Source organism: Pseudarthrobacter sp. C4D7, from assembly GCF_013359725.1.
Taxonomy (GTDB): domain Bacteria; phylum Actinomycetota; class Actinomycetes; order Actinomycetales; family Micrococcaceae; genus Arthrobacter.
Map to the genome: position 1 here is coordinate 56,051 of NZ_JABFMW010000010.1, position 55,485 is coordinate 111,535.

56 protein-coding genes and 1 tRNA gene (2 of these 57 only partly in view) are annotated in these 55,485 nt (G+C 67.5%); 21 read left to right on the forward strand and 36 right to left on the reverse strand.

The window, feature by feature from the left end; all coding sequences use genetic code 11:
• The 7 genes from ureE to HNO81_RS09540 all read right to left on the reverse strand — a co-directional run.
• On the reverse strand, positions 1-145 hold the start of the coding sequence (gene ureE, locus HNO81_RS09510) for an urease accessory protein UreE (RefSeq protein WP_175317885.1). It extends 341 nt beyond the left edge of the window; 145 of the gene's 486 nt are visible here — the first part of the coding sequence; it begins with the start codon at positions 143-145; its stop codon lies off the left edge, out of view.
• Between the two features lie 17 nt (positions 146-162).
• Complete coding sequence (ureC, locus tag HNO81_RS09515; protein ID WP_175317886.1) at positions 163-1,893, reverse strand: urease subunit alpha; 1,731 nt, start codon at positions 1,891-1,893, stop codon at positions 163-165.
• A complete protein-coding gene (locus HNO81_RS09520; protein ID WP_175317887.1) occupies positions 1,890-2,243 on the reverse strand; it encodes an urease subunit beta in 354 nt (117 codons plus the stop codon). Before HNO81_RS09520 ends, ureC begins: the two co-directional genes overlap by 4 nt.
• 11 nt (positions 2,244-2,254) lie before the next feature.
• A complete protein-coding gene (locus HNO81_RS09525; RefSeq protein WP_175317888.1) occupies positions 2,255-2,557 on the reverse strand; it encodes an urease subunit gamma in 303 nt (100 codons plus the stop codon).
• Between the two features lie 114 nt (positions 2,558-2,671).
• Complete coding sequence (locus HNO81_RS09530; RefSeq protein ID WP_175317889.1) at positions 2,672-3,694, reverse strand: LacI family DNA-binding transcriptional regulator; 1,023 nt, start codon at positions 3,692-3,694, stop codon at positions 2,672-2,674.
• Entirely contained in the window at positions 3,694-4,281 is a 588-nt protein-coding gene (locus HNO81_RS09535) for an HhH-GPD-type base excision DNA repair protein (protein WP_175317890.1), read from the reverse strand. The genes HNO81_RS09530 and HNO81_RS09535 overlap by 1 nt, the downstream gene beginning before the upstream one ends.
• A 56-nt stretch (positions 4,282-4,337) precedes the next feature.
• On the reverse strand, positions 4,338-5,864 hold the full coding sequence (locus HNO81_RS09540) for an alpha-N-arabinofuranosidase (protein WP_175317891.1): 1,527 nt from the start codon (positions 5,862-5,864) through the stop codon (positions 4,338-4,340).
• 306 nt (positions 5,865-6,170) lie between these two features.
• On the opposite strand from HNO81_RS09540, the gene HNO81_RS09545 reads away from it, so the two are divergent.
• Positions 6,171-7,124, forward strand: a complete 954-nt coding sequence (locus tag HNO81_RS09545; protein WP_254703398.1) for an ANTAR domain-containing response regulator — start codon at positions 6,171-6,173, stop codon at positions 7,122-7,124.
• 46 nt (positions 7,125-7,170) lie between these two features.
• On the opposite strand, the gene HNO81_RS09550 is transcribed toward HNO81_RS09545, so the two are convergent.
• The 5 genes from HNO81_RS09550 to HNO81_RS09570 all read right to left on the reverse strand — a co-directional run bounded on the left by HNO81_RS09550 (position 7,171) and on the right by HNO81_RS09570 (position 11,488).
• Positions 7,171-7,956: an anti-sigma factor gene (locus HNO81_RS09550; RefSeq protein ID WP_175317892.1), complete on the reverse strand. Its 786-nt coding sequence runs from the start codon at positions 7,954-7,956 to the stop codon at positions 7,171-7,173.
• Positions 7,943-8,557, reverse strand: a complete 615-nt coding sequence (locus tag HNO81_RS09555; protein ID WP_175317945.1) for an RNA polymerase sigma factor — start codon at positions 8,555-8,557, stop codon at positions 7,943-7,945. Before HNO81_RS09555 ends, HNO81_RS09550 begins: the two co-directional genes overlap by 14 nt.
• Before the next feature lie 45 nt (positions 8,558-8,602).
• On the reverse strand, positions 8,603-9,364 hold the full coding sequence (locus HNO81_RS09560) for a class F sortase (protein WP_175317893.1): 762 nt from the start codon (positions 9,362-9,364) through the stop codon (positions 8,603-8,605).
• Positions 9,365-9,478: 114 nt separating this feature from the next.
• Positions 9,479-10,315, reverse strand: coding sequence for a DUF4397 domain-containing protein (locus tag HNO81_RS09565; RefSeq protein ID WP_175317894.1), 837 nt, complete (start codon positions 10,313-10,315; stop codon positions 9,479-9,481).
• A gap of 153 nt (positions 10,316-10,468) precedes the next feature.
• A complete protein-coding gene (locus HNO81_RS09570; protein WP_175317895.1) occupies positions 10,469-11,488 on the reverse strand; it encodes a LacI family DNA-binding transcriptional regulator in 1,020 nt (339 codons plus the stop codon).
• 149 nt (positions 11,489-11,637) lie between these two features.
• Here HNO81_RS09570 and HNO81_RS09575 point away from each other — a divergent pair, with 149 nt between their 5' ends.
• Both HNO81_RS09575 and HNO81_RS09580 read left to right on the forward strand, forming a co-directional pair.
• Positions 11,638-11,979 carry a YciI family protein gene (locus HNO81_RS09575; protein WP_175317896.1) on the forward strand — a complete coding sequence of 114 codons (342 nt, stop codon included), beginning with the start codon at positions 11,638-11,640 and terminating at the stop codon, positions 11,977-11,979.
• A 23-nt stretch (positions 11,980-12,002) separates the two neighbouring features.
• The gene (locus HNO81_RS09580) at positions 12,003-12,620 is read left to right on the forward strand and encodes a M23 family metallopeptidase (protein ID WP_175317897.1); all 618 of its coding nucleotides are present in this window, start codon (positions 12,003-12,005) and stop codon (positions 12,618-12,620) included.
• A 90-nt stretch (positions 12,621-12,710) separates the two neighbouring features.
• Here HNO81_RS09580 and HNO81_RS09585 read toward each other — a convergent pair whose 3' ends face one another.
• Positions 12,711-13,250, reverse strand: a complete 540-nt coding sequence (locus tag HNO81_RS09585) for a PaaI family thioesterase (protein ID WP_175317898.1) — start codon at positions 13,248-13,250, stop codon at positions 12,711-12,713.
• Between the two features lie 10 nt (positions 13,251-13,260).
• Positions 13,261-13,536 (reverse strand): aldo/keto reductase, encoded by a 276-nt coding sequence (locus HNO81_RS09590; RefSeq protein WP_175317899.1) that lies wholly within the window; start codon positions 13,534-13,536, stop codon positions 13,261-13,263.
• On the opposite strand from HNO81_RS09590, the gene HNO81_RS09595 reads away from it, so the two are divergent.
• Complete coding sequence (locus tag HNO81_RS09595; protein ID WP_371818210.1) at positions 13,514-13,825, forward strand: SDR family NAD(P)-dependent oxidoreductase; 312 nt, start codon at positions 13,514-13,516, stop codon at positions 13,823-13,825. The genes HNO81_RS09590 and HNO81_RS09595 overlap by 23 nt on opposite strands.
• A 108-nt stretch (positions 13,826-13,933) precedes the next feature.
• Here HNO81_RS09595 and HNO81_RS09600 read toward each other — a convergent pair.
• Positions 13,934-14,006, reverse strand: a tRNA-Lys gene (locus HNO81_RS09600).
• Between the two features lie 209 nt (positions 14,007-14,215).
• Here HNO81_RS09600 and HNO81_RS09605 point away from each other — a divergent pair.
• From HNO81_RS09605 to HNO81_RS09620, 4 genes are all read left to right on the forward strand, one after another.
• Positions 14,216-14,878, forward strand: a complete 663-nt coding sequence (locus HNO81_RS09605) for a hypothetical protein (RefSeq protein ID WP_175317900.1) — start codon at positions 14,216-14,218, stop codon at positions 14,876-14,878.
• Between the two features lie 316 nt (positions 14,879-15,194).
• The gene (locus HNO81_RS09610) at positions 15,195-15,812 is read left to right on the forward strand and encodes a DUF47 domain-containing protein (protein WP_159634237.1); all 618 of its coding nucleotides are present in this window, start codon (positions 15,195-15,197) and stop codon (positions 15,810-15,812) included.
• 1 nt (position 15,813) lies between these two features.
• Positions 15,814-16,824, forward strand: a complete 1,011-nt coding sequence (locus tag HNO81_RS09615; RefSeq protein WP_175317901.1) for an inorganic phosphate transporter — start codon at positions 15,814-15,816, stop codon at positions 16,822-16,824.
• A 179-nt stretch (positions 16,825-17,003) separates the two neighbouring features.
• Positions 17,004-17,411: a hypothetical protein gene (locus tag HNO81_RS09620; RefSeq protein ID WP_175317902.1), complete on the forward strand. Its 408-nt coding sequence runs from the start codon at positions 17,004-17,006 to the stop codon at positions 17,409-17,411.
• Positions 17,412-17,450: 39 nt separating this feature from the next.
• Here the strand turns inward: HNO81_RS09620 and HNO81_RS09625 are convergent, their stop codons facing one another.
• From HNO81_RS09625 to pstS, 5 genes are all read right to left on the reverse strand, one after another.
• Positions 17,451-17,876, reverse strand: a complete 426-nt coding sequence (locus HNO81_RS09625) for a hypothetical protein (RefSeq protein WP_175317903.1) — start codon at positions 17,874-17,876, stop codon at positions 17,451-17,453.
• A 91-nt stretch (positions 17,877-17,967) separates the two neighbouring features.
• On the reverse strand, positions 17,968-18,747 hold the full coding sequence (gene pstB / locus HNO81_RS09630) for a phosphate ABC transporter ATP-binding protein PstB (RefSeq protein WP_175317904.1): 780 nt from the start codon (positions 18,745-18,747) through the stop codon (positions 17,968-17,970).
• A gap of 76 nt (positions 18,748-18,823) precedes the next feature.
• On the reverse strand, positions 18,824-19,936 hold the full coding sequence (gene pstA, locus HNO81_RS09635; RefSeq protein WP_175317905.1) for a phosphate ABC transporter permease PstA: 1,113 nt from the start codon (positions 19,934-19,936) through the stop codon (positions 18,824-18,826).
• Positions 19,937-20,869, reverse strand: a complete 933-nt coding sequence (gene pstC, locus HNO81_RS09640) for a phosphate ABC transporter permease subunit PstC (protein ID WP_175317906.1) — start codon at positions 20,867-20,869, stop codon at positions 19,937-19,939. It lies immediately after the preceding gene.
• A 103-nt stretch (positions 20,870-20,972) separates the two neighbouring features.
• Entirely contained in the window at positions 20,973-22,094 is a 1,122-nt protein-coding gene (gene pstS / locus HNO81_RS09645) for a phosphate ABC transporter substrate-binding protein PstS (protein ID WP_175317907.1), read from the reverse strand.
• Between the two features lie 252 nt (positions 22,095-22,346).
• Between pstS and HNO81_RS09650 the strand changes: the two genes are divergently transcribed.
• The 3 genes from HNO81_RS09650 (at position 22,347) to HNO81_RS09660 (ending at position 26,686) form a co-directional block, all read left to right on the forward strand.
• A complete protein-coding gene (locus HNO81_RS09650; RefSeq protein WP_175317908.1) occupies positions 22,347-23,474 on the forward strand; it encodes an aromatic acid exporter family protein in 1,128 nt (375 codons plus the stop codon).
• Between the two features lie 29 nt (positions 23,475-23,503).
• Positions 23,504-24,877: a DNA repair protein RadA gene (gene radA / locus HNO81_RS09655; RefSeq protein WP_175317909.1), complete on the forward strand. Its 1,374-nt coding sequence runs from the start codon at positions 23,504-23,506 to the stop codon at positions 24,875-24,877.
• Positions 24,878-25,072: 195 nt separating this feature from the next.
• A complete protein-coding gene (locus HNO81_RS09660; RefSeq protein ID WP_371818211.1) occupies positions 25,073-26,686 on the forward strand; it encodes a sensor histidine kinase in 1,614 nt (537 codons plus the stop codon).
• Between the two features lie 77 nt (positions 26,687-26,763).
• Here the strand turns inward: HNO81_RS09660 and HNO81_RS09665 are convergent, their stop codons facing one another.
• On the reverse strand, positions 26,764-27,003 hold the full coding sequence (locus HNO81_RS09665) for a hypothetical protein (RefSeq protein WP_175317911.1): 240 nt from the start codon (positions 27,001-27,003) through the stop codon (positions 26,764-26,766).
• A gap of 120 nt (positions 27,004-27,123) precedes the next feature.
• Here HNO81_RS09665 and HNO81_RS09670 point away from each other — a divergent pair, with 120 nt between their 5' ends.
• The 4 genes from HNO81_RS09670 (at position 27,124) to HNO81_RS09685 (ending at position 31,259) form a co-directional block, all read left to right on the forward strand.
• Positions 27,124-27,612, forward strand: coding sequence for an NUDIX domain-containing protein (locus HNO81_RS09670; protein ID WP_175317912.1), 489 nt, complete (start codon positions 27,124-27,126; stop codon positions 27,610-27,612).
• Positions 27,613-27,701: 89 nt separating this feature from the next.
• On the forward strand, positions 27,702-28,586 hold the full coding sequence (locus tag HNO81_RS09675) for a LysR substrate-binding domain-containing protein (protein ID WP_175317913.1): 885 nt from the start codon (positions 27,702-27,704) through the stop codon (positions 28,584-28,586).
• 121 nt (positions 28,587-28,707) lie between these two features.
• On the forward strand, positions 28,708-29,622 hold the full coding sequence (gene kdgD, locus HNO81_RS09680) for a 5-dehydro-4-deoxyglucarate dehydratase (protein ID WP_175317914.1): 915 nt from the start codon (positions 28,708-28,710) through the stop codon (positions 29,620-29,622).
• A 38-nt stretch (positions 29,623-29,660) separates the two neighbouring features.
• Positions 29,661-31,259 carry an aldehyde dehydrogenase (NADP(+)) gene (locus tag HNO81_RS09685; RefSeq protein WP_175317915.1) on the forward strand — a complete coding sequence of 533 codons (1,599 nt, stop codon included), beginning with the start codon at positions 29,661-29,663 and terminating at the stop codon, positions 31,257-31,259.
• 15 nt (positions 31,260-31,274) lie between these two features.
• Here the strand turns inward: HNO81_RS09685 and HNO81_RS09690 are convergent, their stop codons facing one another.
• Together HNO81_RS09690 and HNO81_RS09695 are read right to left on the reverse strand one after the other, a co-directional pair.
• The gene (locus tag HNO81_RS09690) at positions 31,275-32,504 is read right to left on the reverse strand and encodes a beta-ketoacyl-[acyl-carrier-protein] synthase family protein (RefSeq protein WP_175317916.1); all 1,230 of its coding nucleotides are present in this window, start codon (positions 32,502-32,504) and stop codon (positions 31,275-31,277) included.
• Between the two features lie 8 nt (positions 32,505-32,512).
• Positions 32,513-34,126 carry a peptide chain release factor 3 gene (locus tag HNO81_RS09695; RefSeq protein WP_175317917.1) on the reverse strand — a complete coding sequence of 538 codons (1,614 nt, stop codon included), beginning with the start codon at positions 34,124-34,126 and terminating at the stop codon, positions 32,513-32,515.
• Between the two features lie 197 nt (positions 34,127-34,323).
• On the opposite strand from HNO81_RS09695, the gene HNO81_RS09700 reads away from it, so the two are divergent.
• The 3 genes from HNO81_RS09700 (at position 34,324) to disA (ending at position 36,520) form a co-directional block, all read left to right on the forward strand.
• On the forward strand, positions 34,324-34,599 hold the full coding sequence (locus tag HNO81_RS09700; protein WP_175317918.1) for a hypothetical protein: 276 nt from the start codon (positions 34,324-34,326) through the stop codon (positions 34,597-34,599).
• Between the two features lie 97 nt (positions 34,600-34,696).
• Positions 34,697-35,230: a 2'-5' RNA ligase family protein gene (locus HNO81_RS09705; RefSeq protein ID WP_175317919.1), complete on the forward strand. Its 534-nt coding sequence runs from the start codon at positions 34,697-34,699 to the stop codon at positions 35,228-35,230.
• A gap of 213 nt (positions 35,231-35,443) precedes the next feature.
• Positions 35,444-36,520, forward strand: coding sequence for a DNA integrity scanning diadenylate cyclase DisA (gene disA, locus HNO81_RS09710; protein WP_175317920.1), 1,077 nt, complete (start codon positions 35,444-35,446; stop codon positions 36,518-36,520).
• A gap of 84 nt (positions 36,521-36,604) precedes the next feature.
• Here disA and HNO81_RS09715 read toward each other — a convergent pair whose 3' ends face one another.
• Positions 36,605-37,303 carry a hypothetical protein gene (locus HNO81_RS09715; protein ID WP_175317921.1) on the reverse strand — a complete coding sequence of 233 codons (699 nt, stop codon included), beginning with the start codon at positions 37,301-37,303 and terminating at the stop codon, positions 36,605-36,607.
• A 274-nt stretch (positions 37,304-37,577) separates the two neighbouring features.
• On the opposite strand from HNO81_RS09715, the gene HNO81_RS09720 reads away from it, so the two are divergent.
• The gene (locus tag HNO81_RS09720; RefSeq protein ID WP_254703399.1) at positions 37,578-38,396 is read left to right on the forward strand and encodes an A/G-specific adenine glycosylase; all 819 of its coding nucleotides are present in this window, start codon (positions 37,578-37,580) and stop codon (positions 38,394-38,396) included.
• A gap of 68 nt (positions 38,397-38,464) precedes the next feature.
• Entirely contained in the window at positions 38,465-38,896 is a 432-nt protein-coding gene (locus tag HNO81_RS09725; RefSeq protein ID WP_175317922.1) for a DUF3592 domain-containing protein, read from the forward strand.
• A gap of 27 nt (positions 38,897-38,923) precedes the next feature.
• Here HNO81_RS09725 and HNO81_RS09730 read toward each other — a convergent pair whose 3' ends face one another.
• From HNO81_RS09730 to lysS, 10 genes are all read right to left on the reverse strand, one after another.
• Positions 38,924-39,097, reverse strand: a complete 174-nt coding sequence (locus HNO81_RS09730) for a hypothetical protein (protein ID WP_175317923.1) — start codon at positions 39,095-39,097, stop codon at positions 38,924-38,926.
• A gap of 35 nt (positions 39,098-39,132) precedes the next feature.
• Positions 39,133-39,843, reverse strand: coding sequence for a dihydroxyacetone kinase phosphoryl donor subunit DhaM (gene dhaM, locus HNO81_RS09735; RefSeq protein ID WP_175317924.1), 711 nt, complete (start codon positions 39,841-39,843; stop codon positions 39,133-39,135).
• Positions 39,840-40,472, reverse strand: a complete 633-nt coding sequence (gene dhaL / locus HNO81_RS09740) for a dihydroxyacetone kinase subunit DhaL (RefSeq protein WP_175317925.1) — start codon at positions 40,470-40,472, stop codon at positions 39,840-39,842. Before dhaL ends, dhaM begins: the two co-directional genes overlap by 4 nt.
• 2 nt (positions 40,473-40,474) lie before the next feature.
• Positions 40,475-41,476: a dihydroxyacetone kinase subunit DhaK gene (gene dhaK, locus HNO81_RS09745; RefSeq protein ID WP_175317926.1), complete on the reverse strand. Its 1,002-nt coding sequence runs from the start codon at positions 41,474-41,476 to the stop codon at positions 40,475-40,477.
• Between the two features lie 266 nt (positions 41,477-41,742).
• On the reverse strand, positions 41,743-42,252 hold the full coding sequence (locus tag HNO81_RS09750; protein ID WP_175317927.1) for an amino-acid N-acetyltransferase: 510 nt from the start codon (positions 42,250-42,252) through the stop codon (positions 41,743-41,745).
• A gap of 34 nt (positions 42,253-42,286) precedes the next feature.
• Positions 42,287-44,407 carry a prolyl oligopeptidase family serine peptidase gene (locus HNO81_RS09755; protein ID WP_175317928.1) on the reverse strand — a complete coding sequence of 707 codons (2,121 nt, stop codon included), beginning with the start codon at positions 44,405-44,407 and terminating at the stop codon, positions 42,287-42,289.
• A gap of 199 nt (positions 44,408-44,606) precedes the next feature.
• A complete protein-coding gene (locus HNO81_RS09760; RefSeq protein ID WP_175317929.1) occupies positions 44,607-47,099 on the reverse strand; it encodes an ATP-dependent Clp protease ATP-binding subunit in 2,493 nt (830 codons plus the stop codon).
• 333 nt (positions 47,100-47,432) lie between these two features.
• On the reverse strand, positions 47,433-47,762 hold the full coding sequence (locus tag HNO81_RS09765) for an Lsr2 family protein (protein ID WP_175317930.1): 330 nt from the start codon (positions 47,760-47,762) through the stop codon (positions 47,433-47,435).
• A 138-nt stretch (positions 47,763-47,900) separates the two neighbouring features.
• A complete protein-coding gene (locus HNO81_RS09770) occupies positions 47,901-48,068 on the reverse strand; it encodes a hypothetical protein (RefSeq protein ID WP_175317931.1) in 168 nt (55 codons plus the stop codon).
• 2 nt (positions 48,069-48,070) lie between these two features.
• The gene (gene lysS, locus HNO81_RS09775; RefSeq protein ID WP_175317932.1) at positions 48,071-49,609 is read right to left on the reverse strand and encodes a lysine--tRNA ligase; all 1,539 of its coding nucleotides are present in this window, start codon (positions 49,607-49,609) and stop codon (positions 48,071-48,073) included.
• Positions 49,610-49,677: 68 nt separating this feature from the next.
• Between lysS and HNO81_RS09780 the strand changes: the two genes are divergently transcribed.
• On the forward strand, positions 49,678-50,592 hold the full coding sequence (locus HNO81_RS09780) for an alpha/beta fold hydrolase (protein WP_175317933.1): 915 nt from the start codon (positions 49,678-49,680) through the stop codon (positions 50,590-50,592).
• On the opposite strand, the gene atzF is transcribed toward HNO81_RS09780, so the two are convergent.
• Both atzF and uca read right to left on the reverse strand, forming a co-directional pair.
• Complete coding sequence (atzF, locus tag HNO81_RS09785) at positions 50,570-52,429, reverse strand: allophanate hydrolase (protein WP_175317934.1); 1,860 nt, start codon at positions 52,427-52,429, stop codon at positions 50,570-50,572. The two genes, HNO81_RS09780 and atzF, sit on opposite strands and share 23 nt — an antisense overlap.
• A protein-coding gene (gene uca, locus HNO81_RS09790; protein WP_175317947.1) for an urea carboxylase crosses the window boundary here: on the reverse strand, positions 52,426-55,485 show its 3' portion. 684 nt of this gene lie beyond the right edge of the window; 3,060 of the gene's 3,744 nt are visible here — the last part of the coding sequence; its start codon lies beyond the right edge, outside the window — the gene reads right to left on this strand; the stop codon is at positions 52,426-52,428. Before uca ends, atzF begins: the two co-directional genes overlap by 4 nt.

The following is a 55,485-nucleotide window of genomic DNA, read 5'->3' on the forward strand; positions in this document are numbered from 1 at the left end:
TGCCGTGGTCGGTGGTGGCCCGCTGGATGCGCTTGACCAGTGCGGCGCTGGGCAGGACGACTTTTTCGCGGTGGAGGCCGGAGTAGGCGGCGGGGTCAGTGCCCGGCAGGTCGTGGAGGTTGCCGAGAACTCGTTCGATGATCACGTGGTTTCTCCGGATTTCTAGAAGAGGAAATAGCGCTGTGCCATGGGCAGCTCGTCGGCGGGTTCGCAGGTGACGTCCTCGCCGTCGACGGTGACCTGGTAGGTTTCGGGGTCCACCTGGATGTCGGGGGTGGCGTCGTTGTATTTGAGGTCGGCTTTGGTGAGGTTCCGGATGCCGGAGACGGGCCGGATGATCTTCTCGAGGCCAAGTTCGGCGGGCACGCCGGCGTCGATCGCTGATTTGGACAGGAACGTGATGGAGGACTGCTGGACGGCTTTGCCGAAGGCGGCGAACATGGGCCGCATGGTGCGCGGCTGCGGGGTGGGGATTGATCCGTTGGCGTCCCCCATCAGGGCGTAGGCGATCTGGCCGCCTTTGAGCACCAGTTCCGGTTTGACGCCGAAGAATGCGGGGTCCCAGAGCACCAGGTCGGCGAACTTGCCTTCTTCCACTGACCCTACCGAGTCTGCGATGCCCTGCGCGATGGCGGGGTTGACAGTGTACTTGGCCACGTAGCGCTTGAGCCGGAAGTTGTCGCTGTCCGCACTGCCGTGGGGGCCGCCGTCGTTGTCTTGCAGCACCCCGCGCTGTTTCTTCATCTTGTCCGCCACCTGCCAGGTGCGGGTGATCACCTCGCCCACGCGGCCCATGGCTTGGGAGTCGGAGGAGGTGATGGAAAAGATGCCCAGGTCCTGCAGGACGTCCTCGGCGGCGATGGTTTCGGCGCGGATGCGGGAATCAGCGAAGGCCACGTCCTCGGGGATGTCCGGGTTGAGGTGGTGGCAGACCATCAGCATGTCCAGGTGCTCTTCGATGGTGTTGCGCGTGTACGGCAGGGTGGGGTTGGTGGAGGCGGGCAGGACGTTGGGCATGCCCGCGATTTTGATGATGTCCGGTGCGTGGCCGCCGCCGGCGCCCTCGGTGTGGAACGTGTGGATCACGCGGCCGTTGATGGCGCGGATGGTGTCCTCCACGAAGCCGCACTCGTTGAGGGTGTCGGTGTGGATGGCCACCTGGACGTCGTATTCGTCGGCCACGGTAAGGGAGGTGTCGATGGAGGAGGTGGTCGCGCCCCAGTCTTCGTGGACTTTGAGGCCGATGGCACCGGCGCGGACCTGCTCGGCGAGGGGTTCGACGGCGGACGCGTGCCCTTTGCCGAACAGGCCGATGTTCATGGGGAACGCCTCGGCGGCCTGCAGCATCCGCTGGATGTGCCACTTTCCGGGGGTCACCGTGGTGGCTTTCGTGCCTTCGGCAGGGCCGGTTCCGCCGCCGATCATGGTGGTCACGCCGCTGGCCAGGGCGGTGGGGATCTGGTCCGGGGAGATGAAGTGGATGTGGGTGTCGATGCCGCCGGCGGTGAGGATTTTCCGCTCTCCGGCGATGATCTCGGTGCTGGCCCCGATCACGATGTCCACGCCGTCGGTGATCTGCGGGTTGCCTGCCTTGCCGATCCGGAAAATGTGGCCGTCCTTCAGTGCAACGTCCGCCTTGAAGATGCCCGTGTAGTCCAGGACCACGGCGTTGGTGATCACGGTGTCCGGGATGTCTTCGTCCCGGACGGCCTGGCCGTTCTGGCCCATGCCGTCGCGGATCACCTTGCCGCCGCCGAACACCACTTCCTCGCCGTATGCGGTGAGGTCCTTCTCGATTTCGAGGAATAGGCCGGTATCCGCGAGGCGGATCTTGTCTCCGGTGGTCGGTCCGTAGAGGTCGGCGTACTGCCGGCGTGGAATTCCGAAGCTCACTGGCCGTCCCCTTCCGTGAGCGGTCCGCGCTGGCGCGTGCCGCCGTCGAGCCTGCCGTTGACCGCATTGCTGAGCCCGTAGACCTCACGGGTCCCGGCCAGTTCGATCAGCCGCACACTCCGCGAATCCCCTGGTTCAAACCTGGCCGCCGTTCCGGCGGGAATGTCCAGGCGCCGGCCGTGGGCCGCGTCCCGGTCGAAGGCCAGGGCAGCGTTGGCCTCGGCGAAATGGAAGTGTGAGCCCACCTGGACGGGCCGGTCGCCGGTGTTGGTCACGGCTACCTCAATGGCTTCCCGGCCCACATTCGCGGTGATGGGTTCCGGCCGGAGGATGTACTCGCCTGGAATCATTGCCGGGCTCCTTAGCGGATGGGGTTGTGGACGGTGACCAGCTTGGTGCCGTCCGGGAAGGTGGCCTCGATCTGGACGTCGTGGATCATCTCCGGCACGCCTTCCATCACGTCGCCGCGGGTGAGCAGCGTGGTGCCGTAACTCATGAGGTCGGCCACGGTCCTGCCGTCCCGGGCGCCCTCGATCAGTTCATAGCTGATGATGGCCACGGCTTCGGGGTAGTTGAGCTTGAGGCCGCGGGACTGCCGGCGGCGGGCCAGGTCGGCGGCCACCACAATCAGGAGCTTTTCCTGCTCACGCGGCATCAGATGCATGGGGTTCCCTTCGACGGCCTGCGGCGTGCTGCCAGCGTAAGCGGGCCACGTTTCCACCAGGTTTCAGGGATATCAACAAAAGCTGCGGAGCGGGAGGCGGAAGCCCCGGCGGGACTACCCTGCCGGCGCCCCGGCGGGGGCAGAATCCCTGACCCTCAGTTCGAACCCGGCTTCCACGTGCACGCCCTGTTCTGAGGGCTCACGGCCCGCGATCCGGTCCAGCAGCAGGCTGACGGACCGCTCCGCGATCTCGTCCATGCCCGGCGAAATGGTCGTGAGGGACGGGGACGCGAACCGCGCTTCGTCGATGTCGTCGAAGCCGGCCACCGCCACGTCCCGGGGCACCTTGACGCCGCGGACCAGCAGTTCGTGCATGGCTCCCAGCGCCAGTACATCGTTCAGGCCAAAGACGGCGTCGAACTCCACACCCTTGTCCAGCAGCCCGGCGACGGCGGCGGCGCCCGCGTCGCGCCGCCATTCAGCGGGTGCAACGAGCTCAGGGTCGAACGGGATACCCGCGTCGGCCAAAGCACTCCGGTACCCGTTCAGGCGCAGGCCCGCGGTCCCCGCGGACTCCCCGGTGTTGGCCCCCACCACGGCGATCCGGCGGCGGCCGCTTGCCAGCAGGTGCGCGGTCAGCGCCGCCGCTGCTTCCGCGTTCTTCATGGTCACCAGGTCGAACCGGGGATCCATGATGTGCTCGCCCAGCATCACCATCGGTTTGATGCCCCTCCGCGCGGCAATGGCGTCCGCGTCCACCACCAGCGGCGTGAACAGCAGGCCGTCGGTGAGCTGGCGGAAGGTGCCTTGGAGCGCGCCAAGTTCGGCGGCGGCATCGGCGTCGGACTGCTCCACCATGACCCGGTAGCCGCGGCGGGCGGCAGCCTTCATCAGCCTGGACGCGAGCTCGGCGTAGTAGGGAGCGGAGAGGTCGGACAGGACCAGGCCCAGCATCGAGGTCTTGCCGGACCGCAGGCTGCGGGCGGTGAGGTTGGCCTCGTAGCCCAGCTCCGCGATGGCATCCTGCACCCTCTGTCTGGTGGCGGGCCGGATGAATTCGTAGTCGTTCAGGACGTTCGAAACGGTCTTGAGGGAGACCCCTGCCGCCCTCGCGACGTCGTTCATGGTGACTGCCATTAACGTTCTTTTCCTGCCTTTGCCGCCGCCTTGGCAGCCTGCTTGCTGGCACGCACCTTCGCCAGGGATTCCGGATCCACGATGTCAGCAACCGACAGGTAGGCGCCCTCTTCCCCGTAATGGCCTGCGGCTTCGCGCCAGCCCGCTGCCGCGAGGCCCCGCTGCTTGCCCAGCAGGGCCAGGAAGATCTTCGCCTTCTGCTCCCCAAAGCCGGGCAGCGCCTTGAGCCGTTTCAGCACCTCGGCACCGTCCGGCGAGCCCTTGGTCCAGATGGCTGCGGCATCGCCGTCCCAGTCATTCTGGACGGCCTCGGCGAGCGCCTGGACCCTGGCGGCCATGGAGCCCGGGAAGCGGTGGACGGCGGGCCGCTCCTTGAAGATTTCCACGAACGCCGCAGGATCGTGGGCTGCGACGGCGCCGGGCTCCAGCGACCCGAGCCGGGTCCGGATCTTCTCCGGCCCGGCAAACGCCGATTCCATGGTCACCTGTTGATCCAGCAGCATGCCGGTCAGGAGGGCGAAGTCGTCCTCACTCAACAACTTGTCCGCCGCGGGCTCGCCTGTGATGTGCAGTTCCATGCCGTCCATCCTCCCATTCGGGGCCGCCGCCGGCATAAGGACCAGCCTGGGGAGTTTGCGCCGGGTCAGGACTCCACGGCAAGCCGGATCATGGACCAGGACACGGCCGGAAGCTCGGCGGTGAGCCGGCCGCCGTCCACGGCAACGGTGCCGTTCTCCGAAGGCAGGACGGAGGTGGAATCGTCGGCGCTGGCCTGCCAGTAGGGATCCTTGTTGGCGTAGGTGACGGCTTCCAGGACCCGCACCTTGCCCAGGCCTGCCACGGCCGCGTCCAAGGCAAGGGTGTCGGTGGCGGAACGGTTCACGGCGAACACCACGGCTTCACCCTGGTCCGCGTCGTAGGTGGCAACGGCGGACAGGGCGGCAAAGCCGGGCGTCTTACCGCCGCTGACCAGCGGGGATTCGACCGCGAGCTGCAGTACGGTGCCTGCGGCGTACCGGGAGGTCAGGGCGAAGGGGTGGAAGGTGGTCTGCTTCCAGGACCTTCCGCCGGGCTCGGTCATGATGGGGGCGATGACGTTCACCAGCTGCGCCAGGCTGGCAGAGTGGACCCGGTCGGTATTCCGAAGCAGGGTGACCAGGAGGTCCCCCACCACCACGGCGTCCGCCACCGTGTAGGTGTCCTCCAGCAGGACAGGGGCCACCGGCCAGTCATTGCCGATGGGCACCTTGGATGCGTCGCGGCTCATGTGCCAGACGTTCCATTCGTCGAAGGAGATGTTCACCTGCCTGCTGGACTTCTTTACCGACTTCACGTGGTCGATGTGGCTGACGATATCGCGGATGAAGGCTTCCATTTTGTGCCCGGCGGCCAGGTGTTCCTGAAGGTCGCCGAAGTCCTCGAAGTACTGGTGGGCCGAAATCAGGTCCACCAGCTCATAGGTTTCCGTCAGGACCACGCGCTCCCATTCCCCGAAGGTGGACATGGTGGGCCCGGAGCTGCCGCAGGCCACCAGTTCCAGGCCGGGATCGATCATGCGCATGCCGCGGGCAGTGTCCGCGGCCAGCCGGCCGTACTCCAGGGCGTTTTTGTGGCCGATCTGCCAGGGGCCGTCCATTTCGTTGCCCAGGCACCACATCCTGATGCCGTAGCCGCTGGCCGCACCGTTGGTGCGGCGCTGCTCGGAGAGGGCGGTCCCGCCGTCGATGTTGCAGTACTCCACCAGGTCCAGTGCCTCCTGCACGCCGCGGGTGCCCAGGTTCACGGCCATCATGGGTTCCACGCCGGCCTTGGCGGACCATTTGGCGAACTCGTCCACGCCCACGGTGTTGGGATCGGTGGAGTGCCAGGCCAGGTCCAGGCGCGCGGGACGCTTCTCCACCGGGCCCACTCCGTCCTCCCAGCGGTAGCCGGAGACGAAGTTTCCGCCAGGGTAGCGGACGGTGGAAACGCCCAGCTCCCGGGTCAGTTCCAGGACATCCGTGCGGAAGCCGTCCTCATCGGCGTCGGGGTGTTCCGGTTCAAAGATCCCGGTGTACACGCACCGGCCGAGATGCTCAACGAAGGCCCCGAACGTACGACGGCGGACGGGCCCTACGATGAACGACGGATCGATGGTGATTTTTGCTGCGGCGGGTTCTGGCTGGGTCACGAAAGCATCCTCGACTAGTTTTTACAACGTTATAGAAGACATTCTTTGCTGCCCCCGCGGCGCACGTCAAGGGGTGGCGGCACATTACTGAGGGCAGGACCGGGCGGGGCCCGGAAACCTCCAAAGGCTCCCCATCAGCGGCAATACCGAAACGGCACGCGGGCTATGGGATCCAAGTACTACCTATTCGAAAAAACAGGTACCTCCTACGCATTCACCGGCGGGCGAAGGGCAATTAGGTTTTTCACAGAGACAAGACCTGCAGGCTCCCGGTACTTGCCTCACTAGGGGGGTGTGAGACTGGCAATGCACTATTCAGCACGTGCAGGCCGCCCGGATTTCCCGGTCCACAGGACCCGGGTAATAAGCGGGGCCGGCGACGAGGAGTCCTTCGAGACCAAGGACTCTCCCCCAGCCGTCGCCGGCCCTCCCGCCCCTCCGCTCTCCCGGAGGGGCCACTCACCGCTGTCCGCAGTGGGCAATGCTGAACCTTCAACCGGCCGGAACACATCCCTCCTGCTGGACCTCGTCAACGGCGCACGGACACTCTCCGACTCCCTGGACCTGCTGGTGGCGGCATCGGCGGCGCACGTGCTCGGAACGGCAGGGATCGACGTCGGCTGCGGCCTGGTGCTTCACCAGCCCAAGCGCGGGCCCGCCATCACCGGCACCACGAAGGAGATCGTCACCCTGCTGGAATGGGAACAGGAGGCGGCCGAGGGGCCGGTCACCGACGTCTTGTCCGGGGGCCACCCCGTGGCGGTGCTCCAGCGGAACGGCGATTTCCGGTGGCGGCACTATTCCGGCCAACTCCAGTCGGCCGGCTTTGGCAGCGCCCTCGCAGTGCGGCTCCGCCTGGATGCCGACGTTCCCGCGGACGACGGCTTTCCCGGCAACAGCGAACTCGGACAGTCGCGGGCCGCCCTTGCGTTCTTCGCCCAGGATTCGAAGGCATTCCCGCTCCAGGCCATCGCAGAAGCGCGCTCTTTCGCGGTGCTGGCAACCAAGAGCCTCCAGATGGCCGTCAACCTGCACAGCGCCCGGTCGCTGGCCACGGACCTCCGCTCGGCACTGGACAGCCGTACCTCCATCAACGTGGCCTGCGGCGTGATCATGGCCCAGAACCGATGCTCCTACCAGGAGGCGTTCGCCATCCTGGCCAAGGCCTCAAGCCACCGGAACATCAAAGTGCGCAAGGTGGCAGAAGACATCCTGGACCGGCTGCCGGAAGGCGCGCCGCACTCGCACTTCGGCCGCTGACCCGCTGGCGGCCCACCGCGGACGGGACGCCTGGCGGGACAACCCCTCAGGACGCGAGCGTGCCCCGGGCTATGCTGACGCTGGAGTGGGCGGGGTTGCCGTCCATGGGTTCATCCGAGACGTCCACCACCGGGTACTGGGAAAGGTCCAGGCCCGCCGGCACCTGGAACGTCCCCGACGTGGAGTTCATGACGCCCAGGCTCACCAGTTTGGAGAGGTCCGGCGCAATCAGCCACACCTCCTGGTAGCCCTTGGCTTCATCCTTGTCCAGGCTGACCTCCAGGCTTCGTGAACCGTCCGCGGCTGCCACCACCTTGGCTGATCCTGCTGCGGAGTGCTGTGCCAGTGGGGTCAGTTGCGCCGCGGCCAATTCCTGCGGCTGCGGTGGGCGGTTGAAGGTCCAGACGGCTCCGAAGACCACCAGAACGGCAGCCGCCGCCGTTGCCAGCCACGCGCCGGGCCGCTGCCACCAGCCACCGCGGGCGCCGCCGCCCTTCGGCCGCGCGCCCCTGTTTGTCGGTGCCAGGGGGACAACGTTCGACGGCGGGACGTCCCCGGGGGCGGGCGCGTCGGCGGCAGTTGCCGCCAGCGGGTCCTCCAGGACTGATTCCCCGAGGCCAAGTTCGCGGTGGATTCCGGCCCAGACCCCGGGGCCGGGGACGGAAAGGTGGCTGGTGTCCGGCGTCGTCCGTACCGCTTCCACCGTGCGGCGCAGGGCTGCGTAGTCGGCAGCGCACTCGGGGCAGTCCAGGAGGTGCTCCCGCCCGGCCGGATCATCCCATTCGTCGTACAGGGCCAGGAGGCTCAACTCTTCCGGATCAAGATGCGGCATGGTCTACCTCCAATCTGCTTCGTAGGTGCGTCAGGCTGCGCCGGATGTGGCTCTTGACCGTACCAAGGGGCAGGTCGAGTTTCCGTGAGATCTGTTCGTGCGTCAGGTCCTCGTAGAAGGCAAGCTTCATGATGGAGCCCTGGGGCTCGCCCAGCCGTTCCAGTTCCCCGTCCAGGAGCAGCCGGTCGGCCAGGGTCTCAGCGGCTTCCGTTCCCGCCCCGGCGTCTTTGGCTAGGCCGGCACCGGCGGCAGCGTGGGCCTTGCGGGCTTCGCGGGCGGACGACTGCTGGGCATCCGCAATGGCATTGCGGGTGATGCCGACGATCCACGCCGGGAGCCGTGCAACCTGCGGATTAAAGCTGCTGCGGGAACGCCATACCCGGATAAAGACCTCCTGGGTGACGTCGTCGGCCGCCGCGCGGTCCGCAAGGGAGCGGACGGCCAGCGTGTGCACCAGCGGCGCGAACTCGCGGTAGGCCGCCGCCAGGGCATGTTCATCACCGGACAGGAAGGAGGTTGTCAGCCCGTCATCCCATCCCGTGGAGGCGGCGCCGGAGAGCGTCACAGGCGGCTCCCTCCCGGCTTCGGCGACGAGGTACATGGCGGGCCACCGGCCCTGCAGGAACTGGTTCATGGACGGACCGGTTCAGGCAGGGACTGCAGTGACAATCACATTGTCGCTGTAGTCCATCCGCTCGTCCAGCCATGTGCCGCCGCAGGTGACCAGCTTGAGTTCATGAGGCCCGGACCGCCTGAACAGCGACGCGCCGTCAAACCTGTCCTTGGCCATCAGCTCCACCCGCACCACGCGGTATGTGACGGCGGGGGCGTCACCCCGCCCCACCCGGATGATGGTCCCGGCCTGGAGCGATTTCAGGGCAGAGAACGGAGCCCGGTCCGAGGTGGTGTCGATGTGCCCGGCGATCACGGCGGCGCCCTCGGCCGCGCCGGGGGCCGGCCCGAAGCGGTACCAGGCAGCACGGTCGAACACATCCGGGATTTCCATTGCTCCGCCGGCGGACACGCCCCCGGGCACCACCGGCATGTTGATGGCCGTGCCGGCCACCGTAATCGACGTAGGCGCCGGCGAGGCTGGATTTGCGGCCAAGGTGGCCGGCCGGACCGGGATGGCCTCCTTCGCCGAACCGGCGGGGCCGGACAGGGCAGGGCCGGACGGGGCAGGGCCGGACGGGGCAGGGCTGGGAGCGGCCGTGACCTGCGGCGGCATGGTCACCGAAGCTGAAGGGGAGCTGGAAGCCGCCACGGTGGACGAAGCCTGCCCTGACGTGGACGGCGCTGCGGCACCGCAGCCGGCAAGCGCCAGAGCGCCGGCCACCAGCGCCGCTGCCGTGCCGCCTCCGGTACGCCGGCGGCGGAAGCCGCCCGTCGGCGTCGTGCGTGCATTCATGGCTGCCGCCTTCCCGAAGAAACATACCGGCTGATGACAAGTGGGTGCGCGCAGGGGCCCGTCCGCGGGATTGCGGCCGGACCCCTGCGCCTCGTGGCCTTGCGGCCGGGCCGGCTAGAGTTCCGCCCGCCGGGCGCGGACGGCGCGGCTGACGCCCACGGCCCCGGCCAGCAGCGCCAGGGCTGCCAGGCCAAACCCGGCGGTGGCAACGGTGGCGCCTGCCCCGCCGTTATCCGGGGAGCCGTTCAGGGCGCCGGGCACCGACCCCGGCGCCGTGTGCAGGCCCTCAATGTTCTGGACGGCCAGCTTCAGGTTCTGGTCTGCCAGGCTGCCCCACGCGTAGACAATGGTGTGCGTCCCTTCAGCCACGGTGACGTCCGCCGGGCCAATCACGGGAGTGGTGGTGCCGGCCGCAGCAACTGCCGCCGGGACAGTGCCGGGATCGAGGGTCAGTGTCTGTTCGTTCGGGTTGGCCAGGTTGGTGACGACGGCGGTACCACCGGCCAGGACATCGACGGCGGGGGCGGCGGCAGCATGCCGGACGGTCAGCTTGCCCTTGCCGGCCGGGATCTGGGATACGTCGTTGGTGAACAGGCTTGCCGTGGGTTTGCCGTCCGCGCCGAGGTGGGCCGCAGCGGTGTAGTTTCCATTGGCGGCCAGGTTCACGCTGACGGGCCCGATGGCAGGGGCCGACGCGTCGGCAGCGTCAGCTGCCGTGATGGCAATCTCGTAGGTGCCCGCCGGGAGTGCCAGGGGCCCGGCAAGGGTTCCGGGGGTGAAATCGTCCAACGTGCGGTCGCCGTTGACCCAGACGTCCACGGTCAGTCCCGGAACGCCGTGCAGCACCGAGAGCTGGGCGTCTCCTTCTGCTGCGGTGGCGGGGCCGGCCAGAGCGATTGCGGCTGCAATGGCTGCTGCACCGGCACCTGCGGTGAGAATTGTGTTGCGCATGTCCATCTCCTTGAACGGCCCGGCTGCCGGGCGTTTTTTGCTGACACCCCTACTACCGGCGGACTCCCGGATTTGGATGCAGATTCATGGAGATTTCTTAAAACTATTTTTGCCGGGCCTTGGGCTGCCCCTTCCGGCAGCGCCCACCGGGCCCTAGATGGCCGCCGGAGCGGCGGTGCTGGCCCGGACCACCAGCGCCGGGGCCACCACGGTGGAGCTCACCGCCGCGCCTGACTCAATCTCGTCGAGCATGATGTCCATGCAGCGCCGCCCCAGTTCCTCGAAGTCCTGGCGGACGGTGGTCAGCGGCGGGGTGAAGTACTCCGCCTCAGGCTGGTCATCGAAGCCCACCAGGGAGACGTCGTCGGGCACCCTGACGCCGGCTTCGGTGAAGGCGCGCAGCACGCCCAGCGCCATCTGGTCGTTTCCCACGAAGATGGCCGTGGCGGTCAGGCTGGAGGCCAGCCTGCGGCCGATGGCGTAGCCGCTGCCTGCACTCCAGTCCCCTTCCACCAGGAGGGATTCATCCAGGCCCGCCTCCCTGAGCACGGCCCGCCAGCCCTCGGCCCGTTCTGCCCCGTCCGTCCAGTCCGGCGGCCCGGCGATGTGTCCGATCTGCCGGTGGCCTTCCTTGACCAAATGTTCGACGGCGAGCCTTGCCCCCGCGCGCTGGTCCACCATGGCCCCGCTCACCTTCGCACTGCCGGCAGAGCCCACAGCCACGACGGGCACCGGGAGGTTCATCTGCTCCAGCACGGCCAGGGTGTCCGCGTGCGGCACCAGCACCGCAATCCCGTCCACGGCCTGGTCCATGAAGTGGCCCACGGCGTCGGAAATGGCGTCCCGGCTGACCTCCCGCAGGGCTGCGATGCTGACAAAGTAGCCGGCATTGCGGGCCGCGTGCTCAACGCCCAGCAACGTGTTGGCCGGTCCGTACTGGGAAAGCTCACTGGCCAGCACGCCGATGGTCTGCGAGCGCCGCGTGACCAGGCTCCGGGCCGCGGTGTTCCGCCGGTACCCCAGTTCCGCGATGGCTGCCTCCACCTTTTTCCGGGTTGCCTTGCTGACGTTGGGGTGGTTGTTCACCACGCGGGAGACGGTCTGGTGGGAAACGCCGGCCACCTTGGCCACGTCTTCCAGGCGCGGCATCCGGCCTTTGCTGGTTTTTGCCATGTGCCTATTGTGCCTGTTGCTTTCCCTGCGTCCCCCTGTGTTGCAGCAGCCGGTGGCTCCGCCAGGGATTGCGGCTGGATCCTTGCGCGGCGGCTGCCCGGTGGGAAGGATGGGGGCAATCCCCCGTCTGCAAAGAAGGAGCCGGTGGAATGACCAAATACCTGATCTCGTTTCCCAGCGGCGCCATGGACGTCCCCGCCGGCCGGCTGCAGGAAGTGGCCGACGCCGCCCACGCCGTGGTCCAGGAGGCAAAGGACGACGGCGTCTGGGTGTTTGGCGGCGGCATTGACGAGGACGTCCCGCCCGTCCTGGTCAACGGCGACGGAACCGTGAAGGAGGGAACCTATCCCCAGACAGCGCAGCTCGAGGGCGGCTATACGGTGCTGGAACTGCCGTCTTACGGAGCTGCGGTGCAGTGGGCCGCGAAGATCGCCACCGCCTGCCGCTGCGCCCAGGAGCTTCGCGCCGCCCAGTACGACCCCGCCAGCTGAACCGTGGACCCGGGAGGCGACCCATGATCCCGGCAGACCCGGTGGACCTGGCCTATCCGTTCTCCGGCACCTGGCTGGTGCAGAACTCGCCGGCGGACCGTGTCCCCAGCCACGGGACGCGGCTCTTTGCCACTGCATTCGCCATCGACTTCACGCCGGTGGACTCCAGTGGGCAGTCGGCTCCGGTCACCATGGCCGCACTGTTCCGGCCTGGACCGCCGGAACAGTTCGCGGGTTTCGGGCGGCCCGTAACGGCCCCGGTGGCCGGCCTGGTGCGCGCCGTACGTGACGGGGAACCGGACCACGCAGCTTTCCGCGGCTTTCCGTCGATCGGGTACGCCCTGACCCAGGCCCGGCGGGTGCGGGAGGGGTGGCTGGGCCTGGCGGGCAACCACGTGATCATCCAGAGCGGAAACGCGTTCATCGCCCTGTGCCATCTCCAGCGCGGGAGCGTCTGCGTCCAGCGGGACCAGCTGGTGCGGCCCGGGGAGCCGGTAGGCAGCTGCGGCAACTCGGGAAACAGCACTGAACCGCATGTGCATGTGCAGGCGATGGATTCAGCTGACCCCGGACAGGCTGCCGCGGTGCCCATCGTGTTTCCGGATGGACTTCCGCGGAATGGGACGGTTGTATTTGCCTGAGATTGGGCGTCTGGCTGCCAGCCGGCCAATACTGATCGCCGAGGAAAGCACTTTTCACACCGCCCAGTTCCTCGGTCCTGCCGCTGCCGGTCACGCGGCAGGGTCGAGGTGGATGATCAGGCAGGTACTGGAAGCGGTCGCAAGGACGCGGCCGCCCTGGTCCCGGATGTCACCCTCGGCGAACGCGACGCCTTTGCCCCGCCTGGTCACCCAACCGTGAGCGGTGACCGGGCCGGTGCCGGCGGTGATGGGGCGCAGGAACGAGACCTTGATCTCCAGGCTGGTATAGCCGACGCCGGCAGGCAGGGTCGCATGCACGGCGCATCCGCACGCGGAGTCCAGCACGGTGGCGAAGAATCCGCCGTGGACGGACCCGATCGGGTTGTAGTGGGACTCGTCCGGAACCGCGGTCATCACCACATCCCCGTCCGCGACAGTCACGATCTCCAGCCCGATATGGCTGCTGATGGGCGGCCCCGGAACCTCGCCGGCAGCGACGGCACTGAGCTGTTCGAGGCCGGACAGTGCGAAGAGCGCACGCTTGTCCTTTCCCGGCGCCTGGTAGTGGATGATTCGCGACCGGTCCGTGCTCGACGGACCCGGAGTCCGGCGGGTGTGGCTTGTGGTCATTTGGGATGCCTCACGCCACCGGCACGACCGAGGCATCGAAAGCGGCTGCCTGGCCTCCCTGGAGCCCGTTCAGCGCCTTCGCGTTGGCCTGATGCGGGATGCCGGGGGCGATCCGGCTGACGTCATCGAGACGGTCGTACTGGTCCTCGGTGAGGCCGAGGGTGAGGGCTGCGAGGTAGTCGTCGAGCTGGGCGACGCGGCGGGGTCCGATAATCGGCACCCCGGGGGTGGCGAGGCGGCGCGCCCGTTCCCGCACCCACGCGGTGGCGACCTGCGCGGGCGGCATCTACTCCGCCACCAAGGCCGCCCTCTGGTCCGCGACCAATTCGCTGCGCCTGGAATTGCAGCCCGCGGGGGTTCAGGTGGTCGGTGTGCATGTGGGCTACGTCGATACCGCGATGGCCGCCCACAGCAGCGACCCGAAGGTCGACCCTGCCGATCTCGTGACTCAGGTCTTCGACACGCTCGAGGCCGGCGGATATGAGGTCCTCGCCGACGACACGTCGGTGCAGCTCAAGGCCGGACTGTCCGCGCCGTTCGAAGCCGTTTACCCGCAGCTCGCCACCGGCAAGTAGCCCCACCGGGGATGCTGCGCCGGGTCCATTGCGGAGGGTGACAGGCGGGGAAGGTAAGGATGTCAAACCCGCTCACATGGCGGGTTTGACCATCCAACCAACATTGGGTGGGCCCTGTGGGGCTCGAACCCACGACCCACGGATTAAAAGTCCGATGCTCTACCAACTGAGCTAAAGGCCCCTGCCGGCCGGTCAGACACGGTGTCCCTGCCCGTTCGGCCCAATCCATTTCTGGACGTTAATACTCTAACCCATGGTTCCGGCCACTTCGCACATGTCCCGGGCGCCGCCGTCGTGCCTTTCCACCAGCGGTTACTTCCCTTCCTGCCGGCGGCGGACAGGCGCCGCGGATGCTCGATTTCCGCGGCGCCACAGGAGTAGCGTGGGGGCATGAGCGAGCAAGCAGGAACCAGCAGTCCGTACGGCGGCAGCAACCGGCACCACAAACCCAAGCCCTTCGCTCCGATGGACTTCGAGCCCTTCGCGGGCGGGGCGGATCCCGCCCGGGTGTCAGAGGCCGCCCACCTTGCCGCCCAGGCGTTGGTCCGCCACGGCCGGGACAGCGACGATCCCGTGATCACCGAACGCCTGGTGAAGCTCGCCGATGAACAGGGCCTGGACGCCATCGCCGAGATGTGGGCCGAGAGCCCTGCCCGCTCCCTCCCCGGAGCCTTGTGGCGGCTCTACGCCCTGCGTGCCGCCACCGTGCAGGACCCCGAACGCATTTCCGTATACTTCCGGGCCGGCAGGGAAACAGCACAGGTGTCCAACGTGGTGGCCGGCGCCGCTGAGCCGCCAGGGGCCGAGGAAATGCGCGCCATGGCGGACGCCATCCTTTCCGGCGCGTTTGACGGCGACTTCGACGTCGCACTGGAGCGCTCCGCTGCCTTCTGCCGTGTGGTGGCGCTCGGCCAGGCCACCCTCGCCGACGGTGCCGAACATGCCAACGAGGCCCACGCCAGCAAACTCACCCGCAACTCGCACCAGCTGGTGAAGACTGCCGAGGACCTGGAGCACGCAGCCAACGCGTGGCGCCTGGGCGAACTGGACTGAGCCTTCCCAAGTCCTGCCGGGCGGGAGTTTCCGGGGCAAACGAAGGCCCCGCTGTCAAGATTGACTTGCGCGGGGCGAAGTAGAAGACTGAAACCGGTGCCGAGCCGCGAAACCCCCGGGCTTCAACAATTAGCCGCCTAGAGCGGCCTACCGCCGAGAGGCGTATCCGGTTCGGCACCATTTTTCTGCCCTTTTCCAGGCGGCCAATTCCGAGGGTGCAGTTGCGGGCCGGTAGAGTAAGCGTCAGTTGCCCGCCGCCGTCAAGTCACACGGCAGCAACCCCCGCCTTGATACGTCCCTGGAGACCGGTAAAAACGTGAAGCTGCGCCTTTTTCCACAGGAGCCCGCAGGGCTTAACCTGCTCTCTCAGATGGCACAACAGATCGTGCTGGCCACCGCCACCCTGGCCGAGATTCTCGGTGTCCCGGCCGACGAGCACGGCAAGCTCGTCGAGGACATGCACAACATCGAGGCCAAGTCCGCCGAACTGCATTTTGCGCTGTTGACCCACATGCGCACCAGCTTCGTGAACCCGCTCCCCCGCGAGGACATGTACGCCCTGTCCCGGTACCTCAATGAGGCCATGGAGAAGATGGACGCCGCCGCGGAACTGGTGGCGCTCTACCGGCTCGACCGTTTGCCCAAGCGGGCCGCCGACCAGCTGGAGATCATCAGCAGGCAGGCCGAGCTGACCGTTGACGCCATGCGCAGGCTCAATGACCTGGACGACCTTGAGGACTACTGGATCGAGATCCTGCGCCTGGCCAAACGGGCTGAACGGACCCACCGGGTCTGGGTGGCGGACATGATCGCGGACATGAAGTGGGCGCAGTACTCCCGGAACCGGGACATCGCCAACCAGCTGGTGGAAGTCACCAAGGACATGCGGCGGGTGGCCACCCAGGTAGGCAGCATCATCGTCAAGGAATCCTGACGTGACCGCAGCTATTTTCGGTGCGGTGGTCCTGCTGGCCGCTGTGTTTGCCTTCCTGAACGGGTTCCGCGACGCGTCCACCTCGGTGGCGCTGGCCGTGCGGAACCGGGCGCTCACCCCCAGCGTGGCCATACTTCTCGCCGCGTTCTTCAACCTTGTCGGCGCGCTCCTCAGCGCCCTGCTCGCCGTCGCAGTCAGCCGGACCTGGATCAGCCTGCCTGCCGGAACGGACGGGCTGGCCATCCTGGTTGCCGGACTGGCCAGCGCCTGCGCCTGGGGCGTCCTGATGTGGTGGCGCGGCATCCCGGCTTCCTCCACCCATGCCCTGGTGGGCGGGCTGGCCGGAGCCGGCCTGGCCAGCCTTTCCATCGGCGGCCCCGGGGTGGCGGGCGTGGACCAGTCGCTCCTGTTCCAGGTGGTGCTGCCACTGGTGCTGTCCCCGCTGGTGGCCTACAGCGGCTCGTTCCTCCTGGTGTATCCGGCCACCTGGGTGGCCCGCTACACCCAGGCCAATGTGGTGAACCAGCGTTTCCGCCGGGGCCAGGCCGTTGCGGCCGGTGCGGTCGCGTTTGGCCACGGCCTGCAGGACGGGCAGCGCGTCAGCGCGGTGCTGCTGCTGGCACTGCTGGCGGCAGGCTATGCCGACGGCGGGATCCCCGTCTGGGTGGCCGCGCTTTCGGCCGTAATGATGACCGCCGGGACGCTTTTCGGTGGATGGCGGATCTCGCACACCATCGGCTACAAGATCACCCGGATCGATCCCCTCCGCGGCTCCGTGGCCCAGACTTTCAGCGCGCTGATGCTCTTCGTGGGCGCCATCGGGCTGCACTGGCCGCTCTCCACCACCCACACGGTCACGGCAGGCACCCTCGGCGCCGGGGAGAACCAGCATTTTTCGGTCACCAACCGGAAGCTGGTCATCCGGATCCTGTGGCTTTGGGGGCTGACTCCGCTGGCTACCTGCGCCCTGGGTTTCGTGCTGGCGCTGGCGCTTTCCCCGCTTCCCGCCTAGGCAGGCTGCACGGGGCGGTGCCGCCCTGTACAGCGCATCCGGCGTGACGTACATTCGAAAGTGCGCCCCCGGTCAACGGTGCCGGGGACCGGCGTCCGCGCCGTGTGCAGGGCTGCGGACCAGGTGCCGCTGCAGCCACCCGGCGGCTTGGATGCACAACGCGGAAAAGAGCAGGCGCGATGTCTCCCTCGTATTCCCGGCGCCACCTTCCCCAGCCCCGGCAGCCACAGTGCGAGGCCTGCGGAACCGAGCACCAGCTGACCATCCATGCGATCACGGCCATCGGCGCGGCAGGAGGGGACCTGGTGACGGTTTCCTACACCTGCAACGACTGCGACCTGTTCCAGGAACACACGGCCTACGCCGCGGACGTCGCATCCGCGCTGAATCAGGTGCGCTGGCTGGCCAGGGTGATCCTCTTCGGGGACGACTACATCCATTGCGGCTTCCCCATGGAGGAGGCGGAACTCGAAGTCGAGCGGCTCTGCTACCGGAGCACCAGGCCGGGCAGCGGCCTGAACGCCGTGTCCATGCCCACCCGCGTCCTCCGCTGCCACTGCGGGTTCCAGTTGGAGATCCCGGCGTAGCACGGCGGGATGGACCGCACCGCGCAGACTGCAGCGGGTTTAGAGTTCCACGGCCAGTGGGCCGGCGGCGATGCCCATCAGGACGGTGGCGAGCTCGTCGGGGGTCAGGTTGGCCGCGTCGCACAGTTCAGCGTCCGCCACTCCGGCCGCAGACGCCTTGCGGACAGCCTGCCGCAGCGACTCCTGGGCAGTGTCCAGTTCCCACTGCATGCTTTCGAGGCGCGAGCTGGTCCGCCACACCTCGGCCAGGACGTCTTCTTCCTCGGCGCTGCCCTCGGCGCCGGCCGCAGCCAGGGCCAGGTGCGGTTCGAGCTCCGGTGCCAGCGGTCCGGCGGCCAGGGGTCCGGCCAGGCCTGCCGCGGCAGCGAACGCCTGTGCCGGCTCGACGGCGTCCTGTACCGGCTCAGAGCCGGGCACGGAAACAGTAAGCTGGGGGCCCAGGGGTTCACTGGCCGTCTGCGTCATGGCAAAACTCCTTAAGCTGGCTTACTACTAGTTTTGAAAGTATCTAGATCAGCGTACTAAACCCGCCAGTAGATCGCCAACGGAGCAGGGTTTACCCGAAGCGTCCGGAGACGTAGTCCTCCGTGGCTTTTTCGACGGGGTTGCTGAAGATGGTGTGCGTGTCGCCGTACTCGATCAGCTTGCCGGGCTTGCCGGTGCCCGAGATGTTGAAGAACGCCGTCTTGTCTGACACCCGGGCGGCCTGCTGCATGTTGTGGGTCACGATCACCACGGTGTACTGGTCCTTGAGCTCGTTGATGAGGTCCTCGATGGCCAGCGTGGAGATGGGGTCCAGCGCGGAGCAGGGCTCATCCATGAGGATCACCTGCGGTTCCACGGCAATGGCGCGGGCGATGCAGAGGCGCTGCTGCTGGCCGCCGGACAGGCCGGAACCGGGCTTCTCCAGGCGGTCCTTGACCTCGTTCCAGAGGTTGGCACCCTTGAGCGAGCGCTCCACCAGGACGTCGGCTTCACCCTTGGAGATCTTCTTGTTGTTCAGCTTCACGCCCGCCAGCACGTTGTCCCTGATGGACATGGTGGGGAACGGGTTGGGCCGCTGGAACACCATGCCGATCTGCGAGCGCACGGTGACCGGGTCCACGCCGGGGCCGTAGAGGTTGTCGCCGTCCAGCAGCACCTCACCCTCAACACGGGCACCGGGAATGACCTCGTGCATGCGGTTCAGGGTGCGGAGGAAGGTGGACTTTCCGCAGCCGGAGGGGCCGATGAACGCGGTGACGGACTTGGCCTCGATGTTGATGCTGACGTCCTCAACGGCGAGGAAATCGCCGTAGTACACGTTCAGGTCCTTGACGTCGATGCGCTTAGACATGGTGTTCCTTCACTTGCTGGGTATGGATTGAAGTCTAGGATCCGCCGGGGTGCGGCGGAAGGTGCGGGAGGCTTGCTCAGCGGCCCGTCTTGGGAGCGAAGATCCTGGCGATCAGGCGCGCCACCAGGTTGAGGACCATCACCAGGATGATCAGCACCAGGGCCGCGCCCCAGGCCCGCTGCGAGGACGGGTCCGGGTTGGAGGGCGAGGTGGGGTTGAGGATCTGGGTGTAGATGAACGTGGGCAGCGAGGCCATCCAGCCGCCGAACACGTTGGAATTGATGCTGGTGGCAAAGCCGGCGGTGACCAGGATGGGCGCCGTCTCACCGATGACCCGGGCAATCGCCAGGGTGACGCCGGACGCGATGCCGGAGATCGCCGTCGGGATAACCACCTTGAGGACGGTCCGCCATTTGCGGACGCCCAGGGCGTAGGCGGCCTCGCGGAGTTCGTTGGGGACAATCTTGAGCATTTCCTCGCTGGAGCGGACCACCACGGGGATCATCAGCACGGAAAGCGCGACGGCGGCCACCGCGCCGGTCTTGGTGCCCGGGCCCACCACCACGAAGAAAAACGCGGCGGCGAACAGGCCGGCCACGATGGAGGGGATGCCGGTCATGACGTCGACGAAGAACGTAATCGCCTTGGCCAGGCGGCCGTCGTTGCCGTACTCCACCAGGTAGATGGCCGTGAGCAGGCCCACGGGAACGGAGATGACGGTGGCCAGCAGGGTGATCTGCACGGTGCCCAGGAGGGCGTGGTAAATGCCGCCCATGACCGGGGCGCCGCTTTCCACTGCCTTGTTGTCGAAGGCGCCGGTGACGCCGTTCATGGAGGTGGTGAGGAAGCCGGGGTCGATGAGCCCGGGGATGCCGTTGACCAGCACGGTCCAGATCACCGACACAAGGGGCAAAAGCGCCACCAGGAACGAGCCGATCACCAGGCAGGTGGCCAGCTTGTCCTTGGCCCTGCGGGCGCCTTCCACCGCGGCGCTCCAGGACACCAGGCCGACGGCGAACAGGATTGCGGAGACCAGCCCCCAGCCGAACGGGTTGAAACCGATCAGGGCAAGGATGGCCGCGCCGACAATCAGGGCGCCACCGAGCACCGCATAGGGCGCGTACTTGGGCAGCTGGCCCTTGGTGAGCGCCGACCGCTTGCTGCGGACGGGGGTGAGCGTGGAGGTCATTTAGTTGGCTCCCGAAAATTCTTTGTGCCGGGTGATGACCCAGCGCGCGATCATGTTCACGGCCAGGGTGATGACGAACAGCACCAGGCCGGCGGCGATCAGGGTGCTGACCTTGAGGCCGCTGGCTTCGGGGAAGTTCAGGGCGATCTCTGCCGCGATGGTCTGGTTGCCGGACTGGATCAGGCTGGCGGTCAGTGCGCCGGAGGAGAGCACCAGGGCAACGGCCATGGTCTCGCCGAGTGCGCGGCCCAGGCCCAGCATGATGGCGCTGATGATGCCGGGGCGGGCGAAGGGCAGCACGGCCATCTTGATCATTTCCCAGCGGGTGGCGCCGAGGGCCAGCGCGGCTTCTTCATGCAGCTTGGGGGTCTGCAGGAAGATCTCGCGGGACAGCGAGGTGATGATGGGCAGGACCATGACCGCAAGGACGATGCCGGCGGTGAGGATGGTCTTGCCGGTGGTGGAGGCCGGGCCCTGGAAGATCGGGAGCCAGCCCATGTTTGCCGCAAGCCAGCCGTACGCCGGCGAAATTTCCTTGGCAAGGAAGGCAGCGCCCCAGGCGCCGTACACCACGGAAGGGATGGCGGCGAGCAGGTCCACCACGTAGCCGAGCCCGGACGCCAGGCGGCGGGGCGCGAAGTGGGAAATGAAGAGCGCCACGCCGATGGCGACGGGGGTGGCGATCACCAGGGCGATCGCGGCGGCGATCAGCGTGCCGATCACAATGGGCCAGATGTAGGCGAAGAAGCCCTGGCCGCCCTGGATTTTGTCAGCGGGTGCGGTCAGCGCAGGGATTGCCTGGACTACCAGGAAGAGTGCGACGCCGAACAGGACGGCGAGGATCAGGCACCCGGCTGCCAGCGTGGCGCCGGAGAAGACTTTGTCCCCGGCGCGCCCGGCGCCCTGGGTACTGGTCAGGGAGGTGGCGGTCATTCGACGGCCCTTCGATTCGTGGCTGGACTAAGGAGGCGGGGTGCAAAGCCAAGTTCCCCGCACTGCCATTCGGCAGGCGGGGAACCCGGTTTTACAGCGTTGGCTAGGACTTGACCTTGATCGAGTCGATGGCCTTGGCGGCCTTGGCGGCCAGGTCCGAGGACAGCGGAGCGGACTTGGCCGACTCCGCGGCTGCCTTCTGGCCCTCGTCGGAGACTACGTAGTGCTCGAAGGCCTTGACCAGGTCAACGGTCTCCTGCTTGTCGTAGGTGGTGCACAGGACGTGGAAGGAGACCAGGACGATCGGGTAGGCGCCGGCGATGGTGGTCTTGCGGTCCAGCTTGATGGAGAGATCGTTGGCGGCGCGGCCGTCAACGGGCTTGCCGGCGTCCACGGCCTTGGCAGCGGCGTCGGCCGAGATCTTGGTGAAGGAGTCGCCCACCTTGATCTGGGCAACGCCCAGCTTGCCGCTGACGGCGGAGTCGTCGGCGTAGGTCACGGCACCGGGGGTGTCGGTGACGGTCTTGACCACGCCGGAGGTGCCCTTGGCGTTTTCGCCCTGCAGGCTGGCGGGCCATACACCGGCGGCCTTGTCCGTCCAGACGTCAGATGCCGCGGCGGCCAGGTAGTCGGTGAAGTTCTGCGTGGTGCCCGAGTCGTCGGAGCGGTTCACGGGGGTGACCTTCAGGTCCGGCAGCGAAACGCCCTCGTTCAGGGCGGCGATGGCGGGATCGTTCCACTTGGCGATCTGGCCACGGAAGATCTTGGCCACGGTGGCGGCGTCCAGCTTCAGGTCGGTGACGCCGGGAACGTTGAAGGCCACGGCGATCGGGGAGATGTAGACCGGGATGTCGATGGCGCCGTCGGGGCCGCAGACGGACTTGGAGGAGGCGTACTCGTCATCCTTGAGGTAGGCGTCCGAGCCGGCGAACTGTGCCGAACCGTCCAGGATTGCCTTGCGGCCTGCGCCGGAGCCGTCCGGGGAGTACTGCACGGTGGCGCCGGAGTTGGCGGAGGCGAAGTTGGTCTTCCAGGCGTCCATGGCGGCGCCCTGGGCGGAGGAACCGATGCCGGTCAGCGTACCGGTCACCTTGGTGCCGCCGGCGGCCTGGGTGCCGGCGGGGGCGGTGCCCGTGGCGTTGTCTGAACCGCAGGCGGAGAGCGCGAGTGCGCCGGCTGCGATAACAGCGATAGCCGCGTGGCGGCCGAAGCGGAGTGCCTTCACTAGATGTACCCCTTCCAGGGTTATTCAGGTGCGGGACAGGGACGGAGAACCCTGCTGCGCGATGCGTACGTTGTGTACCTTCAAGAAAGTTAAGGGCCGCAGGTAACGGGATGGGCTGTGCAAAGTGAACGGAGGATTAACGACGGCGGGATATTGGCTGACAAATGCCGGGTCACCATTGCGCAGGTCACATGCCCGGCCGTAGGGGAACCTGTGCCGGGCACCGGATAAGCACTGAATAGACTTGGACGCATGGCCATCCCAGCAGGACTCTCAGCAACCAGGCGGTTCCTGCGCAGCCGGTTCCGCACCGGGCTGATCCGAAGCCGCAATTCCTTTGTCCCTGCCATCCAGATGACCGTGTGCGCGGTGGGAGCCTATGCTTTCGCCGAATACGTCCTTGGCCACTCCGGGCCCTTGTTCGCCGCCACCTCGTCGCTGATCGCCCTCGGGTTTTCCCGGGAGCCGCGGCTGCGGCGCGTCATGGAGGTGGGGCTTGGCTGCACCATCGGCATCGCCGTCGGGGACCTGCTCCTCCACTGGCTGGGCGGCGATATCTGGGTGGCCGCCGTCGTGCTCCTCTTCTCCATCCTGCTGGCCCGCTTCCTGGACAGCGGCAGTATCTTCACCACCCAGCTGGCGCTGCAGTCGCTGCTGGTGGTGCTGCTGCCGGCGCCCTCCGGCGGCCCTTTCACCCGCAGCATCGATGCCGTGGTGGGAGGCATGTGCGCCCTGCTGGTGACCATCCTGGTGCCGAAGGACCCCCGCCAGGAGCCGCGCAGGGATGTGCAGAAGCTGCTGCATGAGTTGGCGGAAGTATTGCGCGAATGTGCCGGGGCGCTGGCCAACAGCGATTCCACCCAGGCCTGGCACGCGCTGATCCGCGGCCGGAACTGCCAGCCGCTGGTGGATGCCATGCGCCAATCCCTCCGCGCTTCCGGCGAAGTGGCCACATTGGCGCCCGCCTACCGGCGGCACCGCGATGAGCTGGACCGGCTCAAGCAGTCACTGGATTTCATCGACCTCGCCCTGCGCAACAGCCGTGTCTTTGCGCGGCGGCTGACCAGCGCCATCAACCATGCGGCCCTCTCGGACGAGGCTACGGACAGCATCGCGGGCGTTTTGCAGGAGACCGCCGCCGCCATCGATGAGCTGTCGCTGGGCCTCGCCGAGTCGCACGAAGGCGTCCGGCGGGCCCACCTGCGCACGGCCAGGCGGGACCTGAGCGAGATCGCTCTTCGCCTGCATCCCAAGCTGCTGGAGGTCCAGCGGCTGGAAGGTGAAACGGTGGTGATGCTGTTCCGGCCGCTGATGGTGGACCTGCTGGAAGCCACCGGCATGGACGCCGCCGAGGCCCGGGACGTGCTGCCCGCGCTGTAGTGTCAGTGCCCGCCAGTAGGGTTGAAGGCATGGCAACCAAGACTTCCCGGGCGTCCAAGGCACCCGCGTATAAATGCGCCGAATGCGGCTGGACCACCGCCAAGTGGGTGGGCCGCTGCGGCGAGTGCCAGGCGTGGGGCACCGTGGAGGAGACAGGCACGGCGGTGGCACGGACGACGGCGGCCACAACAGTGGTGGAGCCGGCCCGCAGGATTGCCGACGTTGACGCCACCACGGCTGCCTTCCTGCCCACCGGCGTGGACGAGCTGGACCGGGTGCTGGGCGGCGGGCTGGTTCCGGGCGCGGTGATCCTGCTCGCCGGCGAACCCGGCGTCGGCAAATCCACGCTGCTGCTCGATGTCGCCGCCAAGTTCGCCCGTACCGCCCAGGACGTCCTCTACGTCACCGGCGAGGAGTCGGCCGCCCAGGTGAAACTGCGGGCCGAGCGGATCGACGCCGTGGCCGAATCCCTGTACCTCTCGGCTGAGACGGACCTTGGCCAGGCCCTGGGCCAGGTGGAGAAGATCGAGCCGCGGTTGTTGATCGTGGACTCGGTGCAGACCCTCAGCAGCGCCGATGTCGACGGCAGCGCCGGCGGCGTGTCCCAGGTCCGCGAGGTGGCCGCGTCCATCATCGCCGCCGCCAAACGGCGGAACATGACCACCCTGCTGGTGGGCCACGTCACCAAGGACGGTTCCATTGCCGGGCCCCGCCTGCTGGAGCACCTGGTGGACGTGGTGTGCCAGTTCGAGGGCGAGCGGCACTCCCGGCTGCGGCTGCTCCGTGCTGTGAAGAACCGGTACGGGCCCACCGACGACGTAGGCTGCTTCGACCTCAATGAGAACGGCATCGAGGGCCTGGCGGATCCCAGTGGGCTGTTCGTCAGCCGCACCAAGGACCCGGTGTCCGGGACCTGCATCACCGTCACCATGGAGGGCCGCCGCCCGCTGCTGGCGGAAGTGCAGTCGCTGCTCGCCGAAAGCCCCACCGCGCAGCCCCGCAGGGCAACCAGCGGCTTGGACAGTTCGCGGGTATCCATGCTGCTGGCCGTGCTGCAGCAGCGCGCGGGGACCCTGCTGCACAAGGACGACTCCTACGTTGCCACCGTGGGCGGGGTGAAGCTCAGCGAACCGGCCACGGACCTGGCCGTGGCCCTTGCCGTGGCATCCGCCAAGGCCCGCAAGCCATTGCCCGTCCGGCTCATCGCTTTCGGTGAAGTGGGGCTGGCAGGCGAGGTCCGGCCCGTACCGGGCATCAACCAGCGCATCCAGGAGGCCCACCGGCTCGGGTTCACCCACGCCGTGGTCCCCGCCAGCCATACCGGGCCGGGGCCCGTGCCGGCAGGATTCTCGGTCCGTGAAGTGGAACACCTCACTGAGGCACTCAGCCTCCTGATTGGCTAGCCGCACCGCATTCCGGGGGCTGGCCGGGCCGGACACGCGGGCCGTGCACGGGCTTCCGGCAGGTACTGTATGTGCAGAACCTTCACGCAGACGGAGGTCGTAGATTTCTGTGCTGGGGGAAGCTTGGTCATCCAGGAACAGCAGGGTGCCGCAGACGCTGCGGACCGTGCACGCAGGGGGCCCATACAGCCTGTTGTGTCCGACCGTCTCGATGGGTTGTTCGGAGGTCTCAGCGCCCGCAAGCGCATAGTGGCCAGCCAGATGCCCGTCACCTTGACCATTGCGCTGGTGGTCACCGCAGCGGCGGTCTTCAGCCCGGAGACGCTGGCCAGCACATATTTTCTTGCAGCACTGCTGCTCCACGCGGCGATCGCGGCATTGTGCATAGCCGTTCCATGGGCCAGGCTCCCGGCGGGTGCGTTCGCCGTGATTCCGCTCCTGGACTGCCTTGCCATCGCGTTTACCCGCGAAGCCGGCGGCCCGGCCTTCAACGTGTTGAGCATGGTGCTGGTGTTTCCTGTCGTGTGGCTCTCGGCCCAGGTCCGGCCGTATATGCCGGCCCTGGCTATCGCAGGGACCGTCCTCTGCACGGTGGTGCCACCCGTTGTCCAGGGAGCCCCTCTGGCCGGAGGCTCGATGATCCGCGTCCTTATCCTTCCCCTGGTCATGTCCGTTATCGCGGTGACCGCCCACGTTGTGGCCACCACCATCCGCCGGCACCGCGCCAGGCTTGTCGAAAACGAACGCGACCTGGCCCGCACACTGGCTGAAAGCGTCCGGCGCCAGGCGCTGCTGGACGCGGTGCTGAAAGCCGTTGGCGTGGGCGTCTGGGTGGTGGACACCCGGGGCCACACGGTGCTGGCCAACAGGGCGATGCGCACCGACCCCGCCCTCGACGGTGTCATGGACCCGGCCGGCCGGCACGGCCTGATGCTGGCCGACCGGCTGACACCTGTGCCCTCCGGCATGGCCCCCTTGGCCCGCGCTGCAGCCGGGGAAGTCTTTGTGGACGAGTTGTATTGGGCGGGCCCGGCAGACCGCCAACGTGCCTACTCCGTGAGTTCGCACGGCTTTCCACCCGCCGGCGGCCAGGCGGGCGGCGCCGTCATCACTTTCGTGGACGTGACCAGCCTGGTGAGCGCGCTGGCGGCCAAGGACAACTTTGTCGCCACTGTCTCGCATGAGCTGCGGACACCGCTGACGTCCATTCTGGGTTACCTGGAACTGGTCCTGGAAGAACCCGGGCATGAGGACATCCAGGGTGAGCTCCTGGTGGTGCGGCGGAATGCGGAACACCTGCTGGGCCTGGTCAATGACCTGATCGCCGTCGCATCCGAACGGATGGACCTGTCCCTGGAAGAGACGGACCTTGCCCGGCTGCTGGCACTGGAGGTGGATGCCGTCCTGCCCAAGGCGGCCGGCCATGGGCTGCAGCTGGTCCTTGAGGTGGAGCAGCCGCTGCCTGCCAGGGTGGACCCGGAGCGAATCAGCCAGGTGGTCCGCAACCTGCTCTCGAACGCCATCAAGTATTCCCCCAGCGGCGGGTTGATTACTGCCGGCGCCGTCAGGACCGACGCAGGCCTGGTCTGCTCCGTTTCCGACACCGGCGTGGGGATGACGGCGGAAGAGCAGGAGCAGGCGTTCACCAAGTTTTTCCGCTCGGCACGGTCGCGGGAAACAGCCATTCCCGGCGCGGGTTTGGGGCTTCCCGTCAGCAAGACCATCGTGGAAGGCCACGGCGGATCCATCAGCCTGGCCAGCGAGCCCGGCGTTGGCACCACGGCCACTTTTATCCTGCCGGTTGCCTGAGGCTCCCAGTGCCGCCGGGATCCGGGGCGGCAGAGTTGAGGGGCGGCCGAGGTGCGGGGCGGTTGAGATGCGGCCTGTCAGGAAGCGGGGCCGGCCAGCATCCGGGAAACGTCGCTGCGCAGCACCAGGAGCGGGCCGCCTGTGGCGCTGACGTTGCCGTTGGCCACGTAGTAACCGCGTGCAGCCCCGGTTCCTCCTGCCGCACGGTCCAGGGCATCCACCAGATGCCGGGGCAGGTGGCCCTGCGGACCCAGGCTGCGGAGCTCATCCACTTCTTCCGGCGTGAGCCGTCCCAAAACCTCAGCAATGTTGGCCATGAGTGCTCCTTTCGAGCGGAGTGCCATGCAGGGTGCCTGAAGGAATAACCTAGAGCAGCGCCGTGAACTCCACGTTAACGGCGGAAGTCACCTGCAATTTCCTGATGATCCGGAGGCTAAATGCCCATTCGAAGCGCCGGCATCCTGCTGTACCGGGAGGCCACGGGAGCGCGCGCCGGCGCCCCGGCCGGGCCGGAGGTGTGGATCGCGCACATGGGCGGCCCTTTTTGGGCGCGCAAGGATGCGCATGCGTGGTCGATCCCCAAGGGTGAGTATGCCGACGGCGAGGACCCGTTCGCCGCCGCGCTGCGGGAGTTTGAAGAAGAGATGGGAACTGCCGCCCCGGACGCTGACTACCGGCTGCTGGGCGAATTCCGGCAGTCATCGGGAAAGCTGATCACGGCCTACGCGGCGCAGGCCGTATTCGCTCCGGGGGTGATCAGCAGCAACACTTTTCCCCTGGAATGGCCCAAAGGGTCCGGGCGGATCCAGCACTTTCCTGAAGTCGACCAAGCCCGGTGGTTCCCTGAGCAGGAGGCCCGGCTCAAACTCGTGAAAGGCCAGCTGCCCATCCTCGATGCCCTGCTCAAGGACCTTGAGGCAGCATAGGGACGGTCACCGGGGCCTGGCCCGCCACCGCGGGACGTAGGATTCCTGCCGAGGCCACAAACCTCCTTTGTTGATACCGGGAAGGCATCATGTTTACTTTCGACCAGTTGGCCGGCTTCATCGCGGTAGCGGAGGAGCTGCATTTCGGCAGGGCGGCGGAACGCCTGAACATGACGCAGCCTCCCTTGAGCCGCCAGATCCAGAAGCTGGAGAAGATCGTCGGGGCCGAGTTGCTGGAACGGGACAACCGGAAGGTGGAACTCACTTCCGCCGGCAGGACGTTCCTGGACGAGGCGCGCCGGCTCATGGCCCTCGCCGAGCGCGCCCCGGCCACGGCCCGCCGGATCGCATCCGGGAGGTCGGGAGTCCTGCGCATCGGGTTCACGGCAGCAAGCGGCTTCAGCATCCTGGGACCGGTGCTTGACGAACTGTCACGCATCATCCCGGACGTCGACATTGAGCTCCAGGAACTGGTTACGGGCGAGCAACTGGCAGGCCTCCTGACCGGGGAGCTGGACCTTGGCCTCGCCCGGCCACCCTTCGACCTATCCACGTTCGACTCGCGCCTTCTCCACCGTGAATCGATGATGCTCGCAGTTCCCGACGGACACCCGCTCACGCTGCTGGGCCGGCCGGTCGCCGCAGACGATCTCCGCGACGAGCCGCTGATCATGCACTCCCCCACCCAGGCCCGGTACTTCTACGACCTCGTGGTCCGCATGTTCCCCGTCCGGCACGCCAACGTGGTGCACACCGTCAGCCAAATCCTGACCATGGTGTCGCTGGTGGCGGCGAACCGCGGACTGGCGTTCATTCCAGAGTCGGCCACCATCCTGGGTATCCACGGTGTGCGATTCCTTCCCCTGGAGGGCGGCAGCCACCAGCCGGTGGAACTGCACGCCCTGTGGAACCGCAGGATCACCAACCCTGCGCTCTCCCGCCTCCTCCGTGAGCTGGACTTCGCCACGAAGTGAGCCATGCCGCCAAGGTATCAAAGTATCCATAAATACTCTTGGACAGGCATCACTATCGGTTCCTAGGCTGGGTGGAAAGCACCCATCCCGCCGCCCGCGGCACATAATCCGGAGGAACCCCGTGGCAAAGTACACACCCCAGGAACTGGCGCACACGCTTAAAGAAGGACTCCTGTCCTTTCCGGTCACTTCCTTCGATGCAAACCTGCAGTTCGATGAGGAGAACTACCGCAAACACCTCGCGTGGCAGGCAAGCTTTCCGGTAGCCGGCCTCTTCGCAGCAGGCGGCACCGGCGAAGGCTTCTCCCTCACCCCCGCAGAATCCGAACGGGTGGTGCGCGCCGCCGTCGACGAAGTGGGAGCCCGGGTTCCCGTACTGGCCTCCGCCGGCGGATCCACCGCCCAGGCCATCGAAAACGCCAAGGCCGCCGAAGCCGCCGGCGCCGAGGGCATCCTGCTTCTGCCGCCATACCTGACCGAAGCGGACCAGGCCGGGCTGGCGGAGCACGTCAGCGCAGTCTGCCGCGCAACGTCACTGGGCGTCATCATCTACAACCGCGCCAACGCCATCTACAAGGACACCACCGTGGCAGCCCTGGCGGAGCGGCACCAGAACCTGATCGGCTTCAAGGACGGCGTGGGCGACCTCGAACACGACGCCCGGGTCTACGCCAAGCTCGGAGACCGGCTCTTCTACCTGGGCGGCCTTCCCACCGCCGAAACGTTCGCCCTGCCGTTGCTGCAACTGGGCATGAGCACCTACTCCAGCGCGATGTACAACTTCGTCCCGCAGTTTGCGCTGGACTTCTACCAGGACGTCCGCAACAACGACCGTGCAGCCGTCAACCGGAAACTCAACGACTTCGTCATCCCGTACCTGGACATCCGTGACCGCGTGAAAGGCTACTCGGTGTCCATCGTCAAGGGCGGCCTGGATGCCATCGGCCGCTCGGCCGGACCCGTACGCACGCCGCTGCAGAACCTGGCCCCGCAGGACCTCTCCGACCTTAAGGCCCTGATTGCCACCATTTCCTGACCGTCAGCCAACCACCAATCCCACCACTGGAGGAATCCTTGAACCTCACCGGACATTCACTCATCGCCGGCCAGACGGTTGACGGCAAAGGCAAGACCGCCAACGGTTTCAACCCGGCCACCGGCCAGCCCCTGGAGCCGGCCTATTCACTGCTCACCAACGCACAGCTTCAGGCCGCCACATCCGCAGCCAAGGAGGCATTCCCGTCCTTCAGCAACCTGGACCCTGAAACACACGCCACGTTCCTTGAAGCCATTGCGGAGAACATCGACGCCATCGGCGGGGAACTGATCACCCGCGCCGTGCAGGAAACCGGATTGCCCGCGGCCCGGCTTCAGGGTGAGCGTGCCCGCACCACCGGCCAGTTGCGGCTGTTCGCCGGCGTGGTCCGGCAAGGCGATTTCCGCGGCGTCCGGATCGACCCCGCACAGCCTGGCCGTACCCCGCTCCCCCGGGCCGACATCCGCCAGCGCCAGATCCCACTGGGTCCCGTGGCAGTGTTCGGCGCCAGCAACTTCCCGCTGGCCTTTTCGACGGCGGGCGGAGACACGGCCTCGGCCCTCGCCGCTGGCTGCCCGGTGGTCTTCAAAGCCCACAACGCCCATCCCGGCACCAGCGAACTCGTTGGCCACGCGGTCACCCAGGCCGTCGCGGACGCGGGCCTGCACCCCGGTGTCTTCTCGCTGGTTTACGGTCCCGGCGCCGACATTGGCCAGGCACTGGTTGCCGACCCCGCCATTAAGGCCGTAGGTTTCACCGGCTCCCGGAACGCCGGCACCGCCCTGATGCGTACTGCCGCCGCCCGTCCGGAACCCATCCCCGTCTACGCTGAAATGTCCTCCGTTAACCCTGTCTTCGTCTTCGAAGGGGCGTTGAGGGGCGACGTCGACGCCCTGGCACAGCAGTACGTCACCTCCGTGACGGGCAGTTCGGGCCAGCTCTGCACCTCGCCGGGCCTGCTGTTCGCGCCCGCAGGTGAGGCCGGGGACAAACTCGCTGCCGCCGTCGGACGCGCCGTCTCCGCCAGCGCCGGGCAGACAATGCTCACCGAGGGCATCGCCGCGTCCTGGAACACCGGAACGGAAGCGCTCGGTTCGGCTGCCGGCGTCGAACTGATCGGCCAGGGCACGCCGGGCCCGACGGAAAACGCCCCCGCCCCGGCCATCTTCGGCACCGGAGTGGAGCAGTTCACCACCAACGACGTCCTGCACCAGGAGATCTTCGGCGCCGCGTCCCTGGTGATCCGCTACGCCGGCATCGAGGACCTGCTGCAGGCGGCTTCCCGGATCGAGGGCCAGCTCACCGCCACCCTGCAGCTCACGGAAACTGACTATCCGGAGGCGGCACGGCTGCTGCCTGTCCTCGAACAGAAGGTGGGGCGCATTCTGGTCAACGGGTGGCCCACGGGGGTGGAAGTAGGTCACGCCATGGTCCACGGCGGCCCCTTCCCCGCCACGTCTGACAGCCGCACCACGTCCGTGGGCACCCTGGCCATCAACCGCTTCCTGCGTCCGGTGGCCTACCAGGACCTGCCCCAGGAACTGCTCCCGGAGCCGTTGCAGGACGCCAATCCCTGGCATTTGAACCGGCGGATCGACGGCACGGTTGTTCCGGCCGCGGAGGCGCCCAGCGCGTAACCGCGGGGCCCGGAACTAGGCGCCCGTAAGCACCAGGGCCACGCTGTGGCCGCCGAAGCCGAAGGCATTCACCAGTCCTGCAGGGGCATACCCGGACGGAAGCTGGTGGGTGCTTTCGGTGACGACGTTCAGGTCCACCTCCGGGTCCAGCGCCTCCACGTTCAGCGTCCCCGGCAGCTGTCCGGTGCGCAGGGCTTCAAGGACAACCACGGCGGCCAGCGCACCGGCACCGCCCAGCAGGTGTCCAGTGTGGCCCTTGGTCGAGGTGACAGGGACGTCTGCCCCGAAGACGGCGTTGATGGCCTGGCCTTCCAGCCGGTCGCCCACGGGAGTGGAGGTGGCGTGGGCGTGCACGAAGCCGATGTCTGCCGGCTGCATGTTCGCTGAATCCAGCGCCTTCTGCATGACGCGGCGCTGCATCGCAGGATCTGCCGCCACGATGTCGTTCGCATCGGACGTCACCGCTCCCCCGGCCACGGCACCAAGCGTTGCGGCGCCGCGGGCACGTGCGTGCTCCTCGCTCTCCAGCACCACCACCGCGGCGCCCTCTGCGAGCACAAACCCGTCCCGGCCGCCGTCGAACGGGCGTGCGGCCCGCTGCGGGTCATCCGAACGGGTGGACAATGCACGGATCTGGGCAAAACCGCTGATCACCAGGTCGTTGACGGAGGCATCCACGCCGCCGGCAATTACGACGTCGGCAGCACCGGAGCGGATCAGCTCGGCTGCCTGGACAATCGCCTCGGCCCCCGAGGCGCAGGCGCTGACCGGAGTCCGGGCGCCACCGCGTGCGCCGAGGTCGATGGATACCCAGGCGGCGGGACCGTTGACCATGAGCCTGGTGAGGGTGTGCGGGGAAACCTTGCGCGGCCCGGATTCGTTCAGCGTGCGGTCCTGCTCGATGGTGGAGCCAAGGCCGCCGTAGGCCGAACCGATCACCACGGCGAAGCGCTCCGGATCAACCTCGGGGCTTCCCGCCTGCGCCCATGCCTCCCGGGCCGCCACCAGCGCCAGTTGGCCGCAGCGGTCCATCCGCTTCATTTCGCGGGTGCTGAGGTGCTCCGAAAGATCCGCGGTGACCTGCCCGGCGATCCTGACCGGCAGTTGCTCCGCCCAATCCTGGTGCAGCGCGGTGATGCCTGAGCGGCCCCCGAGCAGGGCCTCCCAGGTCTCCTTGACCGTGGTGCCGAGCGGGTTGATGGTACCGGTGCCGGTCACCACGGCGCGGAGTGCAGGAGTGTTCACGGACGCCCTTACTTCGCCGGGGTGTGTGTGCCGATGGGCACGAGAGTCAGGTCCGGGTGGTTCTTCTCGATCCGGCGGAGCGCCCAGACGTCGTTGAACAAGGCGAGGTATTCGCCGTCGGACCGCAAAAGCACCTCCGCGCCCGGGACGTTGGCCAGCGCGGGCATGGCGTCCGCCGTCGAAATCCTGGCCAACGAGTAGGGCAGGCGTTCCAGGCGCATGGGGGCGCTGAAGTCGTGCGCCATGCGGTCCTCCACCACTTCGAACTGCATGGGCCCGACGGCGGCAAGCACGGGCGCCTGGTCACCGCGGACGTCGGAGCGGAGCACCTGGATGACGCCCTCGTGCTCAAGCTGCTCGATGCCGCGGCGGAACTGCTTGAACTTGCTGGGGTCCTTGGACCGCGCCACCTGGAAGTGTTCGGGGGCGAACAGCGGGATGGCCGGGTATTCCACCGGGTCCTCGAGGAACAGGCTGTCACCTACGCGCAGGGAGGACGCGTTGACCAGGCCCACCACGTCGCCGGGGTACGCCTCATCGATGACTTCGCGTTCCCGCCCGAACACCTGCTGGGCGTATTTGGTGGCGAAGGATTTTCCGGTGCGGGTCTGGGTCACCACCATGCCGCGCTCGAACACGCCGGAGCAGACGCGGATGAAGGCCACGTGGTCACGGTGCGCCTTGTTCATGCCCGCCTGCACTTTGAAGACGAAGCCGGAGAACGGCGACTCCACCGGGCGGGGTGCGCCGTCCACGTCGGGGCGGGGAGCCGCGGGAGGGGCGAAGTCCACCAGGGCGTCCAGCAGCTCCTTGACGCCGAAGTTCAGTGCGGCGGAGCTGAACAGGATGGGGGTGGCCTTGCCGGCGTGGAAGGCGTCCACGTCAAATTCGAGGTTGGACTCGACCACCAGGCCTGCCTCATCCACAGCGTCGGACCAGTTGCTTCCCTGGCTCTCGGCGGCTTCCTCAGGCGTGAAGTACTCGGTGAGGGCGATCTGGGCGCCGGCGTTGTTGCGCTGGAAGCGGGCGAAGCGGTCGTTCCGCAGGTCCCAGACGCCCCGGAAGTCGCCGGAGATGCCCACGGCCCAGGTCAGCGGCATGGGCTGCAGTCCGGTGCGTTCGGTGATCTCGTCCATCAGCGCCAGGGCGTCCAGGCCGGGGCGGTCCCACTTGTTGATGACAGTGATGATGGGCAGGTTCCGCTGCTTGCAGACCTCGAAAAGCTTCATGGTCTGGGTTTCCAGGCCCTTGGCGGCGTCCACCAGCATCACTGCGCAGTCCACGGCCGCCAGCACGCGGTAGGTATCTTCGGAGAAGTCGGCGTGGCCGGGGGTGTCCAGGAGGTTGATGACCGTGTCCCGGTAGGAGAACTGGAGGGCAGCGGAGCTGATGGAGATGCCGCGGTCCTTCTCCATCTGCATCCAGTCCGAGACCGTTTCCTTGCGGTTGGCCTTGCCGCTGGAGGCACCGGCGGTGCCGATCACCTTTGCATGCAGGGCGAGTGCCTCGGTGAGCGTGGACTTGCCCGCGTCAGGGTGGGAAATTACCGCAAAGGTCCTGCGGCGGCCCGCCTCCTTATGAATCTCGGAGATCCGGGCGGGGGTCAGGACATCTTGGGACACGGTGCTACTTTCGCTGCGGTTGTGGCTGCCCAGGGGCCTTTCGGGTTCTGCGCTGCGACTCGAGGGCGGGGAAACGGGGTTGGCGAACGGCCAAAGTACAAGTTTATCGCAGGGCCGCAAACCTTTACCGGCCGCGCTTAACGCGGGCGAAACCGGGCGTTCAAAGCTGCGAAATGCCTGGCGGCTAGCTTGGGGGCATGATCAATGGCGCCATCTTCTCCGGCAACCTCTTCTTCGATCCGCTGGCCGGCAACCTGGCCACCGCGGCGGGGACTGCATCGGGCACGCCGCAGGGCACCGCGCAGGGCACCGGCCCCGGCACCGCCGCCGAAGGGCCGGACGGAGCTCCTCCTGTCCCGCCGCAGCGCCAGCGGGGCGTCCAGACGGCGGCGGAGCACAGGGCGCTCCGTGCCGCCTCCCTGTCCAAGGTCAGCAGGGACCTGGAGCGGATGCTCAGGGAGCGGCGGCGCTGAGCATCCCCGGGAGCGGGCCCACTTCCCGGCCCGCCTGGCCCGGCGCGCCACCGCGAAGGGCGGCATGGGAGCGCCAGGTGAACGGCATGATGTGCTTATGCGCAGCATTGAACTGGTCTTTGACAGCAGTACCGACGCCTTGGTCAGGGCCGACTGGGCGCGCCTCGAAGCAGCCGGCCTTCCCAGCCTGGCAGCGCATACCTCGCCCAGCAACAGTCCACACATCACGCTGGCTGCAGGACTGGACCTCCAGGCCGCGCAGGAGGGGCCCTGGCAGATGCTGCCGGTGGACGTGGTGTTTTCCGGCGCCATCGTTTTCCCCGCCGGCGCCGGCAGGTACGTGCTGGCCCGGTCCGTCCTGCTGACCCCCGGCCTGCTGGACCTGCACGCCACGCTGCACCGGGATCTTGGTGGCGCCCTGCCGTTGACCTTGCCGGGGGCGTGGACGCCGCATGTGACCATCTCCCGCCGCATCCCCGGCCACCAGCTCGGGGCCGCCATGGACCTGCTGGACCTGCGCGTGGAAGGCAGCTGCACGGCAGCGCGGCTGTGGGACAGCAGCACGAAAACGGTCACTCTCCTGGGTGGCGCTGCCTGGGAAGGCCGGCCGGAACCACGTCCTACGGGGTGAAAATGCCTGCCCGGGCGGGCGTCCAACCGGCACTTTTCCGGCCGCTCAGGATAACCCCTAACGGGGCACTTTGGGGCTTGACTGTGCGGAACTTGGGCTTCTTGCCCCTATCATTGAGCTTGCGGGATTAGCAGCACTTTTTGAACCTGCCGGCCACCTGCAGATGCCGGTATTCCTGCGGGCGGCGGTCCGCACCTTTGAAGGGAAACACCTATGGCGCGGAGCCCCGAAGAATCGCTGAGGGCCACTCTGGGCAGGGTTGCACCCGGAACACCGCTCCGCGATGGCCTGGAACGGATCCTCCGCGGGCGCACCGGCGCCCTGATCGTCCTGGGCTCGGACCGGACCATCGATTCCATCTGTTCCGGCGGATTCGATATCGGCATCGAGTTCTCACCCACCCGGCTGCGGGAACTGGCCAAGATGGACGGCGCCATCATCTGCGACAAGGACGCGGGCAACATCCTGCGCGCCGCAGTCCAGCTGGTCCCGGATTCAAGCATCGAAACGCAGGAGTCGGGCACCCGCCACCGGACGGCGGAACGGGTTGCAAAGCAGACCGGGGTTCCCGTCATCTCCGTCAGCCAGTCCATGCAGATCATCGCCCTTTACGTCAACGGCCTGCGGCACGTCCTGGAGGGCTCCGAGAACGTCCTTGCCCGGGCCAACCAGGCGCTGGCTACCCTGGAGCGGTACCGCGCACGGCTGGACCAGGTCACCAGTTCACTGTCGGCGCTGGAAATCGAGGCGATGGTGACGGTGCGGGACGTGGCCGTGACCCTCCAGCGGCAGGAAATGGTTCGCCGCATTTCGGAGGAAATTTCGCAGTATGTGCTGGAACTGGGCGAGGACGGCCGGCTCCTCTCCCTCCAGCTCGACGAGCTGACCGTGGGCCGGGGCCCTGGAAGCGATGTGATCATCCGCGACTACGCCAGTCCCAATGCCTCCGCGGACGAGATCGACAAAGCCGTCCATGAACTGGTCAGCCTGGGCCCCACCGAGCTGATCGACCTCGGCAAGATCGCAGCGATCGTTGGCTTTGCCGGCGGCGAGGCCAATCTCGACGCCGTGGTCCAGCCCCGCGGCTACCGGCTGCTGTCCGGCCTCAAGGCAGTCCCCAAGGCAGTGGCGGACCGGCTGGTGGACCATTTCGGCGGGCTGCAGTTCCTGATGGCGGCCACCATCGACGACCTCATGACCGTGGACGGTATTGGTGACCAGCGCGCCCGTACCGTTCGCGAAGGCCTCAGCCGGATGGCGGAGGCAAGCCTCCTGGACCGTTTCCTCTAGCCACCCGGTCCCCATCGATTGCTCCCCACCTGCCGTTATGGCGCCTGAAAACGACAGTTACGGAGCAATCGATGGAGCCGCTGGTCAGTTCAGCTGGAAAACAGCCTTGGGACTGGCCCGCGAACCCAGCTTGGCCGTGAAGATGTAATACGCCCCGCCCCCGCCGGGTGCTGCAGCCACGGCCTTGCAGCCATCGGCACTGCGGTTCCGGCCCCACGGGAAGTTGGCTGTTTCACTGGCACCGGACGCAATGACCTTCACCAGGTCCTCGCTGGATGCCTGGCAGTCCTTCGAGGAGAAGATCCGGTCGGAGCCACTGGTCACCACGAACTCCATCTGCGAGGTTCCGATGTTGACCTCACAGGGCACGGTGCCGCCGTTGGTCACCTTCAGGGTAAGCAGCGGATTTTCCCCCGGGCCGTAGGCAGGCTTGTCCGTGGCGGCCGTGACGGTCACCAGGTTCTGGTTGCAGGTGGGGGTTGCCGGGGCCGTGGGCGACGCCGTGGCGGACGGGGTTGCCGGCGCGGAAGCAGAGGGGGTGGTCACGGCAGCGGCGGGGCCCGACGCCGTCTCCGTGGCGGATGGCTGGGTGTATGAAGCCTGCTGCGAACCGCTCCGGAAGGCGCCTGCAAGGGCGAAACCGCTGACGACCAGCACCACCACCAGCAGGAGCGCGCCACCAGCAATCAGGCGCCGGCGGCGGTAGACGGCGGCGCTCGGCTTCCGGACGCTGCTGGAACCCGACGCCGTGCCGCGTGCTGATGAATTGCCTTGCCTGCCCATCCTCCTAGGCTAGGGAAGCCAGCCCGTTCTGCACTGCCACCACGCCGCCGGGGTCCCATCGCGCTGGTCACAACCGGTTTTCGGCCGGGACGAGGCCGTCCATTACAGTGTTGGCATCGACACTCAAACCTCCCCCACCACGGACGCTGCAGCGGACCCCGCAAACCTGGAGCTGCTCCACCAACGGATCAACGGCTGGTTCGCCGAGGTTGCCCGCGACCTGCCCTGGCGCGAGCCTGGCTGCTCCGCCTGGGGCGTGCTGGTCAGCGAGATCATGCTGCAGCAAACACCGGTGGTCCGGGTGCTTCCCGTCTGGCATGAATGGCTCAAGCGCTGGCCCACCCCGGCCGGGCTGGCAGGCGAACCGGCAGGGGAAGCCGTCCGCTCGTGGGGGCGGCTGGGCTACCCGCGCCGCGCGCTCCGGCTGCACGCCGCAGCCGCAGCGATCGTGCGGGACCACGGCGGCAGGGTCCCCGACACCTACGCCGAACTCCTGGCCCTTCCCGGCGTGGGCAGCTACACCGCAGCTGCAGTGGCAGCGTTCGCTTACGGCCGCCGGGAAACGGTGGTGGACACCAACATCCGCAGGGTGCACGCCCGGCTGGTCTCCGGCCTCGCCCTTCCCGCCCCGGCGCTGACGGCGGCGGAGATGCGCCTGGCCGCCGGCCTGTTGCCGGACGACGACGAAACCTCCGTGCGCTGGAACGCCGCGGTCATGGAGCTCGGGGCTTTGGTGTGCACGGCCCGCGCCCCGAAGTGCGCCGCCTGCCCGGTCAAGGACTCCTGTGCGTGGCTGGCGGCGGGTGAGCCCCCGCCGTCGTACGTTCCCAAGGGGCAGGCGTGGCACGGCACCGACCGCCAGGTCCGCGGCGCCGTGCTGGCCGTGCTGCGGCTGACTGAAACACCCGTTCCGCCTGACATGTTTTACCGGGAACCCGCCGATCTTGGGTTCGCCCCGCAAGGGATCGGCGTGCCGCTGGCCGCGCTGCACCGGCTCAACACCGCTCCGGAACAGCTGGAGCGGGCGTTGGCGGGGCTGCTGGCGGACGGACTGGCAGAGATGCGAGACGGCGGCTACAGACTTCCTGGCTGACGCACCGGCTGCCCGGCACCCCGGGCCGGGGATGGCATACTTCTTGGTGACCGAAACCGGGGGAAGCCATGAAGACCATTCTGTACATCGTCTGGGCGCTGTTTGTTGCCGCCGCGATACTTTCGCTGCTTTATGCCTCGCGCAGGACTAAGCGGCAGGCACGACAGATGGCGGAGTGGCCCAAAGCGCAGGCCACCGTCACCGGCAGTGCCACGGGCTGGACCAGCGGCGTGGGCGGCTCAAGCCGGAACCTGCGATATTTCCCCACGTACCAGTTCACGGACCCGCAGGGCACCCTTTTCATGGGTAAGTCGGAGGTCTCCGACGTTGAGCAGCCGGTACCGGGGTCACTGATCGAGGTGGCCTACAACCCGGCGAACCCCAATGAGTCGCTTGAGGTTTCTTCGGAACCACGTACCGCCATGGGGTGCCTGATTGCCTTCTTCGCTGTCTTCGCCGTCGTCTCGTTCTGGTTCATCGGCGTCTTCCCCGTGGGCTAGGGGCTGATGGCTTAGCGGCTGCCGCGGCTAGAACAACGCCGGCTGCGTGAATGCTTCGCCCTCGGACGCTCCGGGGGCCGGACCGTCGCCAACCGGTTCAGGGCTCCAGTCGAAGCCGAGTTCGGCGAGCAGTTCCTCCATGGAGATCTGGCCGTCCAGCACTTCGATCTCCTGGGTGTTTTCTGCAAGCGGCCGTTCCATGCCATCGAGCTTATTCCCAGGAAGGGCCACGCAGCTCAGGGCTCGCCGAAGCCGGCCTCCACCAGGCCGCCCACGTACTCCACTGCCCTTTCCGCATCCGCGCCCCATGCTTCCACGTGCAGCACGGTCCCCTTGCCTGCCCCCAGGGTCATCAACCCCGTCATGGATGCGCCGTCCGCTCCGTTGATGGTGACCTCGGCGTCGAGCGACGCCAGCCCGCCGGCAACTTTCGCAGCGGGCCGGGCGTGCATGCCGGCCTGGTTCACCAGTTCAAAGTCGCCCGTGAAATCCGGCGGGGCGCTGCTGACGGGCTCCTGCTCCGACTCTCCTGCCGCTGGCTCCGGCTTCTGGGCGGCGCCCGGAACGCCTTCGGCTGCCTTCCGGACCGCCTGCACATCAGCTCCACCCTGCGCGGCGACGGCGGCAGCCACGAGCCCTTCCACCAGCGGCGCGTCGGCGAGCAGGACGCCGGCCGGATTCTCCAGGAACTCGAGGGCCGACTCGGCGGTCATGACGGCTGAGCCCAGGTCAGTCAGCACCACGGTGCCTTCCGGGCCGGTCCCGCCGCCCTGGCTGCCGGCCTTTTCCAAGGCGGCGAGGACCTTCTCCAGGCTGGTGCCGATCCTGCCGTCGTCGGTGCCACCGGCCGGCAGGATCATGACATCGGGCGCCATTTGGGCGGCAAGCTCCACGGCGCCGTCGGCAATTTTTTCGCTGTGGGACACCACAACGATGCTGACGGTCATGCAGCCGCCCCGACGGCAGCACGCAGGATGAGTGCGCTGGACACGGCCCCCGGGTCCCGGTGGCCCGCGCTGCGTTCGCCAAGGTAGCTGGCGCGGCCTTTCCGGGCAATCATCGGGTCGGTGGACACGGCCCCCGCCTCGGCAGCCTCCGCAGCCGCCACCAGGACGCCCAGGACATCCGCGCTCCCACCGTCTGCTGCCGCGCGGGCAGCATCAACGGCCGGCGTCCACGCGTCCACCATCGTCTTGTCCCCTGACTCCGCCTTGCCGCGCGCCACGATCCCGTCCCGTGCCGCCTGCAGGGCGCCGGCCCAGGCCGCCGGATCGATCTCGGCGGAATCACCCAGGGCGGTGGCAGCGCGAAGGAACGCGGTTCCATACAGGGGACCGGCCGCGCCGCCAACCTTGGACATCAGGGTCATGGCGGTCATTTTCAACGCCGCCCCCGGGGTTTCAGGCGTCGATTCGCCCAGCTTGGCAAGGACCGCCTGGAAGCCGCGGTCCATGTTCTCGCCGTGGTCGGAGTCCCCGATGGCGCGGTCCAGTTCGATGAGTTCAACACGGTGTTCGGCCATGGCCTGCGCGCACAGCGTCAGCCATTTGACGGCCCAGTTGGCATCCAGCACCATGGTTACACGCCCCAGCGCAGGGCGGGCGTGTGCACGGGTGCGTCCCAGAGTTCGGTGAGTTCGTCGTCGAGCCGCAGGACCGAGATGGAACAGCCCTGCATTTCCAGTGCGGTGATGTAGTTCCCCACCAGCGACCGTTCCACCGTGGCGCCCGCGTCCGCCAGTACCTGCACGGCCCGGCGGTACACGATGTACAGCTCGCTCAACGGGGTCCCGCCCATGCCGTTCACGAAGAGCAGCACCTTGTCCCCCGAACTGACCTTGAGGTCGGTCAGCACGGCGTCCATCAGCCGGTTGGTGATGCTGTCCGCGTTTTCCATGGGGATCCGGTGCCTGCCGGGTTCGCCGTGGATGCCGATCCCGATCTCGATCTCATCCTCGGCGAGGTCGAAACTTGGCGTGCCTGCGTGCGGCACCGTGCAGGCTGACAACGCAACGCCCATGGTCCTGACGTTGGCGTTCACCCGCTCCCCGATGGCGGCCACGGCATCCAGGTTGTCGCCGCGCTCGGCAGCGGCACCGGCGATTTTCTCCACGAGCACCGTGCCGCCCACCCCGCGCCTTCCCGCGGTGTACAGCGAGTCCTCCACCGCGACGTCGTCGTTGACCAGCACGGTCCGGACGTTCACGCCCTCCGCTTCGGCCAGCTCGGCCGCGGTCTCGAAGTTCAGGACGTCGCCGGTGTAGTTCTTGACGATATGCACGACGCCGGCACCTGAGTTCACAGCGAGGGTGGCGGGCAGGATCTGGTCCGGCGTCGGGGAGGTGAACACCGCCCCCGGGACGGCGGCGTCGAGCATGCCCCGGCCCACGTAGCCGGCGTGCAGTGGCTCATGTCCACTGCCGCCGCCTGAAACCAGGCCCACCTTGCCGGCCACAGGCGCGTCCTTGCGCGTGATGTAGGTGGGGTCTTCACTGACGGTGACCAGTCCTGCATGCGCCAGGCCAAAGCCCTGCACAGCTTCCTGGACAACGGATTTTGGATCGTTGATGAGTTTCTTCATGGCGGTGCTCCTGGCTGTGCTCCTGAAGGATGTGTCTCCGACCCTACTACCGGGATCGCAGGTGGCGGTAGGTTCCTCCGGTCCGGGTTTTCCGGCCACCGCCAACGCCTGCCGGTCCGGGACGCAGCAAAGGGACAGCCCCCAATGACTGTCCCTTTCCTGAGGCCCCCCACATATCGGCCTCCAGCAGTTTATCCATCAATTCGAGTAAAGCCAAGAGGCGTGTACCTCCACGGGGCGGCCACGAGTCTCTTTACAGGATTCTTTTACAGGGTTCGGATCATCCGGGTGTTGCCCAGGGTGTTCGGCTTGACCCGCGCCAGGTCCAGGAATTCCGCCACGCCTTCGTCGTGCGAACGCAGAAGCTCCGAATACACTTCCGGGTCCACTGCGGACTGGTCCGCCATCACCTCGAACCCGTGGCGCTTGAAGAAATCCACTTCGAAGGTGAGGCAGAAGACCCGGGACACACCCAGTGCCCTGGCCTCCTCCAGCAGGCTCTCCACCAGGACGTGGCCCACGCCCTGGCCGCGCCATTCGCCGGACGCCGCCAGGGTGCGGATCTCGGCCAGGTCCTCCCACATGACGTGCAGGGCCCCGCAGCCGATCATTTCGCCGTCGCTGGATTCGGCGATCCGGAACTCCTGGAGGCTCTCGTAGTAAGCCACCGTCTCCTTCGCCATGAGGATGCGTTCCTCGGCCAGGGGCGCCACCAGTTTCTTGATGGCGGGAACGTCACTGGTGCGGGCGGGGCGAATGCGGAAGGAGTCGGTCACAAGGCAATCCTACGAGCCGGAAAGTACCGGCGCCCTACAGCCCCAGTTCGGCCGGCAGTTCGAGTTCCTGGCCCAGGACGTTCTTCGCCAGGAACCACTCCACCACCTGGTACCAGACCTTGGCGTGCTGCGGCTGGAGGATCCAGTGGTTTTCGTCCGGGAAGTACAGGAACCTGTGCGGGGTCTGGCCGTCCTGGTCTGCCGCCAGGCGCGATTTGGACAGCAGCTCGTACCAGAGCCGCAGGCTTTCACCGATGGGCACCCGGTAGTCCTTGTCGCCGTGGATCACCAGCATGGGCGAACTGATGTTCTCCGCGTGCAGGTGGGGTGAGTTTTCCAGCGCCATTTCCTCGGTCATTTCCTTCAGCCAGTACTGGGAGGCGTCCGTGGTGGGCCCGAACTGGTCCAGCGCCCAGAGGCTGGCGTGGGTAACGACGGCCTTGAACCGGTCCGTGTTGCCTGCCACCCAGTTGGCCATGTAGCCGCCGAAGGATCCTCCCATCGCGGCGGTCCGGGTCCCATCAATGTCCGGCCGTTCAACTGCGGCGTCCGTGACGGCCATCAGGTCGGTGAACGGCGCCTTGCCCCAGGCGCCCCAGCCGCGCTGGATGTATGCCTGGCCGTAGCCCGTGGACAGGGCCGGGTCCGGGAGCAGGACCGCGTAGCCCTTGGCGGTCAGGAGCCAGGGATTCCAGCGCCACGTCCACGCATTCCAGGAGCCCAGCGGGCCGCCGTGGATCCAGAGCAGTATGGGCGCGGGCGTCTGCGCAGATGCGCCCTCCGGCAGTGCGAGGTAGGCAGGGACCCGGGAGCCGTCAGGAGCCGTGGCGGCGATCCGTTCCAGCCGGCCGGGGCAGGATGGCCGTTCGGCCGGGGCCGGCAGGCGGGTGGTTTCGCCCGTGGCCAGGTCGATCCGCACGGCCTCGGCCGGGTATTCGTAGGAACTGCGCAGGGCATAGGCGTACCGGCCTTCCGGCGAAACAACGACGTCGGAGTAGGCCGCGGCGTCCTGGGTCACCCTGGTGACACCCACCTCAGCGGCAGCCGCCGGAACGCTGACCCGGAAAACCGGCGACGCGCCGTCGTCGTCCGCGGTGACCAGGAGGGCGGAACCGTCCGGAAGCCAGGCTTCCGGCTTGGGCCAGCGGTCCCAGTCGTGCGCCAGCGGCTGCAGGCCGGCGGCATCAGCGGCGTTCCCGGAGACGTCAAGGAGGTGCATCCTGATCTCTGGAGCCTGCTGCGGGGTGGAGTCGCTTTCACTGAGCACCACCAGGGTCCTGCCGTCCGGGCTGACCGGCCCGGGAAAGTAGCTCATGCCTTCGTGGTCAAGGAGCACCTTGAGGCTGCCCGATGCCACATCCACCGCCACCAGGACGGAACGGCTGTCCGCTTTGGCGAGGGGCTTGGTGTAGCTGCTGTAGACGGTCGTCCCGTCCGGGCTGACCACCGTCCCGGCCTCCCTCAGCCGCGCACCGGCGCCGGGCGTCAGGTTCCGCAGGACCAGGGGCGCCGTGGCGTCAATGGTGGTGGGCTTTCCCGGCCCTTTGTCCGGCCCTGCTTCCACGGCGAAGATCCGCGGCTGGCCGGGGCCCAGGTCGGCGTCCCAGTAGCGGACCGGGTACTCGCTGTGCAGGATGGCGGAAACCTTCCTGTCCTTGCGGGATTTGCGCCGTTCTGCGTCGTCTTCCTCGTCAGCGGAACCCGCCAGGATGTCGGCGGTGACGAAGGCCGCGTCGGCATCCTTGGCGGTCATTACCTTGCTGACGCCGCCGGGCCTGCTGAGGACCACGCGGGCTTCCCCACCGTCCGCCGGAAGGAGCCACAGTGCATTGACCGGCTCCTCATCCGGGCTGTCGGGGTGGGGCCGCGCAGACGTGAAATAGACGTCGCCGTTCGCTCCGAAAGCCGCACCGGCTTCACCTTTGGCGCTGCGGGTGATGCGCCTGGCGTGCCGCTGGCCGGCGGGGTCCAGCTCCCACAGCGCGGAGGCAAACCCGGTGCCTTCACCGTTCAGCGTACTGACGGTGGTGACCAGCCGGGAGCCGTCCGGGCTCAGGGCAAGGCCGCTTACCCGCGGGATGGACAGGTAGTGGTCAAGGTTGTGGAAAGGGGTCAGTGGTTGCTCGTCCGGGATCGCCGGATTCTGATTAGCCATCCTCCGATTCAACACGTTTTGTGCGGCCCGTCACAGCCGCCACGCGACCTTGGCCCACGCCAGGGACGGCCCGCACCGGCATGAACGGTCCCGGGGAGCGCCGGTTGTGCGGCCAACGGCCGGTCATGGGAGCCGGCACGTTAAACGGCGAAAGCCCCGCCGCTCCTTGTGGGGAGTGGCGGGGCTTTGGCTGTGGTGCCTAGACGCTCGGGGCGATTTCCGGAATGCGCGGCTTGGCGTTGCCGGCGAAGGTGAACTTCGCGTCGTCGCCTTCGCCTTCGACATCCACCACGACGATGTCGCCGGGGTGGATCTCGCCGAACAGGATCTTCTCGGAGAGCTGGTCCTCGATCTCGCGCTGGATGGTGCGGCGCAGCGGCCGCGCACCCATGGCGGGGTCGTAACCGCGGGTAGCCAGGAGCACCTTGGCGGCCGAGGTCAGCTCGATGCCCATGTCCTTGTCCTTGAGCCGCTTCTCCAGGCGGGTCACGAACAGGTCCACGATCTCGATGATCTCGTCCTGGGTGAGCTGCGGGAACACCACAACGTCGTCAACACGGTTCAGGAACTCGGGGCGGAAGTGCTGCTTGAGTTCCTCCGTGACGCGGGCACGCATGCGGTTGTAGCCGGTCTGCGTGTCGGTGCCGGACTGGAAGCCGGTGGCGACGCTCTTGGAGATGTCCCGGGTGCCCAGGTTGGTGGTCATGATGATCACGGTGTTCTTGAAGTCCACCACGCGGCCCTGGGAGTCGGTCAGGCGGCCGTCTTCCAGAATCTGCAGGAGCGAGTTGAAGAGGTCCGCGTGGGCCTTCTCAACTTCGTCGAACAGCACCACGGAGAACGGACGGCGGCGCACCTTCTCGGTCAGCTGGCCACCCTCTTCGTAGCCCACGTAGCCCGGAGGGGCACCGAAGAGCCGCGAAACGGTGTGCTTCTCGGAGTACTCGGACATGTCCAGCGTGATGAGGGCGTCCTCTTCACCGAACAGGAATTCCGCGAGTGCCTTGGCCAGTTCGGTCTTGCCGACGCCGGTGGGGCCGGCGAAGATGAACGAGCCGCCGGGGCGCTTGGGGTCCTTGAGCCCTGCACGGGTGCGGCGGATGGCCTGGGACAGGGCCTTGATGGCCTCGTCCTGGCCCACCACGCGCTTGTGGAGTTCCTCTTCCATCTTGAGCAGGCGCGAGGACTCTTCCTCGGTCAGCTTGAAGACGGGGATGCCGGTGGAGTTGGCCAGCACCTCGGCGATGAGATCCTCATCCACCTCGGAGATGTCGTCCATGCCGCCGGACTTCCAGTGCCGCTCCTTCTCCGCCCGCTCGGAGATCATCTTCTGCTCCTTGTCGCGGAGCGAAGCTGCACCTTCGAAGTCCTGGGCGTCGATGGCGGATTCCTTCTCCATCTTCAGCTTGGCGATGCGCTCGTCCATGGCCTTGAGCTCCGGCGGAGCGGTCATGCGGCGGATGCGCAGTCGGGCACCGGCTTCATCGATCAGGTCGATGGCCTTGTCCGGCAGGAAGCGGTCCGAAATGTAGCGCTCGGCCAGGCTGGCGGCGGACGCCAGGGCACCGTCGGTGATGGTAACGCGGTGGTGTGCCTCGTACCGGTCGCGCAGGCCCTTGAGGATCTCGATGGCGTGCGCCACGGAGGGTTCCTTGACCTGGATCGGCTGGAAGCGGCGCTCCAGCGCGGCGTCCTTCTCGATGTGCTTGCGGTACTCATCCAGCGTGGTGGCGCCGATGGTCTGCAGCTCGCCGCGGGCCAGCATGGGCTTCAGGATCGAGGCTGCGTCGATGGCGCCTTCGGCGGCACCGGCACCCACCAAGGTGTGGATCTCATCGATGAACAGGATGATGTCGCCCCGGGTGCGGATCTCCTTGAGGACCTTCTTCAGGCGCTCTTCGAAGTCGCCGCGGTAGCGGGAGCCTGCCACCAGCGAACCGAGGTCCAGGGTGTACAGCTGCTTGTCACGGATGGTTTCCGGGACATCGCCGCGGACGATCGCCTGGGCCAGGCCTTCGACGACGGCAGTCTTGCCGACGCCGGGCTCGCCGATGAGGACCGGGTTGTTCTTGGTCCGGCGGGAAAGGACCTGCATGACGCGTTCCATTTCCTGCTCGCGGCCGATGACCGGGTCCAGCTTGTTCTCGCGCGCAGCCTGGGTCAGGTTGCGGCCGAACTGGTCCAGGACCACGGAACCGGCGGGCGCGCCTTCAGGCTGTCCGCCGCCGACGCCTGCGCCGGTGGTTTCCTTGCCCTGGTAGCCGGAGAGGAGCTGGATGACCTGCTGGCGCACCCGGTTGAGGTCGGCGCCGAGCTTGACCAGAACCTGGGCAGCAACGCCTTCACCTTCCCGGATCAGGCCGAGCAGGATGTGCTCCGTACCGATGTAGTTGTGGCCCAGCTGGAGGGCTTCGCGCAGCGAGAGCTCCAGTACCTTCTTGGCACGGGGGGTGAAGGGGATGTGGCCGGAGGGGGCCTGCTGGCCCTGTCCGATGATCTCCTGCACCTGCTCGCGAACGCCGTCGAGCGAAATGCTCAAAGACTCAAGAGCCTTGGCGGCAACGCCCTCACCCTCATGGATCAGACCCAAGAGGATGTGTTCGGTACCAATGTAATTGTGGTTCAGCATGCGTGCCTCTTCTTGGGCAAGCACAACTACGCGACGGGCACGGTCCGTAAATCGCTCAAACATTTCGCCACACTCCTAGCTACGACGTACTTTGATGCTACGGGGCGGACCCGGTCTTGTGGAGCGTGTTCGCCACAGGGGAAACCGGACCCCTTGCGGGAATAACGCCCGTGGGCAGTCGACGCCGGCGCACCGGGCCTGACCGGCCCGGCGGCAGCGCGCACGGCGGACCCGCCCGGACGGCGAATAACGCCGGACGCCGGAGGGACCGCGGAAATATCCAATTTGCGTCAAATGGACCAGCCGCACCGCCCGCAGCAGCGGCAATGGCCATAAATTAGAAAACCCCGCTCCGCCTTGCGGCGGGAGCGGGGTTTGGGCAGAACCGGGCCCGTCCTAGGAATTTGCCTTTTGGTAGGCTTCCTGGATTTCAGCCTGAATTCGGCCGCGGCTGTTAACGGTGTAGCCGTTGTCCCGCGCCCATTGCCGGATTTGTGCCGAATCGTTGCTGCGGCCCGCGGTTGGCGCCTTTGTCCGCTGCACGCGGCCTCCGGATGCCTTGCGGGCAACATTGATGAACCTCTCCAATGAAGACCGGAGTTCAGCGGCATTGGCTGCCGACAGGTCAATCTCGTAGTTGACCCCATCGAGGCCAAACTTCACATTCTCGTCTGCGGATCCCCCATCCAGATCATCAACGAGGATGATGTTTACTTTCTGTGCCATTAAAGGTCTTCCTCTTGCTGGAAAGTTCGGTTTTCAGAAAAGCAGGATGTTTCCGAAAAAAGTATGACTCTTATGTTGGCAACGCGTCAAAGCGCCTAAAGGTTCCTTGGGGATAAAACCGGCAGGCAGGGGGTTTATCTATTTGGATTCCGAACCCGGGTTGTCAGCCGGAAAGCCGTCCGCTTCGGCTTGGGCGCGTGCTTCCGCCTGCCGCTCGGCCTTGTCCGCATTGAAAATCGATTTCATGGCGAACCAGAAAATCAGGCCCACCACCAGGGAGGGCAGAATGACTGCTACGTATTCCATGGTCAGTTCCCTTCGGGCTTCAGCAGGGGGAACAGGATGGTTTCGCGGATTCCGGCGCCGGTGAAGAGCATCACCAGTCGGTCGATACCGAGGCCGATGCCGCCCATGGGAGGAGCCCCGTATTCCAGGGCACGGAGGAAGTCCTCATCCAGCTGCATGGCCTCGACGTCACCGGCGGCGGACCGCAGCGACTGTTCGGTGAGGCGTTCGCGCTGGATGACGGGGTCGATCAGCTCGGAGAACGCGGTGCCGCGCTCCATGCCGCCGATGATCAGGTCCCAGGCCTCGATCAGCCGGCCGTCCTCACGGTGCTGGCGGGCCAGCGGCTGCGCCGACGGCGGGTAGTCGTAGACGAAGGTGGGGTTCAGCAGGGTGGGTTCGACCAGTTCGCCGAAGAGTTCGACGACGAGCTTCTCCGCGTCCCAGGCGGCGTCGACCTTGACCTCGTGCTTTTCCGCGAGGGCCAGCAGCTCGGCGGCCGGGGTGTCCGGGGTGATCTCCTGGCCGACGAAGTCGGAGAGGCCCGGGTAGACGGCCATCCAGGCCCAGTCGCCGTCGAGGTTGATCTCGCCGGCCTCGGTCTGCAGCACCCGGCCCACGCCGGCGGCGTCGGCGGCGTCGAGGATGATCTCCTTGATCCGGTCCGCCATGACGAACTGGTCGGCCCAGGCCTCGTAGCTCTCCAGGGTGGTGAATTCGGGGCTGTGGGTGGAGTCGACGCCCTCGTTGCGGAAGACCCGGCCCATGTCGTAGACCCGGTCGATGCCGCCGACGACGGTGCGCTTGAGGTACAGCTCGGTGGCGATGCGCAGGGTCATTTTCTGGTCGAACGCGTTCATGTGCGTTTCGAACGGGCGGGCGGTTGCGCCGCCGTGGACCAGCTGCAGCATGGGGGTCTCCACCTCCACGTAGCCTTGGCGGTGCAGGGTCTCGCGGATGGAGCGGGTGATCGCGGCGCGGGTGTAGACCATCTCGCGGGCCTCATCGCGGACGATCAGGTCCACGTAGCGCTGGCGGACGCGGGTTTCCTCGTTCAGTTCCGCGTGCAGCACGGGCAGCGGCCGGAGGGCCTTGGACGCCATGGACCAGGACTCGGCCATGACGGAGAGCTCGCCGCGGCGGGAGGAGATGACCTCACCCTTGATGAAGACGTGGTCGCCGAGGTCCACGAGGGACTTCCAGTCGGCGAGTGCTTCCTCGCCGACGTTGGCCAGGCTGAGCATGACCTGGAGGCGGACCGCCTTGCCGTCGAGGCCGCCCTCCTGCAGGGTGGCGAAGCAGAGCTTGCCGGTGTTGCGGACGAAGACCACCCGGCCGGTGACGCCCACGGTGTCGCCCGTGGTGTCGTCCGCCTCAAGGTGGGCGTACTTTTCCCGGATGTCGGCGAGGGAGTGGGTGCGTTCCACTCCCACGGGGTACGCCTCCGTGCCGCGCTCAAGAAGTTTTGCGCGCTTTTCCATGCGGATCCGCATCTGCTCGCTGGCGTCGATGGGCTCTGGGGCATTCTTGGGCGCGGGAGTGTTTTGGGAAGTCACAATCATCAAGTTTACCGGGCATTGGCTGCCCGGACTTTCAGCTTCCCCGCAGGCTCGCGTCCTAGGATGGGCGGGTGATTGAACGGGTACTTCCAACGCACGACGGCGGCAGGCTGGCTTTGTACAGCTATGGCACCGGGGATGCGCCCGGAGACAAGCGCGTGCTGCTGATCGGTGGGGCGTTCCTCACAGCCCTGATCTACCAGCCGTTCTCCATCGCGCTGGCGAAGGGCCTGGGCGACGGCTGGGCGGTTGACGTCTACGACCGCCGGGGCCGGGGCAAGTCCTCCGAACAGCCCGCGGACTACTCCATGGCCACCGAGATCGAGGACGTCCGGACGGTACTCAAAGCCACCGGCACCCGGAACATCCTTGGCCACAGCCTGGGCGGATCGGTGGCCCTCAATGCTGTCCAGGAGTTCACCGGTACGGCGTTGGTCCCGGACAGGCTCGCGGTGTACGACGCCGCGGTGAACATCGACGGCAGCATCGATACCGCCTGGCTCGACGGCTTCGAGGACGCCGTCAACAAGGGCAGGGTGGGCCATGCGCTGGCGCACATGCGGAAGGCCACCAGCCCCGGCTCAGCCATGGCCAGGATTCCGGAGCCGGTCCTGGCGGGCCTGTTGGCCATGCTGTCGCGGACCAAGGTCAACAGGATGTTCCAGCAGGTCATGCCCACCGGCGTAGGGGAGCTGCGGGCCGCGTACGACGAAAAGGACCAGGCCCGGGATTTCAGCGTGCTGCCCGCCGGGACCCACTTCATGGCCGGTGGGAAGAGCCCCGGTTACTACAGGGTGACGGCGGAACGGCTGCACGCGGCCGTCCCCGGGAGCAGCTACCAGGTGTCTCCCAAGTGCTTCCACGGTTCCATCCCGGCGGCCGTGAAGGAGTTGGTGGCGGCCATCTCGGCGTACTTCAAGGATGAAGGTCCGGACGGGAAGCCCCGCCCGGACGCCCCTGAAGCTATCCCCGCTCGCCGCGGCTGAACCCGGCGAGCACAGCCTCTCCAAGGTCCCGCCACACCGTCCGCGGTTTCGGTGCCACACTGCGGTCGGCCAGCCAGTCCCCCCATGCGGTGATGTCTTCGCCACGTTCAGCGGCGAGGGTGTCGCAGGCGAATCCCACCGCGGTTGACCCGTCCGCGAGCTCGACGGACCCCAGGAGCATGGGTTCGGGGAGGGACGCCAGGAAGGCTCCCAGCGCTGCCGGTGACAGCAGCCACCGCTCCCCCGCCAGCTCCGCGCCGTCGTCGGACCGGTAGACGCCCGGCTTGGGCGGCACTGTATCCAGCGACACCATCCGGTAGCGTGCGGCCGTCCGGACCGGGCCGTCCCAAAAGGCGCCGGCTTCCTCGAGCTGTGGCGCCAGCGGCTGCCCCTTGCGGTGCGCGCCCACCACCACCAGCGGTAGGGCCGTTGCGCCGGCAACCACGGGCCAGGGAACGGACGACGACGGCAGGCTGGCTCCTGCGGTTGCCTCCGGTCGTGCACCGCCCGGCACCGCGGCGGCGGACTGCACAGGCGGGACAGGGGTGTTTTCAAGCCGGCGGGCGATGTCAACGGCCACGGCGTCGTGGAAGGTCCGGCCCACCACCGTGAGCCCGAACTGGGCGCCGTCCACCTTCCCGGCGGGGACTGCCACGGCACACAGGTCAAACAGGTTGCAGAAGTTGGTATAGGTGCCCAGCAGGGAGTTCACGCCCACCGGGTCCGCGGCCACCTCGGCAAGCGTCGGGTGGAACGGTGCCGTGGGGACCAGCAGGGCGTCGAAACCCTCCAGCCGGGCCATGGCCCTGGATTTGAGGTCCTGCAGCCGGGCGGTATCGGCCACGTACCGGTGCGCCGGCACTGTCCCGGCCGCCCTGATGATGCGCCCCACGGTGGGATCGATCCCCGCATGGCTGTCCGCGCCGGCGTCGTACCCTCCAACGAAGCTGCCTACGGCGGCGTGGCGTTCGGCCACCAGCCCGCCGTCGTACAGCAGCCGTGCCGCCTCAAGGAAGTCGTCGAATTCGATGGCCTCGGCTTCCGCCCCGGAGGCCGTGAGCCGCTGGACCTGCCGCTCGAACTCCGCTGCCCATGCCGGCGGGAGGGCCGGGAGGGTTGCTGGATACGCCACGCGCGGCCGTGGCGGGGCAGCCAGCCGGATGTCCGCCGGCCAGGCCCGGGAGTTCCCGGCCATGACGCCCATGGCCAGCTCGGCCGTGGACAGGTGCCGGGCAAAGATGGTGACGGCATCCCAGGAACGGCAGGCTGGAACCACGCCGCCGGTGGACACGACGTCCAGCGTGGGTTTGATACCCACGATGCCCTGCAGCCCGGCGGGAACCCGGCCCGATCCCGCGGTGTCCGTTCCGATGGCGATATCCACCAGTCCCAGTGCCACCGCAACCGCGGAGCCTGAGCTGGATCCGCCGGAGATGTGGTCCGGGCGGCGGGAATCGCGGACGGCTCCGTAGGGGCTCCGCGTGCCGACCAGTCCGGTGGCGAACTGGTCCAGGTTGGTGGCACCCAGGATCAGGGCACCTGCGGAGCGGAGGCGGGCCACGGCCTCGGCGTCCTGGTCCGGGATGTACGCGAAGCCGGGGCAGGCGGCCGTTGTGGGGATGCCGGCCACGTCCACGTTGTTCTTGACCGCGAGCAGGAGACCTGCAAGCGGGAGGTCGGCACCGCCGGCCACCGCGGCGTCGATGGAGGCTGCCTCCGCCAGCAGATCGTCCGCGCCGCGGAGCGTGATCCAGATTTCGGGCCGGTCCGCCGCTTCAATGGCGGCGAGCGCTGCCTTCGCGCGCCGGGTGGCGTTGCCGCTGATGTCCGCACTCATACTGTTGCCTCTTCCAGTTCCAAAGTTTCCAGCCCTGCAGGCTCAACGGCGGCGCCAAGGACCACCACCGCCTCCCCGGTCACCACCTGGGAGCCTGCGGTGGGCAGGACGCGGAGCACCACGCCGTCGCAGGGCGCTTCCAGGACGGTTTCCATCTTCATGGCCTCCAGGGACACCAGCGGCTGGCCCTTGGCCACGTGGTCCCCGGCCGCAACGTCCACCTTCCAGACGCTGGCGGCGAACGGTGCGGAGACCAGTGCGCCGTCGTCGGGAACATCCACGTCGTCTGCGGCGGGGGCCACGACGGCGGCGAGTGCCTCCGCGCGGTCGAACTCGCCGGCGTCGGCCCAGGCCTGCCGCTCCACGGCAAAGGCTGCACCCTGCTTTTCGCGGAACAGCTCGATGGACTCACGGTTCTCCGCCAGGAACGCCTCATGTTCTGCCAGCGAGAAGGTCCCCTCTTCGATCTCCACGCCGCGGCCGCGGCCGGCTGCCATGTCGGCCCGGAGGTCCAGGAGCTCTTCGGGGCTGACGGGGTACCAGTAGATCCGGTCGAAGAAGCGGAGCAGCCACGGCGATCCGGGCTCAAACGGGGCGGAGTCCGCGTAACGCGACCAGACCTGGGTGGTGCGGCCCACGAACTGGTAGCCGCCGGGTCCTTCCATGCCGTAGATGCACATGTACGCCCCGCCGATACCCACCGCGTTTTCTGGGGTCCAGGTGCGGGCCGGGTTGTACTTGGTGGTCACAAGTCGGTGCCGGGGGTCCAGCGGGGTGGCTACCGGCGCGCCGAGGTACACGTCGCCCAGGCCAAGGACCAGGTATTCGGCGTTGAAGACGGTATCGAAGACCTCGTTGACCGAGTCCAGGCCGTTGATCCGGCGGATGAACTCAATGTTCCACGGGCACCAGGGGGCGTCGTCCCGGACGCCTGCCATGTACCGTTCGATGGCCTCCCGGGTGGCCGGATCATCCCAGGACAGCGGCAGCCGGACAGTGCGGCTGGGAACCACCAGTTCTGAGCTGGCGGGCAGTGCCGCTTCCACCTCCCGGACCAGGTCCAGCAGCCGCAAGGTGGACAGGACGGACGGGTCCACCTTGATCTGCAGTGAGCGGATGCCGGGGGTGAGGTCCACGATGCCGGGCACGCGGAGCGCCTCAATGTGCTGGTGAAGGGCGTGGACGCGGGCGCGCAGGCCAAGGTCCAGCACCATCTCGCCGTATTCGACCAGCAGGTTGTCGTCCCCGGACCGGCGGTAGGTGACCGCGGGCCGGCCGGAACCTTCCGGCACCCGGCCCAGTACGCCGTCGTCGCCATCCCCGCGGGCGGGGCGGGGGGCGGCGCTGCCGGCGGCCGGAGCCTCCGTGGCCACCGGGGATGCCCAGCCGGCATCGCCCGGAAGGATCAGCTGCCGGCCGGGACCCAGGTCCTTGGCCGACGGCGCCCGGCCGGCTTGGATGGGCACGAACCTGACCTTGTCCCCCGGGCGGAGCTGGCCAAGCTTCCAGCGTTCGGCGGTCACCACGGTGACGGGGCAGACGAAGCCGCCCAGGCTGGGCCCGTCGGGGCCGAGCAGGATGGGGGTGTCGCCGGTAAAGTCCAGGGCGCCCACGGAGTAGGCGGTGTCGTGGATGTTGGACGGGTGCAGGCCGGCCTCGCCGCCGTCGGTCCGGGCCCAGCGGGGCTTGGGGCCGATGAGCCGGACGCCGGTGCGGGCAGAGTTGAAGTGCACCTCGTACTCCGCGGCGTACAACTCTTCGATGTCTTCGCGCTGGAAGAACTCCGGGGCGCCGTGCGGGCCTTCGGCGACGGCCAGTTCCCAGGTGGAGGTGAGGGTGGGACGGCTGTCCAGCGGGACAGCGGTGCCGGTGGCCTGCTGGACGGGAGCCTGTTCGACGGCGGACTTCACCGCGCGGAGGACGTCGCCGGCGCGCAGCACCCGCCCGGCGTGGCCGCCGAACTGGCCCAGCGTGAAGGTGGACGCACTGCCCAGGTACTGCGGAATGTCGAGGCCGCCCTGGAACAGGATGTAGCCGCGCAGGCCGTTCCCGGTGGCCGTGCCGGCGTCGAGCGTTCCTCCTGCCGGCACGGTGACGGGGGTCCAGGCGGGCACCTCCGCGCCGTCAACGGTCACCGTGACGTCCGCGCCGGTGACGCAGACGGTGGTGGCGTGCGTGAAGGTCAGGCTGGGGCCGGTCATGGTGAACTCCAGGCCCGGCGCGCCCTCCGAGTTGCCCAGGGCGGTGTTGCCCAGGCGGAAGGACAGGTCATCCATGGGGCCGCTGGGCGGGACACCGATCTGCCACAGGCCGGTGCGGCCGGGCCAGTCCTGCACGCTGGTCTGCAGGCCGGGACGGTTCACGGTGATGCGCGGTTCCGGATCCCCTACGGAGTCCAGGGTGCTGGTGGAATGCTGGACGTTGCGTACCACCTCCAGGCCGCCTACGGCACGGAGCATGCCTACGTTGGTCTCGATGCCGTCGACGCGCGTCTGCTCCAGGGCTGCGGCCAGGCGGTCAAAGGCTTCCGTGCGGCTGGCGCCGGAGGTGATGATCTTGCCCAGGAGGGGATCGTAGTTGGTGGAGACTTCCGTGCCGGTTTCCACCCAGGCGTCCACCCGCGCCGCTCCCGCGGCGGGGTAGGCGGCGTTGGTGACGGTTCCGGCGCTGGGCTGGAAGCCGCGGGCCGGATCCTCGGCGTAAAGGCGGGCTTCCACGGCGTGGCCGGTGACGGGCAGGCTGTCCGGGACGTTGTCCAGCACCGTGTGAGCTGTGCTTCCGCCCTGTGCCAGGCGGAGCATCCACTCCACCAGGTCCACGCCGGTGACGGCCTCGGTCACGGGGTGCTCCACCTGGAGGCGGGCGTTGACTTCCAGGAAGGACGCTTCCCGGCGGGCGGAGTCGTAGACGAACTCCACCGTGCCGGCGGAGCGGTAGTTAAGGGAGGCGCAGAGCGCGCGGGAGGTACGGTGCAGTTCCGCACGGAGTTCATCGGGGAGGTCCGGGGCAGGGGCTTCCTCCAGGACCTTCTGGTGGCGGCGCTGCAGGGAGCAGTC

Excerpts from the sequence above, each read along its gene's own strand:
- atzF (WP_175317934.1), bottom strand. The coding sequence starts at position 52,429 with ATGAGTGCGGACATCAGCGGCAACGCCACCCGGCGCGCGAAGGCAGCG.
- HNO81_RS09720 (WP_254703399.1), top strand. The coding sequence starts at position 37,578 with ATGCTGCAGCAAACACCGGTGGTCCGGGTGCTTCCCGTCTGGCATGAA.
- HNO81_RS09585 (WP_175317898.1), bottom strand. The coding sequence starts at position 13,250 with ATGACCACAAGCCACACCCGCCGGACTCCGGGTCCGTCGAGCACGGAC.
- HNO81_RS09560 (WP_175317893.1), bottom strand. The coding sequence starts at position 9,364 with ATGAATGCACGCACGACGCCGACGGGCGGCTTCCGCCGCCGGCGTACC.
- lysS (WP_175317932.1), bottom strand. The coding sequence starts at position 49,609 with ATGATTGTGACTTCCCAAAACACTCCCGCGCCCAAGAATGCCCCAGAG.
- HNO81_RS09525 (WP_175317888.1), bottom strand. The coding sequence starts at position 2,557 with ATGCATCTGATGCCGCGTGAGCAGGAAAAGCTCCTGATTGTGGTGGCC.
- HNO81_RS09580 (WP_175317897.1), top strand. The coding sequence starts at position 12,003 with ATGATCCCGGCAGACCCGGTGGACCTGGCCTATCCGTTCTCCGGCACC.
- HNO81_RS09665 (WP_175317911.1), bottom strand. The coding sequence starts at position 27,003 with ATGGCCAACATTGCTGAGGTTTTGGGACGGCTCACGCCGGAAGAAGTG.
- HNO81_RS09760 (WP_175317929.1), bottom strand. The coding sequence starts at position 47,099 with ATGTTTGAGCGATTTACGGACCGTGCCCGTCGCGTAGTTGTGCTTGCC.
- HNO81_RS09570 (WP_175317895.1), bottom strand. The coding sequence starts at position 11,488 with ATGGCAAAAACCAGCAAAGGCCGGATGCCGCGCCTGGAAGACGTGGCC.
- HNO81_RS09530 (WP_175317889.1), bottom strand. The coding sequence starts at position 3,694 with ATGGCAGTCACCATGAACGACGTCGCGAGGGCGGCAGGGGTCTCCCTC.
- HNO81_RS09545 (WP_254703398.1), top strand. The coding sequence starts at position 6,171 with ATGCACTATTCAGCACGTGCAGGCCGCCCGGATTTCCCGGTCCACAGG.
- HNO81_RS09765 (WP_175317930.1), bottom strand. The coding sequence starts at position 47,762 with ATGGCACAGAAAGTAAACATCATCCTCGTTGATGATCTGGATGGGGGA.
- pstA (WP_175317905.1), bottom strand. The coding sequence starts at position 19,936 with ATGACCTCCACGCTCACCCCCGTCCGCAGCAAGCGGTCGGCGCTCACC.
- radA (WP_175317909.1), top strand. The coding sequence starts at position 23,504 with ATGGCAACCAAGACTTCCCGGGCGTCCAAGGCACCCGCGTATAAATGC.
- HNO81_RS09555 (WP_175317945.1), bottom strand. The coding sequence starts at position 8,557 with ATGTACCTCGTCGCCGAAGCCGGGAGGGAGCCGCCTGTGACGCTCTCC.
- HNO81_RS09590 (WP_175317899.1), bottom strand. The coding sequence starts at position 13,536 with ATGCCGCCCGCGCAGGTCGCCACCGCGTGGGTGCGGGAACGGGCGCGC.
- HNO81_RS09715 (WP_175317921.1), bottom strand. The coding sequence starts at position 37,303 with ATGGGCAGGCAAGGCAATTCATCAGCACGCGGCACGGCGTCGGGTTCC.
- HNO81_RS09650 (WP_175317908.1), top strand. The coding sequence starts at position 22,347 with ATGGCCATCCCAGCAGGACTCTCAGCAACCAGGCGGTTCCTGCGCAGC.
- HNO81_RS09605 (WP_175317900.1), top strand. The coding sequence starts at position 14,216 with ATGAGCGAGCAAGCAGGAACCAGCAGTCCGTACGGCGGCAGCAACCGG.
- HNO81_RS09730 (WP_175317923.1), bottom strand. The coding sequence starts at position 39,097 with ATGGAACGGCCGCTTGCAGAAAACACCCAGGAGATCGAAGTGCTGGAC.
- dhaK (WP_175317926.1), bottom strand. The coding sequence starts at position 41,476 with ATGAAGAAACTCATCAACGATCCAAAATCCGTTGTCCAGGAAGCTGTG.
- pstB (WP_175317904.1), bottom strand. The coding sequence starts at position 18,747 with ATGTCTAAGCGCATCGACGTCAAGGACCTGAACGTGTACTACGGCGAT.
- HNO81_RS09725 (WP_175317922.1), top strand. The coding sequence starts at position 38,465 with ATGAAGACCATTCTGTACATCGTCTGGGCGCTGTTTGTTGCCGCCGCG.
- HNO81_RS09565 (WP_175317894.1), bottom strand. The coding sequence starts at position 10,315 with ATGCGCAACACAATTCTCACCGCAGGTGCCGGTGCAGCAGCCATTGCA.
- HNO81_RS09675 (WP_175317913.1), top strand. The coding sequence starts at position 27,702 with ATGTTTACTTTCGACCAGTTGGCCGGCTTCATCGCGGTAGCGGAGGAG.
- HNO81_RS09535 (WP_175317890.1), bottom strand. The coding sequence starts at position 4,281 with ATGGACGGCATGGAACTGCACATCACAGGCGAGCCCGCGGCGGACAAG.
- pstC (WP_175317906.1), bottom strand. The coding sequence starts at position 20,869 with ATGACCGCCACCTCCCTGACCAGTACCCAGGGCGCCGGGCGCGCCGGG.
- HNO81_RS09625 (WP_175317903.1), bottom strand. The coding sequence starts at position 17,876 with ATGACGCAGACGGCCAGTGAACCCCTGGGCCCCCAGCTTACTGTTTCC.
- dhaM (WP_175317924.1), bottom strand. The coding sequence starts at position 39,843 with ATGACCGTCAGCATCGTTGTGGTGTCCCACAGCGAAAAAATTGCCGAC.
- HNO81_RS09700 (WP_175317918.1), top strand. The coding sequence starts at position 34,324 with ATGATCAATGGCGCCATCTTCTCCGGCAACCTCTTCTTCGATCCGCTG.
- HNO81_RS09520 (WP_175317887.1), bottom strand. The coding sequence starts at position 2,243 with ATGATTCCAGGCGAGTACATCCTCCGGCCGGAACCCATCACCGCGAAT.
- dhaL (WP_175317925.1), bottom strand. The coding sequence starts at position 40,472 with ATGGTGCTGGATGCCAACTGGGCCGTCAAATGGCTGACGCTGTGCGCG.
- HNO81_RS09575 (WP_175317896.1), top strand. The coding sequence starts at position 11,638 with ATGACCAAATACCTGATCTCGTTTCCCAGCGGCGCCATGGACGTCCCC.
- HNO81_RS09670 (WP_175317912.1), top strand. The coding sequence starts at position 27,124 with ATGCCCATTCGAAGCGCCGGCATCCTGCTGTACCGGGAGGCCACGGGA.
- HNO81_RS09550 (WP_175317892.1), bottom strand. The coding sequence starts at position 7,956 with ATGCCGCATCTTGATCCGGAAGAGTTGAGCCTCCTGGCCCTGTACGAC.
- HNO81_RS09770 (WP_175317931.1), bottom strand. The coding sequence starts at position 48,068 with ATGGAATACGTAGCAGTCATTCTGCCCTCCCTGGTGGTGGGCCTGATT.
- disA (WP_175317920.1), top strand. The coding sequence starts at position 35,444 with ATGGCGCGGAGCCCCGAAGAATCGCTGAGGGCCACTCTGGGCAGGGTT.
- HNO81_RS09620 (WP_175317902.1), top strand. The coding sequence starts at position 17,004 with ATGTCTCCCTCGTATTCCCGGCGCCACCTTCCCCAGCCCCGGCAGCCA.
- HNO81_RS09705 (WP_175317919.1), top strand. The coding sequence starts at position 34,697 with ATGCGCAGCATTGAACTGGTCTTTGACAGCAGTACCGACGCCTTGGTC.
- HNO81_RS09755 (WP_175317928.1), bottom strand. The coding sequence starts at position 44,407 with ATGGCTAATCAGAATCCGGCGATCCCGGACGAGCAACCACTGACCCCT.